The sequence below is a fragment of the Sphingomonas sp. 2378 genome, assembly GCF_038084995.1.
Lineage (GTDB): Bacteria > Pseudomonadota > Alphaproteobacteria > Sphingomonadales > Sphingomonadaceae > Sphingomonas.
The window spans coordinates 1-57671 of sequence record NZ_JAXCMJ010000040.1; the positions used below are offsets into that span (position 1 = coordinate 1).

General features: G+C 67.1%; 49 protein-coding genes (1 of these 49 running past the window's edge). 21 read left to right on the top strand and 28 right to left on the bottom strand.

Going from position 1 to position 57671, the window contains the following annotated elements; all coding sequences use genetic code 11:
• Nucleotides 1-266 precede the first annotated feature (266 nt).
• The 3 genes from gyrB (at nucleotide 267) to SM191_RS15780 (ending at nucleotide 4193) form a co-directional block, all read left to right on the top strand.
• Entirely contained in the window at nucleotides 267-2759 is a 2493-nt protein-coding gene (gene gyrB / locus SM191_RS15770; protein ID WP_341507021.1) for a DNA topoisomerase (ATP-hydrolyzing) subunit B, read from the top strand.
• Between the two features lie 121 nt (nucleotides 2760-2880).
• Complete coding sequence (locus SM191_RS15775) at nucleotides 2881-3642, top strand: class I SAM-dependent methyltransferase (RefSeq protein WP_341507022.1); 762 nt, start codon at nucleotides 2881-2883, stop codon at nucleotides 3640-3642.
• A gap of 65 nt (nucleotides 3643-3707) precedes the next feature.
• Nucleotides 3708-4193: a DUF1440 domain-containing protein gene (locus SM191_RS15780; RefSeq protein WP_341507023.1), complete on the top strand. Its 486-nt coding sequence runs from the start codon at nucleotides 3708-3710 to the stop codon at nucleotides 4191-4193.
• 129 nt (nucleotides 4194-4322) lie between these two features.
• On the opposite strand, the gene SM191_RS15785 is transcribed toward SM191_RS15780, so the two are convergent.
• From SM191_RS15785 to thiD, 8 genes are all read right to left on the bottom strand, one after another.
• Nucleotides 4323-5357: a sensor histidine kinase gene (locus SM191_RS15785; RefSeq protein ID WP_341507024.1), complete on the bottom strand. Its 1035-nt coding sequence runs from the start codon at nucleotides 5355-5357 to the stop codon at nucleotides 4323-4325.
• 14 nt (nucleotides 5358-5371) lie between these two features.
• Nucleotides 5372-5815: a response regulator gene (locus SM191_RS15790; protein WP_307002848.1), complete on the bottom strand. Its 444-nt coding sequence runs from the start codon at nucleotides 5813-5815 to the stop codon at nucleotides 5372-5374.
• Complete coding sequence (locus tag SM191_RS15795; RefSeq protein WP_341507025.1) at nucleotides 5816-7315, bottom strand: sensor histidine kinase; 1500 nt, start codon at nucleotides 7313-7315, stop codon at nucleotides 5816-5818. It lies immediately after the preceding gene.
• Between the two features lie 65 nt (nucleotides 7316-7380).
• Nucleotides 7381-8142 (bottom strand): exonuclease domain-containing protein, encoded by a 762-nt coding sequence (locus SM191_RS15800; RefSeq protein ID WP_307002846.1) that lies wholly within the window; start codon nucleotides 8140-8142, stop codon nucleotides 7381-7383.
• Between the two features lie 40 nt (nucleotides 8143-8182).
• Nucleotides 8183-9238 carry a dihydropteroate synthase gene (folP, locus tag SM191_RS15805; protein WP_341507026.1) on the bottom strand — a complete coding sequence of 352 codons (1056 nt, stop codon included), beginning with the start codon at nucleotides 9236-9238 and terminating at the stop codon, nucleotides 8183-8185.
• 113 nt (nucleotides 9239-9351) lie between these two features.
• Nucleotides 9352-10491, bottom strand: a complete 1140-nt coding sequence (locus tag SM191_RS15810) for a site-specific DNA-methyltransferase (RefSeq protein WP_341507027.1) — start codon at nucleotides 10489-10491, stop codon at nucleotides 9352-9354.
• Between the two features lie 337 nt (nucleotides 10492-10828).
• A complete protein-coding gene (locus tag SM191_RS15815) occupies nucleotides 10829-11425 on the bottom strand; it encodes a ribonuclease HII (RefSeq protein WP_341507028.1) in 597 nt (198 codons plus the stop codon).
• A 172-nt stretch (nucleotides 11426-11597) separates the two neighbouring features.
• Complete coding sequence (gene thiD / locus SM191_RS15820; RefSeq protein WP_341507029.1) at nucleotides 11598-12425, bottom strand: bifunctional hydroxymethylpyrimidine kinase/phosphomethylpyrimidine kinase; 828 nt, start codon at nucleotides 12423-12425, stop codon at nucleotides 11598-11600.
• Nucleotides 12426-12983: 558 nt separating this feature from the next.
• Between thiD and SM191_RS15825 the strand changes: the two genes are divergently transcribed.
• A complete protein-coding gene (locus SM191_RS15825) occupies nucleotides 12984-13868 on the top strand; it encodes a bestrophin family protein (RefSeq protein ID WP_307002841.1) in 885 nt (294 codons plus the stop codon).
• Nucleotides 13869-13883: 15 nt separating this feature from the next.
• Here SM191_RS15825 and SM191_RS15830 read toward each other — a convergent pair whose 3' ends face one another.
• Nucleotides 13884-15305 carry a sigma-54-dependent transcriptional regulator gene (locus SM191_RS15830; protein ID WP_307002840.1) on the bottom strand — a complete coding sequence of 474 codons (1422 nt, stop codon included), beginning with the start codon at nucleotides 15303-15305 and terminating at the stop codon, nucleotides 13884-13886.
• Between the two features lie 248 nt (nucleotides 15306-15553).
• Here SM191_RS15830 and SM191_RS15835 point away from each other — a divergent pair, with 248 nt between their 5' ends.
• From SM191_RS15835 to SM191_RS15860, 6 genes are all read left to right on the top strand, one after another.
• Nucleotides 15554-15688 (top strand): aa3-type cytochrome c oxidase subunit IV, encoded by a 135-nt coding sequence (locus tag SM191_RS15835; protein ID WP_307002839.1) that lies wholly within the window; start codon nucleotides 15554-15556, stop codon nucleotides 15686-15688.
• A gap of 10 nt (nucleotides 15689-15698) precedes the next feature.
• Entirely contained in the window at nucleotides 15699-16820 is a 1122-nt protein-coding gene (locus SM191_RS15840) for an NAD(P) transhydrogenase subunit alpha (RefSeq protein WP_341507054.1), read from the top strand.
• Nucleotides 16821-16879: 59 nt separating this feature from the next.
• On the top strand, nucleotides 16880-17275 hold the full coding sequence (locus SM191_RS15845; RefSeq protein WP_341507030.1) for an endonuclease domain-containing protein: 396 nt from the start codon (nucleotides 16880-16882) through the stop codon (nucleotides 17273-17275).
• A gap of 2 nt (nucleotides 17276-17277) precedes the next feature.
• Entirely contained in the window at nucleotides 17278-17577 is a 300-nt protein-coding gene (locus tag SM191_RS15850; RefSeq protein WP_307002837.1) for a proton-translocating transhydrogenase family protein, read from the top strand.
• A 20-nt stretch (nucleotides 17578-17597) separates the two neighbouring features.
• Entirely contained in the window at nucleotides 17598-19109 is a 1512-nt protein-coding gene (locus SM191_RS15855; RefSeq protein ID WP_445949876.1) for an NAD(P)(+) transhydrogenase (Re/Si-specific) subunit beta, read from the top strand.
• Between the two features lie 145 nt (nucleotides 19110-19254).
• Nucleotides 19255-20175, top strand: a complete 921-nt coding sequence (locus SM191_RS15860) for a MarR family winged helix-turn-helix transcriptional regulator (RefSeq protein ID WP_341507031.1) — start codon at nucleotides 19255-19257, stop codon at nucleotides 20173-20175.
• Between the two features lie 47 nt (nucleotides 20176-20222).
• Here the strand turns inward: SM191_RS15860 and SM191_RS15865 are convergent, their stop codons facing one another.
• Both SM191_RS15865 and dapF read right to left on the bottom strand, forming a co-directional pair.
• The gene (locus SM191_RS15865) at nucleotides 20223-21047 is read right to left on the bottom strand and encodes an oxygenase MpaB family protein (RefSeq protein WP_307002835.1); all 825 of its coding nucleotides are present in this window, start codon (nucleotides 21045-21047) and stop codon (nucleotides 20223-20225) included.
• Nucleotides 21048-21367: 320 nt separating this feature from the next.
• A complete protein-coding gene (dapF, locus tag SM191_RS15870; RefSeq protein ID WP_341507032.1) occupies nucleotides 21368-22303 on the bottom strand; it encodes a diaminopimelate epimerase in 936 nt (311 codons plus the stop codon).
• Between the two features lie 106 nt (nucleotides 22304-22409).
• Between dapF and SM191_RS15875 the strand changes: the two genes are divergently transcribed.
• The 3 genes from SM191_RS15875 (at nucleotide 22410) to SM191_RS15885 (ending at nucleotide 24470) form a co-directional block, all read left to right on the top strand.
• Entirely contained in the window at nucleotides 22410-22973 is a 564-nt protein-coding gene (locus SM191_RS15875; protein ID WP_341507033.1) for a helix-turn-helix domain-containing protein, read from the top strand.
• Complete coding sequence (locus SM191_RS15880; protein ID WP_341507034.1) at nucleotides 22970-23755, top strand: glutaminyl-peptide cyclotransferase; 786 nt, start codon at nucleotides 22970-22972, stop codon at nucleotides 23753-23755. Before SM191_RS15875 ends, SM191_RS15880 begins: the two co-directional genes overlap by 4 nt.
• Nucleotides 23756-23978: 223 nt before the next feature.
• Entirely contained in the window at nucleotides 23979-24470 is a 492-nt protein-coding gene (locus SM191_RS15885; RefSeq protein ID WP_341507035.1) for an Rrf2 family transcriptional regulator, read from the top strand.
• On the opposite strand, the gene SM191_RS15890 is transcribed toward SM191_RS15885, so the two are convergent.
• The 7 genes from SM191_RS15890 to SM191_RS15920 form a co-directional block, all read right to left on the bottom strand.
• Nucleotides 24408-25619: a DUF1501 domain-containing protein gene (locus SM191_RS15890; RefSeq protein ID WP_341507036.1), complete on the bottom strand. Its 1212-nt coding sequence runs from the start codon at nucleotides 25617-25619 to the stop codon at nucleotides 24408-24410. The two genes, SM191_RS15885 and SM191_RS15890, sit on opposite strands and share 63 nt — an antisense overlap.
• 9 nt (nucleotides 25620-25628) lie before the next feature.
• Nucleotides 25629-27140 carry a DUF1800 domain-containing protein gene (locus SM191_RS15895; RefSeq protein ID WP_341507037.1) on the bottom strand — a complete coding sequence of 504 codons (1512 nt, stop codon included), beginning with the start codon at nucleotides 27138-27140 and terminating at the stop codon, nucleotides 25629-25631.
• Between the two features lie 302 nt (nucleotides 27141-27442).
• Nucleotides 27443-28537, bottom strand: a complete 1095-nt coding sequence (locus tag SM191_RS15900) for a phosphatidylinositol-specific phospholipase C1-like protein (protein WP_341507038.1) — start codon at nucleotides 28535-28537, stop codon at nucleotides 27443-27445.
• Nucleotides 28537-31206: a TonB-dependent receptor gene (locus tag SM191_RS15905; protein WP_341507039.1), complete on the bottom strand. Its 2670-nt coding sequence runs from the start codon at nucleotides 31204-31206 to the stop codon at nucleotides 28537-28539. Before SM191_RS15905 ends, SM191_RS15900 begins: the two co-directional genes overlap by 1 nt.
• Nucleotides 31207-31431: 225 nt before the next feature.
• A complete protein-coding gene (locus SM191_RS15910) occupies nucleotides 31432-32202 on the bottom strand; it encodes a Crp/Fnr family transcriptional regulator (RefSeq protein ID WP_307002826.1) in 771 nt (256 codons plus the stop codon).
• Nucleotides 32199-32582 (bottom strand): response regulator, encoded by a 384-nt coding sequence (locus tag SM191_RS15915; protein WP_307002825.1) that lies wholly within the window; start codon nucleotides 32580-32582, stop codon nucleotides 32199-32201. The genes SM191_RS15910 and SM191_RS15915 overlap by 4 nt, the downstream gene beginning before the upstream one ends.
• Nucleotides 32579-34144 (bottom strand): sensor histidine kinase, encoded by a 1566-nt coding sequence (locus tag SM191_RS15920; RefSeq protein ID WP_341507040.1) that lies wholly within the window; start codon nucleotides 34142-34144, stop codon nucleotides 32579-32581. Before SM191_RS15920 ends, SM191_RS15915 begins: the two co-directional genes overlap by 4 nt.
• Before the next feature lie 240 nt (nucleotides 34145-34384).
• Here SM191_RS15920 and SM191_RS15925 point away from each other — a divergent pair, with 240 nt between their 5' ends.
• Together SM191_RS15925 and SM191_RS15930 are read left to right on the top strand one after the other, a co-directional pair.
• Complete coding sequence (locus SM191_RS15925; RefSeq protein ID WP_341507041.1) at nucleotides 34385-36865, top strand: DUF3772 domain-containing protein; 2481 nt, start codon at nucleotides 34385-34387, stop codon at nucleotides 36863-36865.
• A gap of 110 nt (nucleotides 36866-36975) precedes the next feature.
• Nucleotides 36976-39381 (top strand): TonB-dependent receptor, encoded by a 2406-nt coding sequence (locus tag SM191_RS15930; RefSeq protein WP_341507042.1) that lies wholly within the window; start codon nucleotides 36976-36978, stop codon nucleotides 39379-39381.
• A 94-nt stretch (nucleotides 39382-39475) separates the two neighbouring features.
• On the opposite strand, the gene SM191_RS15935 is transcribed toward SM191_RS15930, so the two are convergent.
• The 3 genes from SM191_RS15935 to SM191_RS15945 form a co-directional block, all read right to left on the bottom strand.
• Complete coding sequence (locus SM191_RS15935; protein ID WP_341507056.1) at nucleotides 39476-40819, bottom strand: sensor histidine kinase; 1344 nt, start codon at nucleotides 40817-40819, stop codon at nucleotides 39476-39478.
• 20 nt (nucleotides 40820-40839) lie between these two features.
• Nucleotides 40840-41520 carry a response regulator transcription factor gene (locus SM191_RS15940; protein WP_267433045.1) on the bottom strand — a complete coding sequence of 227 codons (681 nt, stop codon included), beginning with the start codon at nucleotides 41518-41520 and terminating at the stop codon, nucleotides 40840-40842.
• Between the two features lie 158 nt (nucleotides 41521-41678).
• Nucleotides 41679-42914, bottom strand: coding sequence for a histidine-type phosphatase (locus tag SM191_RS15945; protein ID WP_341507043.1), 1236 nt, complete (start codon nucleotides 42912-42914; stop codon nucleotides 41679-41681).
• Between the two features lie 202 nt (nucleotides 42915-43116).
• On the opposite strand from SM191_RS15945, the gene SM191_RS15950 reads away from it, so the two are divergent.
• Nucleotides 43117-45918, top strand: a complete 2802-nt coding sequence (locus tag SM191_RS15950; protein ID WP_341507044.1) for a TonB-dependent receptor — start codon at nucleotides 43117-43119, stop codon at nucleotides 45916-45918.
• Between the two features lie 187 nt (nucleotides 45919-46105).
• Complete coding sequence (locus SM191_RS15955; RefSeq protein WP_341507045.1) at nucleotides 46106-46861, top strand: DeoR/GlpR family DNA-binding transcription regulator; 756 nt, start codon at nucleotides 46106-46108, stop codon at nucleotides 46859-46861.
• On the opposite strand, the gene SM191_RS15960 is transcribed toward SM191_RS15955, so the two are convergent.
• Nucleotides 46819-48120: an MFS transporter gene (locus tag SM191_RS15960; RefSeq protein WP_341507046.1), complete on the bottom strand. Its 1302-nt coding sequence runs from the start codon at nucleotides 48118-48120 to the stop codon at nucleotides 46819-46821. The genes SM191_RS15955 and SM191_RS15960 overlap by 43 nt on opposite strands.
• Before the next feature lie 115 nt (nucleotides 48121-48235).
• On the opposite strand from SM191_RS15960, the gene SM191_RS15965 reads away from it, so the two are divergent.
• Nucleotides 48236-49171 carry a glutaminase gene (locus SM191_RS15965; protein ID WP_341507047.1) on the top strand — a complete coding sequence of 312 codons (936 nt, stop codon included), beginning with the start codon at nucleotides 48236-48238 and terminating at the stop codon, nucleotides 49169-49171.
• On the opposite strand, the gene SM191_RS15970 is transcribed toward SM191_RS15965, so the two are convergent.
• The 3 genes from SM191_RS15970 to SM191_RS15980 are packed head-to-tail and all read right to left on the bottom strand — an operon-like array spanning nucleotide 49077 to nucleotide 51353.
• Nucleotides 49077-49451, bottom strand: coding sequence for a DUF3325 family protein (locus tag SM191_RS15970; RefSeq protein WP_341507048.1), 375 nt, complete (start codon nucleotides 49449-49451; stop codon nucleotides 49077-49079). The two genes, SM191_RS15965 and SM191_RS15970, sit on opposite strands and share 95 nt — an antisense overlap.
• Nucleotides 49444-51009, bottom strand: a complete 1566-nt coding sequence (locus tag SM191_RS15975) for a PepSY-associated TM helix domain-containing protein (RefSeq protein WP_341507049.1) — start codon at nucleotides 51007-51009, stop codon at nucleotides 49444-49446. Before SM191_RS15975 ends, SM191_RS15970 begins: the two co-directional genes overlap by 8 nt.
• On the bottom strand, nucleotides 51006-51353 hold the full coding sequence (locus tag SM191_RS15980; protein ID WP_307002811.1) for a hypothetical protein: 348 nt from the start codon (nucleotides 51351-51353) through the stop codon (nucleotides 51006-51008). Before SM191_RS15980 ends, SM191_RS15975 begins: the two co-directional genes overlap by 4 nt.
• A gap of 329 nt (nucleotides 51354-51682) precedes the next feature.
• Here SM191_RS15980 and SM191_RS15985 point away from each other — a divergent pair, with 329 nt between their 5' ends.
• The 3 genes from SM191_RS15985 to SM191_RS15995 all read left to right on the top strand — a co-directional run bounded on the left by SM191_RS15985 (nucleotide 51683) and on the right by SM191_RS15995 (nucleotide 56215).
• A complete protein-coding gene (locus tag SM191_RS15985; protein ID WP_267432738.1) occupies nucleotides 51683-52495 on the top strand; it encodes a ferredoxin--NADP reductase in 813 nt (270 codons plus the stop codon).
• A 290-nt stretch (nucleotides 52496-52785) separates the two neighbouring features.
• Nucleotides 52786-55503: a TonB-dependent receptor gene (locus SM191_RS15990; RefSeq protein ID WP_341507050.1), complete on the top strand. Its 2718-nt coding sequence runs from the start codon at nucleotides 52786-52788 to the stop codon at nucleotides 55501-55503.
• A 214-nt stretch (nucleotides 55504-55717) separates the two neighbouring features.
• A complete protein-coding gene (locus SM191_RS15995) occupies nucleotides 55718-56215 on the top strand; it encodes a hypothetical protein (RefSeq protein WP_341507051.1) in 498 nt (165 codons plus the stop codon).
• Between the two features lie 6 nt (nucleotides 56216-56221).
• On the opposite strand, the gene gloA is transcribed toward SM191_RS15995, so the two are convergent.
• The 3 genes from gloA to SM191_RS16010 all read right to left on the bottom strand — a co-directional run.
• Nucleotides 56222-56737: a lactoylglutathione lyase gene (gloA, locus tag SM191_RS16000; protein WP_445949875.1), complete on the bottom strand. Its 516-nt coding sequence runs from the start codon at nucleotides 56735-56737 to the stop codon at nucleotides 56222-56224.
• A gap of 73 nt (nucleotides 56738-56810) precedes the next feature.
• Complete coding sequence (locus tag SM191_RS16005) at nucleotides 56811-57236, bottom strand: organic hydroperoxide resistance protein (protein WP_307002802.1); 426 nt, start codon at nucleotides 57234-57236, stop codon at nucleotides 56811-56813.
• 85 nt (nucleotides 57237-57321) lie between these two features.
• On the bottom strand, nucleotides 57322-57671 hold the final stretch of the coding sequence (locus SM191_RS16010) for an efflux transporter outer membrane subunit (RefSeq protein WP_341507052.1). The gene runs 1042 nt beyond the window's last position; only the last 350 of its 1392 coding nucleotides appear in the window; its start codon lies off the right edge, out of view; its stop codon occupies nucleotides 57322-57324.

Below are 57671 nucleotides of genomic sequence, written 5' to 3' on the forward strand. Positions count from 1 at the left end.
GGATGGGGGAGGGCAGGGGGTCTCACAGAGACCGGCAGATCCGCGTCGCGAGGATCAGGGTCTTGCCGGTCATCGATGCTCTGTCACGGACAATGTTGGGAAGGGGGCGCACGGGCGGCGCTTCGGGCTCCCCTCCACTCCATGAATTCGGTGTTGGTCGCACCGATTCGGCACGGTGTGACGCCTCCTTGGCCGGGCCATGCGAAAGGGCGCCGCCCCCTCCCATTTCGCTTCCTTTGGGGCCTCGTAATTCCTATATACTCGCTATGGCAGATACCCCCCAGACGAATGAGTACGGCGCCTCCTCGATCAAGGTGCTGAAGGGCCTCGACGCGGTGCGCAAGCGGCCGGGCATGTATATCGGCGACACCGACGACGGCTCGGGCCTCCACCACATGGTGTTCGAGGTCAGCGACAACGCGATCGACGAAGCGCTGGCGGGGCATTGCGACCGCATCGACATCCAGTTGAACGCCGATGGCTCGGTCAGCGTGACCGACAATGGCCGCGGCATCCCGACCGGCATCCACCCCGAAGAGGGCGTCTCGGCGGCCGAGGTCATCATGACCCAGCTCCATGCGGGCGGCAAGTTCGAGAATACCAGCGACGACAATGCCTATAAGGTGTCGGGCGGCCTGCACGGCGTCGGCGTCTCGGTGGTGAACGCGCTGTCCGAGTTCCTCGACCTGACCATCTGGCGTGACGGCGAGGAGCATTATATGCGCTTCGCGCACGGCGACGCGGTCGCCCCGCTCAAGGTCGTCGGCAAGGCCGAACCGGGGCAGAAGGGCACACGCGTCACCTTCCTGCCCAGCCCGGCCACCTTCAAGATCACCGAGTTCGACTTCGACAAGCTGGAGCATCGTTACCGCGAACTGGCGTTCCTGAACTCGGGCGTCCGCCTGTTCCTGACCGACGCGCGGCATGACGAACCCAGGACGGTCGAACTCTATTATGAGGGCGGGATCGCTGCCTTCGTGAAGTGGCTGGACCGGTCCAAGTCGCCGCTCTTCCCCGAACCCATCGCGATTCATGGTCAGCGCGATGCGATCGGCATGGACGTCGCGCTGGAATGGAACGACTCCTATTACGAGAATGTCTTGGCGTTCACCAACAACATTCCCCAGCGCGACGGCGGCACCCATATCGCCGCCTTCCGCGCGGCGCTGACCCGCACGCTCAACAATTATGCCGACAAGTCGGGCCTTCTGAAGAAGGAGAAGGTGACGCTGACCGGCGACGACATGCGCGAAGGGCTGACCGCGATCGTCTCGGTCAAACTGCCCGACCCGAAGTTCAGCAGCCAGACCAAGGACAAGCTGGTCTCGTCCGAGGTGCGCCAGCCGCTGGAATCGCTGATCGCCGACAAGCTGGCCGACTGGCTGGAGGAAAACCCCCAGAACGCCCGCGCGATCGTCGCCAAGATCATCGATGCCGCCGCCGCGCGCGAGGCCGCCAAGCGCGCCCGCGAACTGACCCGGCGCAAGGGCGTGATGGACATCGCCTCCCTGCCCGGCAAGCTGGCCGACTGTCAGGAGCGCGATCCCGCCAAGTCCGAACTCTTCCTGGTCGAGGGCGACTCGGCCGGTGGCTCGGCCAAGCAGGGGCGGAACCGCCATTTCCAGGCGATCCTGCCCCTTCGCGGCAAGATCCTGAACACCGAGCGTGCGCGGTTCGACCGCATGATCTCGTCAAAGGAAATCGGCACGCTCATTCAGGCGATGGGCACCGGCATCGGCCGCGACGATTTCAACGCGGACAAGCTGCGTTACCACAAGATCGTCATCATGACCGACGCAGACGTCGACGGCGCGCATATCCGCACGCTGCTGCTGACCTTCTTCTACCGCCAGATGCCCGAACTGATCGAGCGCGGGCACCTCTATATCGCCCAGCCGCCGCTCTACAAGGCGACCAAGGGGCGGTCGGAAGTGTATCTGAAGGACGATACCGCGCTCGACGAATATCTGGTCGAGGCGGGCGTTTCGACCATGGTGCTGGAGGGGCCGGGCGGCGCGCGGTCGGGCAACGATCTGAAGGGGCTGGTCGATCATGCGCGGCGGATGCGCACGCTGATGCGCTATGTGCCGCGTCGCTATGACGCCTCGATCATCGAGGTGCTGGCGCTGGCCGGGGCGCTCGACCCGGTGCTGACCCGCGAGCAGCGCATGGCCGCCGTCTCCGAAACCACGCGGCGGCTGGAATCGGGCGATCACGAGGCGCGCTGGTCGGCCCGTCTCACGGAAGATGGCGGCGTCCATTTCGAGCGGCTGTGGCGCGGCGTGACCGACCACCACATCGTGGAAGCCAGCTTCATCGCTTCGGCCGAGGCGCGCAAGCTGCACAGCCTGGCCGCCGAACAGGCGGAGAGCTTCACCAACGCCGCCAAGCTGGTGCCGCTGCGCAGCGCCGCGACCGAGCCCTCGGCCGATGTCGTGCCGACCGACGAGGAGGGCCACGCGACCACGCTGGCGCGCGGCGAAACCCGCGTCGCACGGCCCAGCCAGTTGCTGGAGGCGATCCTGATGGCGGGGCGCAAGGGGCTGGCGATCCAGCGCTACAAGGGGCTGGGCGAGATGAATGCCGAGCAACTGTGGGAAACCACGCTCGACCCGGCGGTCCGCTCGATGCTGCGCGTGACCTCGGACGATGTCGCGGCGGCGGACGAGGTGTTCAGCCGGTTGATGGGCGAAGTGGTCGAGCCACGCCGCGAGTTTATTCAGGACAATGCGCTGAACGTGGCGAATCTGGACGTGTAAATTCCCTCGCTCCGTTCAGCCTGAGCGAAGTCGAAGGCCACGCGAATCCCTTGGGCTTCGACTACGCTCAGCCTGAACGGAGGTGGGGGAGGATGGCATCAGGACATAGGAGAGAGCAGGCATGAAGGCGATCGCACTGGGACTGATGCTGATGGCGGGTGGCACCATGGCGGTGGCGCAGCAAAAGCCCGCCGCTCCGGCCAGGCCTGCTCCCGTCCCGGCCACCATCACCGCCGCGCTGGCCGACCCGGCGCGCGTCGATCAGGCGGGTGACGACGAACGCCGCCAGGCCGCCGCCGTCCTCGCTTTCTCGGGCGTGAAGCCCGGCGACACGGTGATCGATTACCTGCCGGGCAAGGGTTACTGGACCCGCATCTTCTCCGGCGTGGTCGGGCCGAAGGGCCATGTCTATGCCTATTGGCCCGCCGCGGCGCAGAAATATGCGGAAGGGACGCTGGGCACGCTCCAGGGCCGGAACCTGCCCAACGTCACCGCACAGGTGCAGGGTGTGAACCTGCCCGCCGCCGACCAGCCGGTCGACCTGTTCTGGACGGTCCAGAATTATCACGACGTGGCCAACAAGAATGCGGGCGAACCGGCGCTGCGCGCCTTCGATCAGGCGGTGTTCAAGCTGCTCAAGTCTGGCGGGACCTATGTCATCATCGATCACGCCGATGCGGTGGGCAAGGGGCTGGCCAACACCAACACGACCCACCGGATCGACCCCGACTATGTGAAGCGCCAGGTCCAGTCGGTCGGCTTCCGCTTCGTCGGCGAGAGCCGGGTGCTGCGCAACCCCGAGGACGATCACACGAAGAACGTCTTCGACCCCGCCATTCGCGGGCGGACCGACCAGTTCGTGTTCAAGTTCCGCAAACCCTGACGCTTTTGCGCTGAACCCTATCCCGGTCGGCCCGTTGTCGGGTGATCGGGACAGGAGCGTGGCGCATGGCGGAGATGAAGCAAGGCCTGGGATGGGCGATCGGCGTCGGCGTGGTCGGCGGGCTGATCGCCTCGCTGGCGATGAATCAGTTTCAGGCTCTGGCCGCCGGGGCGTTCGGGCAGGGCGGCAGCAATGACGATCCCTCCACGATCAAGGCCGCCGACACGCTCGCCATGGCGACGACCGGTGAGCCGGTGACCCAGAAATATCGCGAAACAGCCGGTTCGGTGGTTCACTATGCGACCGGTGCGGTGCTGGGCGGGCTGTATGGCGCGCTCACCCATGAACGGCCCGAGGCGGCACTGGGGCTGGGCGTGCCGTTCGGGCTGGCGACGATGCTGGTGGTGGATGATGTCGCGGTGCCCGCCTTTGGATGGGGCCCGGCGCCGCAGGATACGCCGGTCGCGACCCATGGCTATAGCGCGGCGTCGCATGCGGTGTTCGGATTGGTGCTGGAGGGTGTGCGGCGGTTGGCGGCGCGGGTGGTTTGAGAGGACAGGGTGGGGCGTGGCCTTCGACTTCGCTCAGGCTGAACGGAGGTCGGGTATTCAGGTCTTGCACAGCAGCCGTTCAGCCTGAGCGAAGTCGAAGGCCACGGGACAACGCCCCGAAAAAATTCCCTAAACCGCCATCCGCAACATCGCCCGCACGCCCCGATGGGCGGGGTCATATTCCACCGTCGTCTGCAAGCTCTGGGCCATCGCGCGGATCAGTTTCGCACCCAGGCCGGTGCCCTTGGGCTGCTGATTCCTGCTCATGCCGCAGCCGTCATCCTCGACGATCAGTACGCAGTGACCCTCCGCCTCGCGGACGGTGATGCGCACCTCGCCCCCGCCATCGGGATAAGCATATTTGCAGGCATTGGTGACCAGTTCGGTCACGATCACCCCGATCGACACCGCGCGGTCGGTCTTCACCCGGATCGGCTCGGCATTCAGGGTCAGGGTGCGAGGACAGGCGTCACTCGACCAGCTTTCGGCCAGTTCCTCGACCAACGCGCCCAGATAGTCGCGCAAATCGACCTGCTCCACATCGTTGGCGGTGTAGAGCCGCCGATGCACCTGGGCGATGGCGCGGATGCGGCGCTGTGTGTCCTCCAGCGCCTCGCGGGCATGCGCATCGTCCAGCACCCCCTTCTGCAACCCGATCATCGCCGAGACGAGTTGCAGCGAGTTGGCGACGCGGTGGTTCACCTCGCTCAGCATCGCCTCCAGCCGCGCGTTGGAGGCGCGCAACTCGGCCTCCGCCGCCGCCTTGGCGCGTTCCAGCCGGGTCCGGTCGAGCACCTGTTCGAAACTGGCCGACAGCAGATCGAAGAAATCCTCGCCGACCGTCTTCACCACATAGTCGGCCGCCCCGGCCTTCAGCGCGGCGACGGCGATCCGCCCCTCGTCCGATCCGGTCACATAGACGACGGGCGGCGGATCGGGCAGCGCGGTGATCGCGGCCAGCGTCTCCAGCCCGTCCATGCCCGGCATATAATGGTCGACCGCGACCAGATCGAAGCCGCCTTGCGCCGCCATCGCGATACCTTCGGCCCCCGACGCCGCGCTGGCGACCGTATAGCCGTGCCGACTCAGCGCGCGCGACACCAGCCGGCGCAGCGCGTCGTCGTCATCGATGTAAAGGATATGCGGGGACGTCGTGCTCGGCATCGCGGCAGGGGGACTCAGCCCTCGACCTCGGGCACCTGGATCACCGAGAGGAACAGGCCCAATTGGCGGATCGCCTGGGCGAAATTCTCATAATTAACCGGCTTGGTGATGTAGACGTTGCAGCCCAGATCATAGCAGCGCTGAATCTCCACCTTGTCGTCGGTGGTCGTCAGCACGACGACGGGCGCGCGGCGAAGCGGACTGCCCTCCTCCTTGATCTTGGCGAGGATGTCGGTGCCGCTCATGTCGGGCAGGTTGAGGTCGAGCAGGACCAGCGCCGGGCCGTTCTTGGCCGGGCCATCGGGCGCGTGGAACAGATAGTCGAGCGCGGTGGTGCCGTCGGTGAAGTGACGGATGTCGTTGAGGATACCGGCGCGCCGGATATTCTTTTCGATCAGGCGGGCATGGCCTTCATCGTCTTCGATCATGACGATGCCCACGGAGCGATGGTCGTTCATTCAGGCGCCTTCAATGGAAAGGGTGGGGGGTAGCGAAAGGAAGAAGGTCGCGCCTTTACCCAGTTGGGATTCGACCGAAATCGTGCCGCCCAGACGATAGGCGAGCGCGCGGACATGGGCGAGGCCGATGCCCTCGCCCGGCTGGTCCTGCTGCCCCGAGCGGCGGAACAGGTCGAAGATGCGCTGATGGTCGCGCGGGTCGATGCCCCGGCCATTGTCGCGGATCGCGACGATGACGCGGCCCGGCGTTTCGGAGGCGGAGACATGGACCTCGGCAGCGCGGGTCGGGTGGCGGTATTTGGTCGCGTTCTCGATCAGGTTGGACAGGATCTGTTCCAGCGCGACCCGGTCGCTGACGATCACCGGCATGGGGCGTTCGATGGTCAGGGTGACGCCGCGATCGTCGATGACGTGACGGATGGAGTCGGTGATCTGTTCGACCAACTGGTCCAGCGCGATCATCTCTGGGGCCAGCACCCGGCGCCCTTCGCGGCTGAGCTTCAGGATGGCGTTGATCAGCCGGTCCATCTTGGCGGTGGAGGTGCGGATGAAACCGATCGCCTCGGGCAGATCCTCGCGCGCGGCCAGGCGCGCCTCCTCGGTCACGATATGCGGTGCTTCCGCCTCGGCCCGGTCGATCAGGTCGGACAGCGGCTGGGTCGCGGCGGACAGTTCGGCCGTGAAGCCCATCACGTTGACCAGCGGCGAGCGCAGGTCGTGGCTGACGATATAGGCGAAGCGTTGAATCTCCTCGTTCGCCAGGGCGAGGTCGGCGGTGCGTTCGTGCACCTGTTCCTCCAGCGTGGCGTTGAGGTTCGCCAGCGCGGTGCGCGACCGGTGCAGGTCGGCGGTGTAACGGCGCACGGTCAGGAACGACACCACCGACACCAGCACGAAGAGCAGCCCCGCCACCGTCACCACGATGGAGAAGGTCCGGCGGCTGGCGATCTGTTCGGCATCGCGAAGCGCGAGCAGGCGGCGTTCCTCCTGCGCCATCGTCTCGAAGATCGCGCGCAGTCCGGCCATTCGCTGTAGGCCGCTATCCGCGCGGAAATGGCGCAACGCCTCGGCCCCACGGCCCTGGCGGACCAGTTCGTTGGTCGCGCGCTGCGATCGCTCGATCTGGGCCAGTTGCTGGACGACGCCGTTCATCGGTGCCTGTTGGCGCGCATTGTCGGCGGTCAGGTGGCGGAGTTCGGCGATCCGGGGGACCAGTGCGGCATGGGCGCGCTCGAAGCTGGCGAGAAAGGCCGGGGTGCCCGCCAGCATATAGCCGCGCCGCGCCGTCTCCTGCTGCTCGGCCAGCCGCCGCGCCTCGGTCAGGACGCTTTCGACGCGATAGGTGTGGATGACCCAGTCGGTATGCCGGTTGCCCTGACGGATCGCGTAAGCCGCCGCCACCGCCGCGACGAGCAACGCGATGAAGCCCGTCGCCATGGCGGCGATCAGGATGCGGCCAATCGGATTTTCAGCCGTGGATGCGGTATCGACGCCCTGCATGATCCATGCCTTATCGAAGCGCGGGCATCGACGCCAGTCCGGTTAAGTCGTGGTTGCGCCAGCAGTTACAGCAGCAACTCCTGCGGGCTGGGGCGGCCGACATGGCCGCCGCCCCGTCGCCGCGCCATTTCGGTTTCGGCGGTGAAGCGGACATCGGGATCGCGATCGCTGAGGAAGCCGATCAGCGACTCCTCTTCGATCTCGCGCCAGTCCTTGCCACGATCGGGGCCATAGCGGACGCGCGGCAACAGGCCGGGGCTGCGCGACCATTCCAGCAACTGCGCCAGGCTCGCCTCGTTCAACTGGTCGCGCAGATGGTGCGCGGTCACATAGGCGTCGGGAAAGGCGCGGTGGATGGGCAGGCCGCGGTCATGCACCAGCCCCTCGGGCTTGCGCCAGTAACGCAGCACCTGGTTGGAGAAGCTGGGGCTGTCGGGCCACAGGCGCAGCGCGCATTTCCAGGTGCAGATCCAGTCGGCGGACCGGGTCATGGCCGGGGTGCAATATTGCTGCTCGAAATCGGCGCGATGCGCCGCCAGCGCCAGGCGGCGCGGCCAGGGATCGAGCACGCGGCGCGCGACATCGTGCCACCAGGGGGCGTCGGCGACCTGTTCGTCGAGGATATGGTGGATGGCTTGCGTGATCGGCGGGATGGGGCGGCCGGGATTGACCAGGATGCTGCCGCCCTCGCCCTCCAGTTCCCAGCGGCCGTCCTTGCCCAGCGCCACGTCCTGCCAGCCGATCTCGCACACGCCGTGCGTGGGCGGGGCCTGTCCGGTGGTCTCCAGGTCGATGACGCGGATGATCTGGGGCTGGGGGCGTAGCATCGCCCCTATGTGGGCTTTCGGGCCCCGAAAAGCGAGGGCGTTATCCCATCAGGGCCTGGTCGCGCAGGCCCCGCCAGACATGCAATGCCTGCACCGTCTCGGCCACGTCATGGACGCGGATCAGTTGGACGCCCGCCTCGGCCCCCTTGAGCGCCAGCGCGAGCGACCCGCCCAGCCGCATATCGACCGGTGCTTCGTTGGACAGCGCGCCGATCATCCGCTTGCGGCTGGCCCCCAGCATGATCGGGCAGCCCAGCCCATGGAAGATGGCCAAGCCGTTGATGAGCGCCAGATTGTCGGCCAGCGACTTGCCGAAGCCGATGCCGGGATCGACCATGATGTGCGAGCGGGGCACGCCCGCCGCCGCGACCGCCGCGACCCGCGCCTCCAGCCAGTCGAAGACCTCGGTCAGGACATTGCCATAGCCGACCCGGCCATGCCCGCCCTTGGCCGGGTCGGGCGAGTGCATCAGGATGACGGGACAGCCCGCCCTGGCCACCACCTCCAGCGCGCGGTCGTCCCAGAGCAGGGCGGCGACATCGTTGACGATGCCCGCGCCCGCCGCGAGGGCGGCCTCCATCACGGCGGCCTTGCGCGTGTCGATCGACACCAGCGCGCCGCCTTTCGCCAGTCGTTCGATGACGGGGGCGGTGCGGGCGATCTCGTCGCCTTCCCAGACGGGGGCGGCACCGGGGCGGGTGGACTCGCCGCCCAGGTCGATGACGGCGGCGCCCTGGGCGGCCATCGCCATGCCGCTGTCCGCCGCCGCCGCCGGATCGCCGATATGCTTGCCGCCATCGGAGAAGCTGTCGGGCGTGACGTTCAGGATGGCCGCGACCTGGGGCTGGACGAAGCGCAGGGTGCGTTCGCCCATCACCCAAGGCGTGCGAGGGGTGGTGATGGCGGCGTGGAGCGCCTCCGCGCGGGGTGAGCCGCCCAGTTCCTGCTGGAACCGGGCGACGGGGACGATGCGGCGCGTGGCGCCTTCGCGTACCTCATAGGCCGCGAACCACTGCATCCCACCAGCCAGCCGCGCGACGCTGCCCTCTTCCAGCCCGACCGGCGTATCGACGAATTGGATGGGACGCAGGTGCATGACGGGGGGGAATCGCTTTCAAGACATTCGTCATCCCAGCGAAGGCTGGGATCTCTGGAGGCCGCGCTTCTCCAATCGATAAAGGCCCCAGCCTGCGCTGGGGCGACGGGGCCCTATGGCTGGGTCGCCAGCAACCAGTTCTGGCGCATCGCGTCGATCGGCTTCAGCGCGCCCTCCATCTCATAATGCCAGAAGGTCCAGCCATTGCAGGTCGGCCGGTTCTGCAACATCGAGCCCAGCCGGTGGATCGACCCCGCCTGGCCGCATTCGGACAAAAGCGAACCATCCGCGCGCACCGTCGCGCGCCATTTCCGCTTGGCGTCCATCAACGGCATGCCGGGGGCGAGATAGCCATTCTCGACCAGCGTCCCGAACGCGACCTTGGGCTGCGCCTTGGGGCTCTGCATCGTCGCGAGCGCGCTCTCGTCCAGGGGCAGGGCGGCCTCGATCCGCTCGATGGCGGCGGCGCAATAGGTCGGCTCGCGCTCGATCCCGATCCAGCGGCGGCCCAGCCGCTTGGCGACCGCGCCGGTGGTGCCGGTGCCGAAGAACGGGTCGGCGATCACGTCGCCCGGCCGGGTGCAGGCCAGCAGGATGCGATAGAGCAAAGCTTCCGGCTTTTGGGTCGGATGGACCTTGTGTCCGTCCTTCTTCAGTCGTTCCTGACCGCCGCAGATCGGAAATTCCCAGTCCGAGCGCATCTGGATTTCGTCGTTCAGCGTCTTCATCGAGCGATAGTTGAAGGTGTATTTCGCCTTCTCGCCCTTCGACGCCCAGATCAGCGTTTCGTGCGCATTGGTGAAGCGGGTGCCCTTGAAATTGGGCATGGGGTTGGACTTGCGCCAGATGATGTCGTTGAGGATCCAGAAGCCCAGATCCTGCACCGCCGTGCCCACACGGAATATGTTGTGATAGCTGCCGATCACCCAGAGCGAGCCATTGTCCTTGAGCACCCGGTAGCATTCGGCGAGCCACAGGCGGGTGAAGGCGTCATAGGCGGCGAAGGTGTCGAACTTGTCCCAGGCGTTGGTGACGGCATCGACATGACTGCCATCGGGGCGGAACAGCTCGCCGCCGAGTTGCAAATTATAGGGCGGGTCGGCGAAGACCATGTCCACCGACTTGTCGGGCAGCGAGCGGAGCGCCGCGATGCAGTCACCCATCAGGATCTGGTTCAGCGGCAGGTCGCTTTCGCGGTGCGCCGATACCGGCCGCGTCCCGATCGGCCTTCCTACCGTCTGGATGACCCCCATCGTTAACCGTCCCTTCTACCCTCGAACCCTCGCATCCACCCGGAAGGAGTCGGTCGTCAAGAGGCGATTCGCACGCGCGACTCGCGGGAATCCGCCGGATTCGGTCGTGCGTTGCGATTTTGTGGCAGATATTGGGGCTGTGGATAACTTTGCCCCCAAGAAGTGGGGTGTCGCTGAGGCGACTCGGGTCAGCCCGAAAATCCTCCCTGAGCTTGCTCGGGGAGGGGGACCGCGCCCGCAGGGCGTGGTGGAGGGGCATGGCCAGTCCGTCCGCCCCTCCATCATCGCTAAGGCGATGGTCCCCCTCCCCAAGCACAGCTTGGGGAGGAATGAGCGTTTAAAGGTCCAGATAACATTGCGCCACGGGCGCGAAGCTGCGGCGGTGGAGCGGCGTGGGGCCATGTTCGCGCAGCGCCGCCAGATGCGTCGCCGAGCCATAACCCTTGTTGCTGTGCCAGCCATAAGCAGGCCACTCCTGGGCCGCCGCGATCATCATCTCGTCGCGAACATGCTTGGCGACGATCGAGGCGGCCCCGATCGCCAGCGACTTGGCGTCGCCACCGACGATCGGGGTCGCGGCATAACCCCATTTGGGCAGGCGGTTGCCGTCGACCAGCACATGCGCCGGGTGACACCCCAGCCTATCCACCACCGCATCGACCGCCAGCGTCATCGCCTTCATCGTCGCCCAATAGATGTTGAGCCGGTCGATCTCCTCCGGGTGGACGATGCCGACCCCGACCACCGCACAGCCGCGGATTTCGGCGCACAGCCGCGCGCGGGTCTTCTCGGTCAGCTTCTTGGAATCGTTGATGCCCTGGGGGCGATCGCGCTCCGGGAGGATGACGGCGGCGGCGACCACCGGCCCCGCCAGCGGCCCGCGCCCCGCCTCATCCACGCCGCATAAGGGTGTGGGAAAACCGATGTCGACCATGGTCGGCGGCTTTATCGTGGAGGGCGCGTGCCGACAAGATTCCTCCCCGGCACGGGGAGGGGGACCATGCGCAGCATGGTGGAGGGGGCGTTCCACAACAGGCATCCTATGCGGAAGCCCCCCTCCGTCAGCCCTTCGGGCTGCCACCTCCCCACGAGTGGGGAGGATCGGATCACCCCCAACGCGCGGCGAAGGCGGCGGCGTCCCAGCCTTCGCGGCTGATCGCGGCGAGCAGGTGATAGAAGGGGACCATCCCCATCGCATGTCCCATCGGCCCATGGCCCCGTCCCAGCCCCGGTGCGGCGGCGAGCGCGGCCTGGACGAAGGCGATGGCGCGGTCCACCGCATCGGCCAGCGTCATGCCCTGGCCCAACCCCGTCGCGATCGCGCTCGCCAGCGTGCAGCCGGTGCCATGGGTCGATCGGGTGTCGAGCCGGGGATGCTGCCAGCGCTGTTCGCCATGCGCCTCCACCAGCCGGTCCTCGATCACCGGCCCCTCGCCGTGCCCGCCCTTGACGAGCAGCGCACGCGTCTGGGGCCGGACCATCGCCTCGCCACCCAGCGCCGCGAGTTCGGGCAGATTGGGCGTGGACAAGGTCGCCAGCGCCAGGAAGCGGCGAAAGGCGGCGATGACGTCGTCGTCCGCCAGGACCGAGCCGCTGGTCGCGATCATCACCGGATCGAACACCACCGGCAGGTCCAGCGCCTCCAGCCTGTCGGCCAGCGCATGGGCGGTCTGCGCCGATCCGATCATCCCGATCTTCACCGCATCCGCGCCGATATCGGCCAGCACGCTGTCGATCTGCGCCATTACCATATCGGTCGGCACGGGGTGCACCGCCTGCACGCCCAGCGTGTTCTGCGCGGTGATCGCGGTGATCGCGGTCATCGGGTGACCGCCCAGCATCGCCACCGTCTTGATATCCGCCTGGATGCCAGCGCCGCCCCCGGAATCGGAACCGGCGACGATCAGGATGCGGGGCGGGGGAGGCGCGGTCATGGATTCGCCATGCCTGTCGTGGCGGAAGCGGGCAAGCGGTCACACGCGCGGCCCAATCGCCTGTAAACCCGTTCCTGCTCCTGATGATCAGGTCGGATCGACATTCAAATATGCCCTTCTTTTCCCTCGCCCCTCATAGAGGGGAGAGGGTTGCGCAGACTTGGTCTTTGCGAAAGCAAAGGCTTAGTCGGAGCTGGGTGAGGGGTGAGCGCGCGGAGCGCGCGCGAGCCTGTGGCTCGCTCAACCCCTCACCCAAGCTGCGCTAGCCAGCAAGCTGGCAAGCTCCGCTAACCCTCTCCCCTGTCCAGGGGAGAGGGAAGAAGTCATCGCAGAATGTCGATCGGCCCTGGGAAAGCGCGAGGATAGAAATACTTGGCCGATCATCGTCCTGCGCCCTCCGCGCCCGGTTTCAGGGCATCTTCGTAATGTTTCGTTTCCCGGCGCATCCGGGGCTTTTCTCGCTGCACCGCACTATTATTTCGGGCGCGCATCCAATCGAAGATTTGGGGCGTTGCTGCGCCCTGGAACATTTGCCGGACCGCATGAGGGAGACCTGATTTGATCGTCGATGCCGTACCCCGTACCCGCATCATCATTGCCGAGGTCTGGCGCCCCTTGCTGGCGCTGTTCATCTGGGATGTGATCGTCACGATCGCCTATTACGTGCTGCCCTTCAAGGCGCCCTCGCTACCGCTGACCCTGTTCGGCACCGCGCTGGCGCTGTTCCTGGGGTTCCGCACCAATTCGGCCTATCAGCGCTGGTGGGAGGGGCGGCAGCTCTGGGGCCTGATGATCAACGCCTCGCGCAATATCGCGCGTAGCGCCCGCAACTTCCTGCCCGATCCCGAGGGGCATGATCTGAAACGCTCGATCGTGCTGCGCCAGATCGCCTATGTGAACGCGCTGCGCTGCCAGTTGCGCAAGCAGCCGGTGGACGGCGAAGTGCTGCGCTTCCTGTCGCAGGGTGAGGCGGAGCCTGCGCTCCGGCGGACCAACACCGCCAACGGCCTGCTCGACGGTACGGGTCGCCGGATCGCCGACGCGCAGAAAAAGGGGTGGATCGACACCATCCAGCAGACGCAGATGGAGGCGGTGCTGGTCGACATCGCCAATTCGCAGGGCGGCATGGAGCGGTTGAAGAACACGCCGCTGCCCAACCAGTATCGCTTCATCCCGGCGTTCTTCACCCGGCTGTTCTGCGTGCTGCTGCCGATCGGTCTGGTCGAGACTTTGGGCTTCGCCACGCCGGTCGGTTCGTCCATCGCGGGGCTGATGTTCCTGGCGGCGCTCCAGATCGGCGACGACCTGGTCGACCCCTTCTCCGACACGGTCCACGACCTGCCGCTGAGCGCAATGTGCCGGACGATCGAGATCGATCTGCTCCAGTCGATCGGCGATCCCGCGCCCGAACCGATGAAGCCGGTCGACGGGGTGCTCTGGTAAGGTCGGAGGGGGGCTTCAGGCCGCGTTGTCGATCCCGAGTTCGCCCAGCTTGCGGTAGAGCGTCGAGCGGCCGATCCCCAGTCGCCTGGCCACTTCGGTCATGCGCCCGCGATAATGGCTGATCGCCAGTCGGATGACGTCGGCCTCGATATCCTCCAGCGGGCGGAGATTGCCGTCGGGGCGGAACAGGTTGATCCCGCCGCTATGCGTCGCCCCGACCGTCGCGCTGCCGACCGAGGGGCGGTCGCCCAAGGAGGCGATCTGCGGGAAATCGGCGGGGGTCAGGGCATCGCCCTCGCACAGCACGGCGGCGCGGAAGAGCGCGTTCTGCAACTGGCGGACATTGCCCGGCCAGTCATAGCGGCGCAGCAGGTCCAGCGCGTCGTCGGTGATGTCCAGCGCGCGCAGGCCCGGCTGTTGCGCGATCCGGCCCAGCAGGTGGCGGGTCAGCGCGGGAATGTCCTCCGCCCGGTCGCGCAGCGCGGGCACGGCGACATGGACGACGTTGAGCTTGTAATACAGGTCTTCGCGGAACCGCCCCGCCTCGACCGCTTCCAGCAGGCGGCCATCGGTCGCGGCGATGATGCGCACATCGACCTCGCGCGCATGGCGACCGCCCAGCGGGACGATGGTGCCGGTCTGCAACATGTCGAACAGCCGCGCCTGGGTTTCGGGCGGCATGCCCGAGACTTCGTCGAGGAACAGGGTCGATCCGTCCGCCTCAACCATCTTGCCGATGCGACGTTCGAAGGCCCCGGCGAAGGCGCCCTCCTCATGGCCGAAGATGATGCTGTCGAGCAGGTTGGTCGCGGTCGCGGCGCAGTTGACCCGGATCATCGCCCGTTCCGCGCGGGGGGAGGCGACGTGGATCGCCTCGGCCAGCGATTCCTTGCCCACGCCGCCCTCGCCCTCGATCAGCACGGCCACCCGTGCCCGCGCGGCCTTGGCCGCGATGGCCAGCGCCGCGCGGAATGCAGGTGCGTCGCCGACGATTTCGTCAAAGGCGAGGAGGGCGGGAATCTTCTCGGTCAGCGGGCGAAGCTCGCCGCTGGTCTGGCCCGCGACACAGGCCTCCAGCGCGGCGAGTAGCCGTTCGGGGGCCAGCGGCTTGACCAGGAAATCGGTTGCCCCCGCGCGCATCGCCGCCACCGCGCCCTCCACCGACTCGTTGGCGGTCAGCATCAGGATGGGGAGTTCGGGACGCAGCCTGTGGCAATCGGCGATCAACTGGGTCGCATCGGCCCCCGGTGCCCAGTGATCGATCAATACCGCATCGAGTTCGCGCCCCTGCGCCGAACCCAGGACGGAGGCCGCCATGTCCGCATCGGTGGCGAACAGGGTGCGCCAGCCGCCACGCTGCGCCAACGCCGCGATCAGCCGCCGCTGCGCAGGTTCGTCGTCGATCAGCAGCAGCAAACGTTGACCGTTGCGCGTCATATCTCGTCCCATAACCCCTGTTTGCAGCGCTATAGCGCAACAATGTTAAAATCTGCCTTAAATCGGGACAGTGATGGGCCCGTATGATTAAAGATGTCTTTCCATCCCCTGAACTGCCCGATTGTGCGCGATTCGGGGTTTGGAGTCGAACGTTTCGGGGTTGATCCCTCTGCCCCGGTGAATAAGCTTGGATACAAGGTCATGATGGCGGGACCGACCGCCACGGGCCGATAGCGGAGGTGAGGATCATGGCGGCCAATGACACCGGCACCGGCGGGATGAAGGCGCATGTCGCCACCTACGGATTGCTGATCAACATGCTCAAATGGGGATCGGTGGTCGTCGCCCTGTTGGTGGCGATCGTCCTCTGGCTGATCGCCTGACGCCATGGGCGTGCGCATCGCGACGCTACGCGAAACGGCATCCGGCGAAGCCCGCGTCGCCGCCACGCCGGAGACGGTGCGCAAGCTGATCGCATTGGGCGCGACGCTGGCGGTCGAGCGCGGCGCCGGGGCGGGCGCGGGGATCGCCGACGCCGGCTATGAACAGGCCGGCGCGCATGTCGGCGCGCGGGCCGAGGTGCTGGCGGGCGCGGAGATCGTACTGGCGGTGCAGGCCCCGGATGCCGACACGCTGTCGGGGGCGGCGTCGGGGGCCTGGGTGGTCGCGGCGTTCGATCCCTTTCGACGTGGCGAGGCGGTGGCGGCCTATGCGGGGGCGGGGCTGGAGGCGCTGGCGATGGACTGGATGCCGCGTATCACCCGCGCCCAGTCGATGGACATCCTCTCGTCCCAGTCGAACCTGGCCGGGTACAAGGCGGTGCTGGAGGCGGCGAACGCCTATGGCCGTGCCTTTCCGATGATGATGACGGCGGCGGGCACCATCCCGGCGGCGCGTGTCTTCGTGATGGGCGTGGGGGTGGCCGGGCTCCAGGCGATCGCGACCGCGCGGCGGCTGGGCGCGCAGGTCTCGGCCACCGATGTCCGCTCCGCCACGCGGGAGCAGATCCAGTCGCTGGGGGCCAAGCCGGTCTTCGTCGAAGGTGTCGAGGGCATCGAGGGCGAAGGCGCGGGCGGCTATGCCGGGGAGACGAGCGAGGAGTATCGCCGCGCGCAAGCCGAACTGATCGCCGGGCATATCGCCAAGCAGGATATCGTCATCACCACCGCGCTGATCCCCGGCCGCCCCGCACCGCGCCTGGTAACCGATGCGCAGGTCGCGACGATGCGCCCCGGCAGCGTGATCGTCGACCTGGCGGTGGAGGCCGGCGGCAATGTCGAGGGCGCGGTGGCGGGCGAGGTCGTCCAGCGCCACGGCGTCACGATCATCGGCCACCGCAACATGGCGGGCCGCCTGGCGGCGGACGCGTCGGCGCTGTTCGCACGCAATTTGCACAATTTCCTCGCGGCCTTCTGGGACAAGGAGGCCGGGCGGCCGGTGCTGGACGCCGAGATCGGCGACGCGATCCGGCTGACGCGGGGCGGGCAGGTGGTGAACCCGAGGTTGGCGTCGTGACGATCCTCCCCGGAACGGGGAGGGGGACCGGCGAAGCCGGTGGAGGGGGCGTGCGGCAAATGCCACGGCCCGAAGTTGCGCTGGCTCGCAAACTTCGGCGGACCATGACTTTGCCGGAAGTCATGCTTTGGCAGCAGCTTCGCGGTTCACCCGCCGGCCTACGCTTCCGGCGGCAGCATCCCATCGGATGTTATGTCGCCGATTTTTTCTGTGCAAAGGCGCGACTGATCGTCGAAGTCGATGGCGCCATCCACGGCATTGAGACGCGCCCCAAGCGCGACACCGCGCGAGACCGATATTTGAACGACAACGGGTACGGGGTCATCCGGATCGGAGCCGCTGAAATCCTGCGCGATGCCGGGGCGGTTGCCGCTTCGATCGTCTCGCTGGCGGCGGCCCCCCTCCACCACTCGCCTGCGGCGAGCGGTCCCCCTCCCCGTGCCGGGGAGGAGTGATCATGGACTTCATAGCGATCCTGTCGATCTTCGTGCTGGCGTGTTTCGTCGGCTATTATGTCGTCTGGTCGGTGACGCCCGCGCTGCACACGCCGTTGATGGCCGTTACCAACGCCATTTCCTCGGTCATCATCGTCGGGGCGCTGATCGCGGCGGCGGCGACGTCGGGCGCGACGGGATCGGGGGTGGCCAAATGGCTGGGGCTGGGCGCGGTGGTGCTGGCCAGCGTCAACATCTTCGGCGGCTTTGCGGTGACGCAGCGGATGCTCGCCATGTACCGCAAGAAGGAGAAGCGCTCGTGATCGCACCCGTGCCACCCGCGCTGTCCACCGGGACCATCGGCGGGGTGAATGCGCTCCCCGCCAGTCCCTGGGTTTCGCTCGCCTATCTGGTCGCGGGGGTATGCTTCATCCTGGCGCTGCGTGGGCTGTCGAGCCCGACGACCAGCCAGCGGGGCAACCGCTTTGGCATGGCGGGCATGGCTATCGCGGTCATCACCACCCTGGTCACGCACGTGCCCTTTGGTCTGCCGGAGGGGAGCCGCAATTTCGACGATCAAGGCGTCGACTGGATCGCGATCGCGGAAATTCTCGCCGCCATCGGTCTGGGCGCAGCTATAGGCATCACCACCGCGCGCCGTATCGCGATGACCGCGATGCCGCAGCTTGTCGCCGCCTTCCACTCGCTGGTCGGCCTCGCGGCGGTCGCGGTCGCCTGCGCGGCCTTCCTCAACCCGGTCGCCTTCGACATCGCCGACATGGTGGTGCCGATGATCGGCCAGCCATTCGCCAGCATCCATGTCGTCAGCCGGGTCGAGATGGCGCTGGGCGTCGCGATCGGCGCGATCACCTTTTCGGGCTCGGTCATCGCCTTCCTGAAGCTCAACGGCAATATGGGGGGAAAGCCGATCCTGCTTCCCGGCCGCCATGCGCTGAATCTCGGCATATTGGGCGCGATCGTCATCCTGGTGGCGATGTTCACGCGCGACCAGTCGCCATGGATCTTCTGGACGATCACCATATTGTCCTTCGCCATCGGCTTCCTGCTGATCGTGCCCATTGGCGGGGCGGACATGCCGGTCGTGGTGTCGATGCTGAACAGCTATTCGGGCTGGGCGGCGGCGGCGATGGGCTTCACCCTGCACAACAGCGCGATGATCATCACCGGCGCGCTGGTCGGTTCGTCGGGCGCGATCCTGTCCTACATCATGTGCCGGGCGATGAACCGCAGCTTCATCAGTGTGATCGCAGGCGGCTTCGGCGCGAGCGATGCGGGGAGCGCGGGCGGCGGCGCGGCGGCCGATCGCCCGTGGAAGCGGGGCAGCGCCGAGGATGCGGCCTTCCTGATGAGCCAGGCCGAGCAGGTCGTCATCGTCCCCGGTTATGGCATGGCGGTGGCGCAGGCGCAGCATGTCCTTCGCGAGATGGGCGACCTCCTCAAGAAGGAAGGCGTCCGCGTCAAATACGCCATCCACCCGGTGGCGGGCCGCATGCCCGGCCATATGAACGTCCTGCTGGCCGAGGCGAACGTCCCCTATGACGAGGTGTTCGAGCTGGAGGACATCAACGCCGAATTCGCCCAGACCGATGTCGCCTTCGTCATCGGCGCGAACGACGTGACCAACCCCGCGGCCAAGACCGACCGCTCCTCCCCCATTTACGGCATGCCCGTGCTGGATGTGGAGAAAGCCAAGACCGTACTCTTCATCAAGCGGTCGATGGGCGGCGTCGGCTATGCCGGGGTCGATAACGAACTGTTTTATCGCGACAATACCATGATGCTGTTGGCCGATGCCAAGAAGATGGTCGAGGAAATCGTCAAAGCTCTCGGCTAAGTGTCCGATTCGGACTGACGCAGCCCCCCGAACGCCGTTCCAGTTGCTAGATCAATGGCATCGTGTGTCGTAGTGATACATACGCTGGGCCCGTGGGATCGGGGCGATCTACGGGCCTGCGATGGGAAGGCCGCAGGGGACGAGGGTGAACGAACAAGAGCTTTACGGGGGTGGTTTCGGTGTCGTGGTGATCAGCGCGCCGGCGCTTTCCGCAGCGGCGAGCGATGCGGTGCAGCAGGCCGGGGGGCGGGTTCTGCGCACGATCGCATGGACATCCGTCGCCGATGAGATCGGGCAGCAGGCGGGCCGTCCGCTATTGCTGGTCGATACGCATGGGGCGGAGCCGGACGCGATGGAGATCGCGCTCGCCCGGATCGACGCGGTGGCGACCGCGCTCGACCTGCCCATCGTGGTCAGTCTGGGCACGGCGGAGATCGACCTGGTCGCCGCGATGCTGCTGGGGCCGCGCGTCGCGATGCTGTGCGACGCCAGCCAGACCGAACTGGTCGCCGCGCTCGCGGTCGCGGGGGCGAGCAACAGTGCCGCCTCGTTGCTGCACGCCCATTTCCGCGAGGGGGAGTCCGAACGCCTGCGGCGGCTGAACGCCGAGGTCGCGCGGATTGCCGAGGCGCTGGCGCGGCTGTCGGTGCAGGAGGAGGAAAGTCGGCGCGGCGGTGTCGGCGATCGGCACCAGAGTTTTCACGCGACCCCGGCCCGCGCGCAACCGGGCGACGCCGAGCTGGTGCGCCGGATGATCCGGGCCCGGCGGTTGCGTGACGGCTTCTTTGGCTCGGGACTGTTCGAGGAACCCGCCTGGGACATGCTGCTCGACCTCTACGCCGCCAGTCTGGAGGGGACGCGGGTGTCGGTTTCCAGCCTGTGCATCGCCGCCGCCGTCGCGCCCACGACCGCGCTGCGCTGGATCGGCAAGATGACCGAGGCGGGCCTGTTCGCGCGCCAGCCCGACCCGGTCGACCGCCGCCGCGCCTTCATGATGCTGACCCCCTATGCGTTGGACGGGATGCGCGGTTATCTCGACGCGATCCGGCGGCTGGGGACGCTGTAAGAGGCTGTTGGGAATTGGAAAAATAGCTAATTTCCAAAAGCTTCGGCTCAGCCCGCCAGGGCCCAGCGGATCGCGCCCCCCAACCGCCGGGTGCCCGCCCGGATCGCCGGACGGATGGCGGCGGGGCCGTCCAGCCCGTGCAATCGCGCCGCCCAGTCGGGTAGCAGGGCGATCCCGGCCTGGGTCAGCCAGGTCGCGACCGGCGCCAGCGCGGGGCTGGGGGCGGGCTGGTTGAGCAGGGTGCGCGCGACCGTGCGGGTGCGCGCATCGACGCGCAGTTCCGCCCGGATCGAATCGAGGAAGCGCGCGAGGTGATGCCGGTCCTCCGGCACGTCCCTAGCGCCCAACCGGTACGCGATCGTCGCCATCTCCGCCAGATAGCGGTCGGCTTGTGCGTCGGAGAAATCGGGATCGCGATAGGTGCGATGCGCGCGCAGGAAGCTATCCACCTCGGCGGCATGGACGAAGGTCAGCAGATGCGGGTCATTGGCGCTATAGGGCGTGCCGTCGGGCAGGGTGCCGCCGACCCGGTCGTGAACCTGCCGGACGCGGGCGATCATCGCCTCCGCCGCCTCGGTCGAGCCATAGGTGGTGACCGAGATGAACCCCGCCGTCCGCCGCAGCCGCCCCGCCATGTCGCGGCGGAAATTGGAATGGTCCCACACCCCCGCCAGCGCGGCGGGGTGGAGCATCTGGATAAGCAACGACGCGATCCCGCCCGCCATCATCGCGGTGAAATCGCCATGCACTGCCCATGTCGCCGAACCCGGCCCGAACAGACCGTCATCCCCCGGCGGCCGCGTCAGGTCGAGTGCGCGGGAACCGACCACGTCACGTATCTGGTCGGCGATCTGGCGGCGGACGGGAAGCATGACGGGTCAACGCTTCGCTTCCGCAATGTGTTGCGAGGGACGGCCCATGCGCTTCGACTTCGCTCAACGCGAACGGAGCGGGGTGTTGTGGGGCCGCGGTTCCCAAGGGGCAGCTTCAACCTTAACCCCGTTCAGCCTGAGCGAAGTCGAAGGCCATGTTCCGCCCCCGCCGACCTTCCCATGCACGTCGACTTCGCTCAGTGCGAACGGATGCTGGGATGATCGGTGAGAAGATAACCCAGACGGCCTGCCAAATCTTCGTTCAGCCTGAGCGCGGTTAAACGCCATGCTCCGCCCTTGCCGAAAACCGCCCGCCCGGCTCACCCCCGCTTGGCGGCATCCCAGGCGGCGATCTCATCGGGGAAGCGCCGTTCGACCACCAGGTCGCTGGCCGTCTCGGTCGCCAGATCGACCGAGATCGAACCCGCCCATTCATAGGTGGCATTGCCCGACAGCGTGACCATTCCGTCCTGCCCCGCAAAGGCGCGGACCAGGCCGCCCCGATTGAACACCACGGTCGGGCGGTCCCAGGCGATTCGTCCGGTCAGGCAGGCGGCATAGGTGGAGGCCGCCATCGCGCTGCCGCAGCTATCGGTCAGGCCGACGCCCCGCTCGAACGTCCGAACGAACAGCGCGTCGCCGCGCAGCTCGACGAAGGACAGATTGGCGCGGTTGGGCAGCCATTCGGGCGCGGCTTCGCATATCCGGCCCAGGCGGACCAGTTCGGTCTCGTCCACCTGGTCGACGAAATGGACGAGATGGGGATTGGGCATGGTGACGGCGGTGAAGCGGCGGGTGCCGTCCAGCATGGGCAGCACTGCGTCGACCAGCTGCTCCGGCGCACCATGGATCGGCCAGGCGGCGGTGGACAGCCCCGCCGGTCCCGCCGTTTCGCGGACCGTATAGACGCCCGGCGACAGCTCGGCGTCGCGAACGGCATCGGCGTGCGAGGTCTTCAGCCGGACGGTCGCGGCGTCGATCCCCAGCGCCTCGAACCCTGCCCGCGCGACGCAGCGGACGCCGTTGAGGCAGGTTTCGGCTTCGCTGCCGTCGCTGTTGCGCATCACCATGCCGAACGCGGCCCGGTCGTCACCGGGGACCAGCAGGAGGATGCCATCGCCACCCACCGGCCCGGCCCGGTCGGCGAGTGCGCGCGCCACGCCCGCCCACTCCGTCTCGCTCAGGGACAGGTCGCGTGCGTCGATCATCGGGAAATCATTGCCCGATCCATGGCATTTGACGATCGCGAACCGCATGGCGATAACTCCGGCAGATGATAGGCCAGCCGCTTAGCCCGGCCGGACCGGCTTCGCCAGCCGGGCAGGAAGGATGCGACCGCGTGGATGGGAAGGGACAACGGCGATGATCACCGCGATCCGCGAGGTGCGCCGCGCCAAGGGCATGACGCTGGACGATGTCGCGCGCGCCTGTTGCCCGCCCACCACGCCGCAGACGATCGGGCGGCTGGAAATGGGAACGCGCACCGTGTCGCTGCCCTGGCTCAACCGGATCGCCGCCGCCCTGGGCTGCACCACGACCGATCTGGTGACGTTGCCGGTGCGCGAGACCCTGCCGGTCGCGGCGTTGCTGGGGCCGCGTGGGGCGGTGGCGCCGCGCAGCGCACGGGTCGTCTCGCCGCCTTGCGCGACGCCCGGGATGATGGCGGTGACGGTCACGGGTGCGATCGGCGATTACCGGGCAGGCGATGAACTCTGGTGCGAGCCGCTGGGGCCGGATAGATTCAGCCAGGCCATGAATCGCGATATCCTCCTCCCCCGCCCCGCCGGTGGCTATGTCTTCGCACGGCTTGCCGCCGTGCTGCCCGACGCGCTCCACCTGTTGCCGCTGGAGCCGGGGACGGCGGGGGTGACGGTGCCCGCGCCCGCCTGGATCGCACGGGTCGCACGACTGGTGCGCACGCTGTGATCCGGTTCGTCCTGCCGCTGGCGCTCGTCCTGGCCCTGCCCGCCGCGGCGCAGCAGGCGGCTCCTACGCCCACGCCCGCGCCGGTCGAGAAGCCCGAACTGGTCCATGCCTATCCGCACGATACCACCGCCTTTACCGAAGGGCTGCTGATCGCGGACGGCGCGATGTATGAAAGTACGGGGCGCGAGGGGCAGAGCATCATCCGCCAGGTCGATCTCGCCACCGGCAAGACGCTCCGCCAGGCGACCGTGCCCGATGGGCTGTTCGGCGAGGGGATCGTCGCCTGGGGCCCCGAATTGCGCAGCGTCACCTGGCATGGCGGTCGCGGTTTTCGCTGGACCCGTCCCGCGCTGAAGCGCACCGGCGAATGGCGCTATGACGGCGAAGGCTGGGCGATGACCGATGACGGGCATCACATCATCCTGTCCGACGGCACGCCCCGGCTGCGTTTCCTGGACCCCAAGACGATGAAGGTCGCGCGGACGCTCGACGTGACGGTCAATGGGCGGCCGCTGAAATATCTCAACGAGCTGGAATATATCGACGGGCAGATCTGGGCCAATGTCTGGATGACGCCCTATATCGTGCGGATCGATCCGGCGACCGGCACGGTGGCGGGTGTGGTCGATCTCAGCGACCTGGTGAACCGGGTCGCCCTGACCGACCGGGATTCGGTGCCCAACGGCATCGCCTATGACCGGGTGAAGCATCGTATCTATGTGACGGGCAAGAACTGGCCGGAGTTGTTCGAGATCCGCCTCCCCTCTGCCAAGCCGCGCTGAACTGGCGGCGTCGGACGTCGCGAGGGCGGCGAATCCGATCCATCATGATCGAAAATTATTCGGATATGTTTCAACCCTGGAACGTTAACGAAATAAGATTATGAAAAATAACATGGATCAGGAATTGAAAAGTCGCCATGATCCATTCATGGGGATGACGCCGATCCATGGCCGTCGCGGTTGACGCGGCCGCGCCGGGGCCGTGAACAAGGAGCGTTGAGAGTTGCCGACCAGCACCCGTTTTGTCGTCTCGCTGCATATGCTCGCCCTGATGGCCGAGCATGGCGACACGCCGCTGCGCTCCGAGGATATCGCGGTCAGCGTCAATTCCAACGCGGCAGTGGTCCGCGCGCTGCTGCTGCGGCTGGCGGCGGCGGGGCTGACCCGGTCGCAACTGGGCAATCGCGGTGGCGCGATGCTGGCCAAGTCCTCCGCCGATATCCGGCTGGTGGATGTGTATCAGGCGGTGGAGGATCGCAACTTCTTCGCCTTTCACCGCCAGCCGCCCGATGGCGAGGGGATGATCGACCGGCACATCACGGCCAGCCTGGAGACGATGCTGACCCCGGTGCGCGAGGCGCTGGAGGACAAGCTCGCCGGGCTGACGCTGGACGATGTACTCGACGATATTCGCGAGCGGGCCGGGGTCCTGTCAGATCAGGCGCAGATCGGTCGTGCGGCTGTCGGGGAACAGCGGCGCCAGGCGGCTGGCTGACAGGCCGAACTGCCGCCCGACCAGCCCGCCGATCAGCGCGCGGTAATCGGTCAGCACGGGCAGGTCGCGATTCTGGTTGAGCGTGGCGGCGGACAGGGGGACCTGCTCCCCCGCCATCCGCCCGCCCGACACGCCGCCGCCCATCACCCAATAGATGCTGCCATGGCCGTGATCGGTGCCCCGGTCGCCATTTTCGCGGAAGGTGCGGCCGAACTCCGACACGACGACGACCGTGGTGCTGCGCCACGCCTCCGGCCCGATCGCCTGGGCGAACCCGGCCAGCCCGCGCCCCAGATCGCCGATCCGGTCGGCCAGATAACCGGTCGCGCCGCCCTGGTTCACATGGGTGTCCCAGCCGCCGACATCGACGAACGCCAGGTTGAACCGGTCGCGCATCAACGTGCCGATCCGCTGCGCCGATAGCGCGAATCCCTTGGCAGAGACGGCACCCCGGCTGGCGGCCTTCATCTCCTGATCCAGCGTCTTGTAGACGGTGTCGCGCACGGTGAAGCCCTCGCTGACCGAACGGGCGAGGTCGGGATGCCCGGCATACATGCTCTGGATCAGCGTGGCCTGGCGCTGATCGATCGGCTTGCCGACATTGGCGAGCGCGAGATTGGGGATGGGATCGTCGCCGCCCCGGAAGCACAAAGGCAGTTGGTCGGTGAAGGCGATCGGCTTCTCGCCCGTGCCCAATATGTCGGCGAGCCGCGCCATGAAGCCCGAGCCATAATCGCGGTGCCCGCCGACCGGCTGGCCCAGCTCGATCGTGTCCTGCGTCTCGAAATGGCTGCGGCTCATATCGTCGGTCCCTGCGAAGGGGACGAAGGCGATCTGCTTCGCCTGCCACAGCGGCAGGATCGAGTCCTTCAGCGCCGGATGCAGCGCCCAATCGGCGTCGAGCGGTAGCGGGGCATTGGGATTGGCCGGATCGGGCCTGGGCAGAGCGATGGTCGGGCGTGACTGGCGGTAGAAGTCGCTGGTGCTGGGCACCACGATGTTCACCGCGTCATAGGCCCCGCGCAGGAAGACGACCAGCAACCGGCTGCCCGCCTGCGGTGCGGCGAAGGCGCGGCCTGCCATCACCATCGGGGCCATGGCGGCGGCACCCATCAACAGGTCGCGGCGGTGGATATGGGGAATCCTCATGCGATCCTCCTATCGGTGCATGAATTCGGGCGAGGAGAAATACAGGCTGTTCCACTCCGCCGGGGATCGCGCCTGGCCGAGCGCGGCGAGCGTCGGCTTGCCCAGCGTCGCCATGCGCGCGGCGATGACGGGCGAGCCCTTCAACAGGGGCGGCGGGGAGGGTGGCGGCGGCGCATCGGGTGCGGCGTCGGGCGACTGGAACAGCCGCGCCGCGCCGCCGCCGATCTGCCGCGCGATATCGAAGCGTGTCGCCATCTGTCCCGGCCCCGACCAGGCGGCGCTGGACAGGTCATAACCGTCGGGCGTCTCATGGTCGTACAGCCCTTCGCCCATCTGGCGCATCCAGTTGATGATCGGCTTGGCATTGGTGACGTCCCGGTCGCCATAGGCGAGCCGCACCGCCGACAGGGTATAGCCGACCGGCTCCTTAAACCCGCCGGTGGCCGCGCCGCCGAATTCGCGCGAGCGGATCATGGTGCGCAACACTTCGGCGATGTCGCCATGGCTCTGGCGGAATTTCGCCGCCATCCGATCGACCAGCGCGGGGGGCGGCGTGTCGCCCATGAAATAGGTCGCGATCCGCAACGACACATGATGCGCGGTCGCCGGGCTGTCGGCGATCAGGTCCAGCGCCTGCTCGACCTCGGCAAAGCCCGATCCCTTGATCTCATGGCCCAGAAAATGCTTGGTGCCGAAATCGTGGCGGGCGGGGTTGAACTCGAACAGTCCGGCGCGGAGGTAGAGCGGCTGAAGCTCGGGTTTCAGCTTCGGCGCATCGGGTTTCTGGTCGACGCCGACGCCGGTCAGGATGCGCGCCAGCTCCTGCACGTCCTGCTGGCTGTATCCCGAGCCGACTCCCATGGAGTGCAGCTCCATGATCTCGCGCGCGTAATTCTCGTTGATCTTGCCTTTGGCGTTCTGGTCATTGTCCAGATAGCGCAGCATCGCCGGGTGGCGCAGCGTCGCCTCCAGCAGATCGCGATAGCGGCCCAGCGCATGGGCGCGGATCGTCTCTTCATAGTCCCCGACCATCGCGCGAATGTCGCGCTTGCCCGCCTGGACGTTGAAATGGTTGAACCAGAACCAGGTCATCCGCTCGCGCAACTGGTCGGGCGAATAGAGCGCGCGCAGCACGAAACGCTGCCGCGCCTCGTCGGCCAGGCCGTTGAGCGTCTTCTGATAGGCTTCGCGCGCGGCCTTGCGCTGATCGGGATCGGTGATCGCCTTCAGGTCGCGCTGCATGGCGTCGGTCTCGACGACCAAGGCGGCGACCCGTTCGCGCGAGATGCGCATCGCGTCGATCTGAGCCTGCGCTGCCGGGGGCAGGGGGGCGGGCGGGTCGCTCAACTGGTGGCGCAGCCAGGCGTCGCTGCCCGGTGCGGGGCCGCCATCGGCTGCCGCCGACGGCCCCCAGCCGAGCCGCTCGGCCCAGGCGGCGTCGCGCGCTGCATCGGCGGCAGAGGCAGGCGCCGCCGCCAACAGCGCCGGAACCATCATTCCCAGACAAGCGATCCGCGCCATGATCCGCTCTCGGTGGTGCCTGTACCGACCGAACGGGCACAGGCTTCGTCGGCGCTTTCTGTGGCAGAAAGAGACTGAACCTCGGCTTGCTCGGACGTGACAAGCGCGTCAGCGGACGGCCATCAATCCTCCCCGGCACGGGCAGGGGGTGTTCGAGCGAGATTGTGCCGGGGGCACAATCTCGCTAATCTCGCTCGAACACGAAGCTGGTGGAGGGGGATCGCCGCTGGGCACATCCTGTGTGGAAGCCCCCCTCCGTCAGCGCTGCGCGCTGCCACCTCCCCGTACCGGGGAGGATTTGTTTATTCCGGCAACTCGCACCCAACGGCTCGCGTCACGGGATTGCACCGCTCCATCACCCCGCCCGGCAGGGTCACGTTGAAGCCCTTGCTCCAGCTCCGCGTCGGCGCGCCGGGGTAATAGTCGGTCGACACCGCCTGCGCGCCGCTGTCGATGGCGGCTTTTGCGCGGGCATGGTCGTTCTCGCGCGCTTCCTTCGTGTCGGCGTCGCTGCGGGTGCGGACGATGAAGCCCTGTTTCACCCATTCGCCGATCTTTGCGCCGTCGGTGCGCGGATCGCCGACGATCTCGACCGAGGCCTCGGGCTGGTCGGTGTCGTACCAGCCGAAAATGGCCCGCCCCTTCAGCGAGGGGTGACCGGCGCGGTACAGGTCGGACACGTCGCTGGGCGTATCCAGCACGAACCAGATTTTCCCGCGCGCGCTCTCCAGCGTCGGCCAGCCGTTGCTGGTCACCGCCTCGCGGAGCGTCGCCGCGTTGCCGCGCACGTCATCGGGCGTGATGATCCTGTCCGGCTTCAGAACGCTGCGAATCTCCGCATCCAACGCGTCGAGCAGCGGCGCGGTCAGGGGCAGGGGATCGGTGACGCCGGGCTTGTCGATCGGCCGGTCGGCGGCGTTGATCGTCACCATGATCGGCAGGTGGCGCGGATGCGCGCGCGACCAGGCATCGATCTGGCCGATGCACTGTTTGAAGGTGCCGCAGGAGCGGTAATCGACCTCCGGGATATGGAAGACCTTGAAGCCCGGCTTCATCATCGCGGCCCCGTCGAAGTCGGTCTGTTCACCCGCCGCGCGGGCCATCGCCTCGCCCTTGGGATGGGCGAAACGGCCGCCTTCGGGGTCGGCGAAGATGTCGATCTCCAACTGCCGCACGCCGCGATCAAGCTGTTGCGCCAGCGTCAGATGATCGTAATCCAGCGCGGCGGCGAGTTTGGGATCCCGGCGCTCCAGCTCGGCGAAGACGGCGGGCGCGATCCGCTTCTTGTAGCTGTTGTGCGAGCCGACGACCTGAATGTCGTTCATCCGGAGCGGCTGCTGCGGCACGGCTGCGGCGGCGGTCGCAAGGACCGCCGCCAGGGTGAGGAAGACCTTCATCAGAACTCCGCCCGCACGCCGAACAGGATCGTCCGGCCATAATAGTTGATCTCGCCGAAGCGCTGCTTGCTGTCGTTATAGGTGTCCTGATGCGCACCGGCGAGGTTGATGCCCTCCAGGCTGAGCGTCAGGTTTTCCGCAGCACGCACCGACAATTGCCCGTCCAGCGAACCGAAGGCCGCGACATAGGTGGGCGCCTGCACCGTGCTGCCCGTGCCCGACAGATATTTGTCGCGCCAGACATGGGAGAGACGCGCCGACAGCGGCCCCTTGTCGTAGAAGCCGACCAGGTTGAAGCTGTTCTTCGACAGGCCGATCAACTGGTCCTTGATGGTCCGCGAACCGGCCGTGTAATCGGCCTTCACCTCGGTATGGGTGTAGCTGCCCTGCACGCCGAAGCCGTCGAAGGGCGCGGGCAGGAAGGTGAAGACCTGGCTATAGGCCGCCTCCGCGCCATAGACCTTGGCATTGCCGCCATTGACCGAACTGGACAGGCGTACGATGCCGCGACCCGGAATGTTGATCTCGGTGTTCGACTGGGTGATGTAGTCGTCCATCGCCTTGTAGAAGACCGCGCCCGACAGCATCCCCGAGGGGGCGAAATACCATTCCAGCGACCCGTCGAATTGCGTCGCGAGGAAGGGCACGAGCTGCGGGTTGCCGCCGCTGGCGGTCGGCGCGTCGGTCGACACGGTGATGCGCGGCGCGGTGTCGGTGACGTTGGGGCGGGTCAGCACCCGGCTGGCGGCCAGACGACCGACCAGCTTGGGCGTCAGGTCGGCGCGCAGGTTGAAGCTGGGCAGGACGTTGTTGAACGTCTTGGGGTAGCTGACCGGGGTGGCGACGCTGCCGCTGGTCAGTGTGCCGCTCGCCACCTGATCGGTATGGACATAGCGGACGCCCAGATTGCCGGTGACGGGCACCTGCCCCGCATCGAACTGGTAATCGGCGCGCAAGTACGCCGCGGCGATCTTCTCCGTCACCACGAAGGACGAACGGCGATCGCCATTGGTGATCGGCTGGGCCTGGATGGCGGGGGTAAAGAAATTGCCGACATAGGCCGCCGTCACCGGCACCAGCCAGTTGCGGAAGGCATTGCCCGACACGCCCGACAGGAAATCGTCATAGGGAAGCTGCTGATACGCGCCCGCGCCGAAATTGGTCAGCGGCTGGTTGGTCGCCGTGTCGATCAGGTAATCGCGGCGGAAATAGTCGCGCTTGCGCCAGTGATATTCGCCGCCCGCCGCCAGCTTCGACAGGAAACCATCGAGATCACGGGCCACGTCCGCCCGCGAATAGACGTCCCAGTCCTTGCTGTCCTTGGGCGCGATATTGAATTGGAACAGCTTGTAATTGGCCGGGTTGGTGACGTCGACCGGCGTGGTGAAGGTCGGGATCGACTGATAGCCCGCCGACGCGTCATAGGTCAGCGGCGCGATGAAATACGCACGGCTGCGCACGGTGCCGGTGCGGTAATCGGGGTGATAGCTGTGCGCCGCCGACCAGTTGACATTGGCGTTGACATGCCAGCGATCGGGGTTCCAGGCCTGTTTCAGCCCGATGGTCAGCAGGTCGTGACGGTTGAGGCTGTATTCGCGCGTGCCCATGAAGCGGACATTGTTGATCGTCGCCTTGGTGATGGTGTCGCCCACGACCGTATAGCCCGGCTGGATCTGCGCCGGGGGACCGCCCGCCGTGCCGCCGTCATCGGGATAGATGTCCAGGCCGAACTCGTCATAGGCGACATCCAGCCGGGTCGCGATCACGTCCAGCGTCGTCTGCAATTCCGGGGTCGGGGCCCATTGTGCCGAGACGATGCCGGAGATGCGCTTGCGATCCTCGGTCTCGACGGTCGGACGGGTGCGGGTCGGCGAGTAGAGACCGGTGGGCGCGCCGCCCGCCTGTGGCGAGGTGTAGCGGTTGAGCAGCCAGCCGAAATTCATGAACCGGTCGTTGCGGACCGCCTTGCCCCAATATTGCGCACCCGCGAGGATGCCGAAGGTGCCGCTGTCATTCTTCGCGCTGGTCAGCACGGTGACGTTGGGCCGCACATCCTTGGTCTGCGTCGTATAGGTGCCGCGAATGTTGACGGTCGTCTTGTTGCCGACCTCCAGCGGGTGGAAGGTCTTGACGTCGATGTTACCGCCCAGCGCGCCCTCGCTCATATCGGCGGTCGGGGTCTTCACGACATCGATGCTGGAGGTGAATTCGGCGGGCAGCATCTCGAAGCGGAACTGACGCCCCGCCGCGCCGCCATTCTCGATCAGGTCGTTGAGCGCGACGGTGCGACCGTTCATCAGTGTGTTCTGGAATTGCGGCCCCAGGCCACGAACGCTGACGTAGAGGCCTTCGCCGCGCGGGCGGGTGATCGCCACGCCGGGGACGAGCTGAAGCGCTTCGGCGACATTCTGGGTGGGGAACTTGCCGATATCGGTCGAACTGATCGAATCGACGCCGTAGGCGGCGCGGCGCTTGGTCTCGATGCCCGCCGCCAGGCTGCGCGCATAGGTGCCGTTGACGACGATTTCGTCATTCTGCCCGTCGCTGCTCTCGGCGGCCTGCGGCGCGGCGGCGGTCGCGGCGGTGGTGTCCTGCGCATGGGCGACCAGCGGGCCGGTCGCCAGAATGAGCGAGGCCGATGCCTTCAACAGGCTGCGGAACGTAAGCATTTGATAAATCCCCCATCGGCTGTCTTGCCGGTTCGGCGGGGGCGTTAGGTTGGCTGAGTGTCAGCTTGGCGAAAATTTGATGACGTTACCGTGAAAGGAGCCAAGTCGATCAGAAATCGGTCAGAAATGGCGGATGAGCGACCGAATCTCGCCGGAAGGGGGGAAGGGGCCTGTCAGGACTGACGCAGGGCACGCCGCGCCGGGTGCCCCTCAAACAGGGAGGGGTCAGTCGCCATATTGCGCGGAACGCGCATCGAGCGGGGTCTGCGGGCCGGTGACTTGCGGGCTGAAGCGACCGATGGTCCGCGCGGTGCGTTCGGGATCGCGTAGCAGCACGCGACCCGACTTCCACATCAACTCGCCGTCGCGCCGCGCCTGCTGGATCATCCGGTTGACATGGACGGGGGTCAGCCCCAGCGCGTCGGCCAGCATTTCCTGGGTCAGCGGCATCTCGAAACTGCCGCCCACGGTCAGCCCGGCGAGCGACAGTCGCTCATAGATTTCCAGCAGGAAGTCGCCGATCCGCTCCTGCGCATTGAGCCGCCCGAGTTGGACCACATGACCCAGCAGATAGGCCTCGTCCAGCGCCTCGCCGATCGCATAGGCCTGTTCCAGCGAGGAGCCCGGCGTGGCGGTGGGCGCGGTGCAGACGGTGCACTCGGTCAGCGAAACCACCGTGGCCGAGGCGATCGGCGTGGCATGGCGCGTCGTCCCGATCACCTCGCCGGGCAGATAGAAGCTCATGAACTGCCGCCGTCCATCGGGCAGGACGCGGACGCGCGCCGCCCAGCCCTGCAGGACCAGCAACGGCTCCGGGACGGGGCGACCGATGGTCAGGAAGCTGTGCCGCACCGGATAGGTCCGCGCCCTTTCGGCGGCCCGGTCCAGCACTGCCATGTCCCCCGTATCGAGCGGCGACAGCGCCGACAATCGGCGGATCGCGGCGGTGGCCACGGTCTCGGGCGAAGCGGCCGAAGCGGCGATAGCAGGGGTCATGCGCATCCTTTGTCGGGCATCAGTGCCCCGATCGCGCGAACGACGCGGTCGGCCTGAAACGGCTTGGCGACGATCGAGGCGGAGCGATAGGGGGCCGGCAACGCCCATTCGTCATAGCCGGTCAGGAAGGTCCAGGGCACGTCGCGCGCGGACAGGCGATCGGCGATCTCGAAGGCGCGCTCGCCCGACAGGTTGACATCCAGCACGGCGGCGTCGAGCGCCTGGTTCTCGGCCAGGTCCAGGCCTTGTTCGAGGGTCGCCACCGGACCGACCACGATCGCATCGGCGGCGCGCAGGGCCCGTTCCAAGTCGCGGGCGATGAAATATTCGTCCTCGACCACAAGAATCCGCTTGTCGGCGAGCGGTGATGGCTGACTCATCCCTCGGCGCTCCGGTTCACAGGATCGGTGTCGTCCGCGCTCCATGGCAGGGATACCACGCACAGCACGCCGCCACCGCGAAATTCCAGTCTGGTCCGTGCACCCAGCCCATAGGGCAAAGCCTCACGGATCAACTCGGTCCCGAATCCCTGGCGTACGGGTGGGACCGGCATCGCTGGTACACCTGTTTCATCCCATTTTACAATCAGTTCGCATTTATTATTTGATTTATGTTCGATTCCCCATGCGATGGTGAGCCTGCCGGCGGGGTGGCGCAGCGCCCCGTATTTGAGCGCATTGGTGGTCAATTCATGGATCGCCAGCCCGATCGACTCGGCGGTATCGGCGGGCAGGGCCACGTCCGGCCCCTCGATCGACAGCCTTTCGTCCTCGATCGCGCCGACCACCAGCAACTCGTCGCGGATCAGGTTTTCCAGATCGATCTTGCCCGACCGCGTCTGGGTCGCGACGACCTGCGTCCGCGCCAGCGAGTCGAGCCGCCCGCGGAAATGGTCCGCGATCTCGTCGATCGGACCGCCGCTTTCGACCGTGCGGGTGAAGATCGACCGCACGATGGTCAGGATGTTGCGCACCCGGTGCTGCAACTCGGCGACCAGCGTCTCCTGCCGTTCGCGCAGGCGGCGCAGCGTGTCGATGTCGGTCGAGGTGCCGAACCATTCGATCACCCGGCCATGATCGTCATGCACCGGCGTCGCGCGCGTCTTGAACCAGCGATAGCGTCCGGTCTGGCCGTGGCGCAGCCGTCCCTCCATCGCCAGATCGCCGTTTTCGCTCGCGCTTTCCCAGAAACGGCGTGCGGCGTCCCGGTCGTCGGGATGGACGGCGGCCAGCCAACCGTCGCCCAGGCTTTGCTCGACCGACAGGCCGGTCATCGCCACCCATTGCGCGCTCGCCCAGGTCCATTGGCCGTCGCGCGTCGCGGTCCAGACCAGTTGCGGTATTCCTTCGATCAGCGACAGCAGGCGGCGCTGGCTGGCGCGGGAGGCGACCTCGGCGCGTTTGCGCAGGAGCGCCTGGACGATGGCGGGGGCCAGTTCCTCAGCGATCGCCAGTTCGCGTTCGGTGAAGCCGGTCGGGTGGTTGCCGAGGGCGAACATCGCGAAGGTCTCGCCATCGCGGCGCAGCGGCACGCCCAGGAAGTTGCGCAGCCCCGGATGCCCGTCGGGCGTGCCCACCCGGTCGGGATGGCTGGCGGGATCGTTGACGATCAGGCTGCGATTCTGAAGGATCACCTGGCCGAAGATGCCGTGGATCTTCATACCGTTGGGAAGCTGTCGCTCGCTGTAATCGGGATCGTCGCCGCGCCAGGCGGCCCAGCCGCGCTCGCTGATCGCGATATGGTCCAGCCGGTCGTGCGATGGGCCCCGTTCGCCGAAGAAGCTGAATTCCGCTCCGGTCAGGTCCTCCGCCACCTCCAGGCACAGTCGACCCAGTTCCTCCTCGGTCGAAGCGCGCAGCGCTTCCTGAAGGATGCGGTTGATGCCGGCCAGCACATGCGCATCGCGGTGCACCGGGCCTTGGGGCACCGGGCCCTGGGGCATCGGGGCGGACGGCGCTGGTAGGGGTGATTGCCCGTTCATCAATGCCAAGTCCGTCATGCGCTGAAAAATCCCGAGCCTCTTCAACGATCCCAGTGCTTGCGGGCTCCCGATACACCCGAAAGCGGACGAGGTGGCAATCGGAGCGGGCGGGCAGCGGCCCTCGGTCCACGCGGCTTCCCCCCTCGTCGGACGGGGCGTGGGAAGCTATGAGCCGGGAGTCAGCAATTTACGGCCCGGTCCATGCCCCGAGATCTTCCGTCGTCGCCCGCCATTCCACGAACCGCCATTCGGGCCCGGCTCGCCCTGTGGGTGACGGCGTTCGTGACGGCCCTGATCGCCCTGACCGCCATGGCGGCGCCCGCGTCGGCGCAGGGCAATCCGGCGGCGGAAGCCACGACCCGCATCGCCCAGGCCGAGGTGGATGTGCGCTCGGTCGATCGGGCGCTGGATGCCCAGGTCGATGACGACGACCGCCGCGCGCTGCGCGACCGGGCACAAGGGGCGCAGGACGCCACGACGCAGGCGGTCGCCGACCTGACCGAGCAACTGGCGCTGGTCAATGCGCGGATCACGGGTCTGGGCACCGCCACGCCGGGCGAGGTCGAGGCCCCGGAATTGCAGGCGCAGCGCAAGAGCCTCTCGACGCTGCGTTCGACGCTCGACGCCGCGATCAAGCGCGGGCGGCTGGCGGGCGTGGAGGCGGGACAGTTGATCGACGAGATCGACCGGAGCCAGGCCGAGCGGTTCAACGAGAAGCTATCCTCCAAGACGCCGTCGCCGTTGAGTCCGGCTTTTTGGAGCATCGTGCTCGAACAGGCGCCGCGCGACCTTCGCCGTGTCGGTCTGTTCCTGAAACAGGGCAGCGAACAGGTGGCGCAGCACTGGCGCGGCGGGGTGCCGTGGCACGCGCTGCTCGGCTTCGCGCTGGCGATCATGCTGCTGGGCCCGGTGCGGCTGGGCGCGCATCGACTGGCGCAGCGCCGCCTGATCGCGGAGGCGCCGCCCAGCCGGGTGCGGCGCTCCGCCAACACCTTCTGGCGGGTGGCGGTCGGCACGCTGTGCCCGCTGGTGGCGGCCTTTATCTTCGTCCAGGGGCTGCGCTGGTCGGGATTGTTGCCGCAGCGCTGGACCAGTTTCCTCGACGGTTTCGTCTTCGCCTCGGGCGTGGCGGGGTTCACCGCGGCGGTGACCGGCGCGGTCCTGATGCGGAGCCAGCCGAGCTGGCGGATCGCCCCGATCGACGACGAAACGGCCAACCGCCTGCGCCCCTTATCCTGGGTGCTGATGCTGCTGACCTTCGCGACCGCGATGATCGGGTCGTTCGAGGGCGCGATCGGCAGCAGCCGCAGCGCGGTGATCGCCACCCAGGCGACCGAGGCGCTGCTCCATCTGTTGCTGATCGTCGCGACGCTGGTCGTGCTGGGCCAGTTGCGCGCGCGTCGCGCCACCAGCGAAGAGGCGACCCATGCGGGCGTCAGCGCGGGGCTGAGCGTCGCGACCCTGCTCGCCTGGATCGCGGTGGGCGTGGCCGGGCTGGCGCTGGTCATCGGCTATATCTGGTTCAGTTGGTTCGTCGCGCTGATGATCGGCTGGACCGTGCTGCTCGGCTCGGCGCTGTATCTGATGCTGGTCGCGGCGGACGATATCGCCACCACCGTCTTCGTGCGGGACAGCAAGGTCGGCATCACCCTGACCCGTGCGCTGGGTATTCGCGGCAGCATGGTCGACCAGTTCGGATTGATCCTGTCGGGCGTGGTGCGGCTGGCGCTTGTCCTGCTGGCGCTCGGGATGCTGTTGCGCCCCTTCGGCGCGAGCGGCGATCCGGGGGCGATCTTCGATCAGCTTGCCACGGTCGCCGACGGGATCAAGGTCGGCAATGTCTGGATATCGCCGGGCGCGATCCTGCAAGGGCTGGTCGTGCTGTTCGTCGGGCTGGGGCTGGTGCGCATCTTCATGCGCTGGCTGGAGCAGCGTTACCTGCCCGCGACCGACCTGGACGGGTCGGGGCGCAATTCGATCAGTCTGGTCGCGCGCTATATCGGCATCGCACTGGCGGTCATCTGGGCGCTCGCGTCGCTGGGCATCGGGGTGGAGCGGATCGCGCTCCTCCTGTCCGCCCTGTCGGTCGGCATCGGTTTCGGCCTTCAGGCGATCACCCAGAATTTCGTTTCCGGCCTGATCCTGCTGGCCGAGCGGCCGATCAAGATCGGCGATCTGATCCGCGTCGGCACCGACGAAGGCGACGTCAAGCGGATCAGCGTGCGCTCGACCGAGATCGAACTGGCCGATCATTCGACGCTGATCGTCCCCAATTCCGAACTCATCACCAAGTCGGTGCTCAACAAGACGCTGTCCGGGCCGCTTGGGCGGGTCCAGATCCAGTTTTCCGTGCCGATCGAGGAAGACGCGGAGGTGGTGCGCAAGGCGGTGCTGGATTCCTTCGCGGCGGAGTCGGCGGTGCTGGACGACCCGGCGCCCAAGGCCTTTATCGACTCGATCGTCGACGGTCGCATCCACTTCAACTGCTTCGCCCATGTCGACAGCCCGCGCGCCGCCTATGGTACGCGCAGCGCCGTGTTGTTCGCGCTCCTCTCGACGCTGAGGGAGAAAGGGATCGAGATCGGCACCGTGCCGCAGAAGATGGAATTGGTGCGCCAGTCCGGGACTTACGCCGCGCCCGCGCCCAGTACGGCCGCCCAAGATGAAACCAGGATGAAATGAAAAAGTCTCGGCAGGTCATGGAAAGGTAACACCAGCTTCTTTCAGCGCCCCTATCCGCGCGGCCAGCGACGACCTGACAGGTCGATCGGGGGATAGGGATAATTACGATCATGACGACCAATTTCATTCGCGCGACGCTGCTGGGCGGGACCGCGCTTCTGGCGCTGGCGGGCGCTCCCGCTTTCGCCGCCGACACCAAGTCGGCCGATCCGGCCCCTGCTGCCGCCGCGGCGGAACCGACCGCCGATGCGGGCGAGCTGAAGGAGATCGTGGTCACCGCGACCAAGCGCGAGACCAGCCTTCAGAAGACGCCGATCGCGATCTCGGTCATCGACCCCGCGATGATCAAGGACCGCCACGTCCAGAGCCTGCTCGACCTGGCGGACGGCAGCGTGCCGAGCTTGCGTGTCGCCACCTTCGAGGCGCGCCAGTCGGCGCTGACCGTCGGCATCCGCGGCATCGTCCCCTTCGACCAGAACCAGACCGCGCGTGACACCGGCGTCGGCGTCTATTTCGACGGCGTCTATATCGGTCGCTCGCAGGGCCTGAACGCCGCGCTGTTCGATATCGAGCGCGTCGAAGTGCTGCGCGGTCCGCAGGGCACGCTGTTCGGCCGCAATACCGAGGGCGGCGCGCTGTCGATCGTCACCGCCAAGCCGACCGGCAAGTTCGGCGGCTCGCTGACCGCCGGGTTCGGCAATTACGGCGCGTACAACACCGCCGCGCACGTCAACCTGCCCGAATTCAACAATATCGCGATCAAGCTGGACGGCGTGATCCAGCACCAGAACCCGTTCGTGAAGAACCCGCTGCCCGGCAGCGTGGGCTGGGCCGCTTATAACCGCGTCGGCGGCCATGTCGCCGCCGTGTGGAAGCCGGTCGACGGCTTCTCGGCCGAGCTGTCCTACGATCAGGCGAAGGACGAGAACACGCCCTTCTACAGCCAGTTGATCAATTACAATCCGCGCGGCCTGCCCGTCGCGACGATCGCGCAGATCAACGCCAATGGCGGCAAGCTGCCCGCGGGCACCATCGCGCCCTTGTCGCCGCTGGTCGTCGTGTCGGGCGACAACCGCATGAAGACCGCCGATATCGGCGTGCCGCAGCAATATAGCGTCGACAAGACGCACGGCTTCTCGGCCAAGCTGAATTATGACGTCGCGCCGGGGCTGGAGCTGCGCTCGATCACCGCGTGGCGCGGGGTCACCACCGACCAGTGGGACAATTCGGGCGGCGCGCACCGCACCGTCTTCCTGCCGAACGGCAAGTTCAGCCGCTACAGCCTGTCCTTCATGCAGCAGCACCAGTTCAGCCAGGAATTCCAGGCGGTGGGCAGCGTGCCGCAGTTCGATTACGTGGCCGGCCTCTATTACTTCACCGAAAACGCCCGCGAAGAGGCCGCGACCCCGTCGACCAACCAGTGGAATGCCGACGGCACCGGCTACACCATCCTGTCGCAGACCGCGCTGGGCACCATCGGTTCGGGCAACCAGGGCTGGGCACCGGGGTCGTTCTTCCTCCAGCGGGGCAGCTTCGCGCGCGCCTATAGCTATGCGGCGTTCGCGCAGGGCACCTATACGCCGGCGGGCTTCGACGCCTTCCACCTGACGCTGGGCGGTCGCTACACCCGCGACAAGCGCAACGGCACGCTGTATCTGGTGCAGGGCAAGTCCACCAACTTCCCCTTCACCTTCAACAACAACCGGTTCGATCCGATGGTGACGGCGGCGTTCGACGCGACCGACACCGTCCATCTCTACGCCAAATATTCGACCGGCTACCGCGCGGGCGGTGCCAATGACCGGTCGCAGACCTTCGCCGCCTTCGGTCCCGAAGCGGTCAAGGCCTATGAGATCGGGTCGAAGATGGACCTGTTCGACCGCCGCGTCCGCCTCAACCTGGCCGGGTATATCATGGACCGCACGGGCACGCAGATCGACTTCGACAATGTCGACACCAATCCGTCGAGCCCGACCTACAACCTGCATACCGAGGAAACACGCAACGCGCCGGGCACGTCCAAGATTCGCGGGATCGAGGCCGACATCACGACCAATCCGGTCGAGGGCATGACGGTGGGCGCATCCTATGCCTATACCTATACCAACGTGCCCGCGACGGCGAACCCGTTCCTGGGCAATGCGCTGACCCAGGTGTTCGTCGTCTACACGCCGCGCAACGCCGCCTCGGCCTATGTCGATTACGAGGTGCCGCTGCCCGGTTCGGACGCCAAGGTCCGCTTCCACCTGGACGGCAACTATGCCGACCCGGCCTATAGCTTCCAGAACGAGACGACCCGCACCGACAAGACCTTCGTGATGAACGGTCGTATCGCGCTGGCCGACATCCCGCTGACCGAGAACGGCACGAAGATGACTATCTCGCTGTGGAGCCGCAACCTGCTCGACAATACGTTCGTCTATCGTCGCTCGGCGGCCAACGCGACGACGCTGGGCGATTACGGCAACTTCAACCCGCCCCGCACCATCGGTCTGGAGGGGACGGTTCGCTTCTGATCCCGATCGATACCCCAACTGACGGGCCGCCCTTCGGGGCGGCCTTTTTTTGTGGGGCCTGTCGCGTAGAGTCATTCCTCCCCTTCGGTCCGTTCTAGCGGCAGGGCATTATCAGGGACACCCGGAGCCCAGGCTTCGCATCGCCCAGCACCAGCCGCCCGCGATGCAGCCGCGCAATCGCGGCGACCAGCGGCAGGCCCAGGCCATGCCCGGCCTGTCCGCGCGACGAATCGAGCCGCCCGAAACGGCGCAGGGCTTGTGCGCGCTGCTCGGGCGGGATGCCGGGGCCGTCATCGGCGACGCTCAACGTCACGTCGCCGTCCGCTGCTCTGTCCAGCGCGACGCGGATCGCCCCGCCCGGCGCACCATATTTGATCGCATTGCCGATCAGGTTGACCAGCGCCTGGATCAGCAACTGCCGGTCGCCGACGAACGCGGTCGGGCGCGCGGTCGCGGTGACGCCCAGCCGCTGTCCCGCCTCCTCGGCGACGGGGATCATCATGGTCGCGGTCTCCTCGACCAGCGCCGCCAGATCGACGGGCGCGAAGCCCGCCTGCCGGTGCCCCGCCTCGATCTCGGCGATACGCAGCAAAGCGGCGAACATGGCGAGCAGCGTGTCGCACTGCGCCAGCGCGGCGGAGGCGCGCTCGGCCTGAACCGGGTCGTGCGCTTCCTGGGCGATCCGCGCCACCTGTCCGCGAAGCCGGGCAAGGGGGGTGCGCAGATCGTGCGCGATGTCGTTGGAGACGCCGCGCAATCCCTCCATCAACGCGCCGATCCGGTCGAGCATCCGGTTGAATGCGGCGGCCTGGCGGTCGAACTCGTCGTCCGATCCGGTGACGGGCACACGGTGGCGGATGTTGCCTGCGATGATCGCCTCGACCGTGCGCCGCTGGTCGCCGATCCGGCGGCTGACCAGCAGGGAAAAGGCGATGACCCCGCCGAACACGATCAGGATGATCGACCCGAAGCCGATCAGATAGATGCGGGTGCGCGTCGCGCGGTAGCTGTCGAAGGGCTCGGTTTCCGCGACCACGACCAGCCGCCGCCCCGCGCCCGCCTCGCGAACCAGCGCGCGGCCATGCGACAGGCCGGTGATCCCGTCCCGCTCGCGCAGGTCGGATCGACCCAGTGGCAGGGGGCGGCGGAGGGTGATGTTGCCGCCCAACGTCCGCCCCGCCGGATCGAGCAGCAACAGGCCGACATCGCCGGTATCGCGCGCGCCCGACAAGGTGGCGATGCGGGCCTGTATTTCGGGGGTCGGCACCATGGCCTGCCCGGCATCGCTCTCCAGCACCAGTTCGGCGATCGCCTCGATCCGCTGATCGACCAGCCGCGCCACGGTGACGCGGTTGGCCGCCAGGATCGATAGGCCGGTCGCCACCGTCGCGATCAGGAACAGGATCAGGACGCAGGCGGTCAACCTGCGCAAGCTCATCCGCCGGATCGCGCGTTCGATCATGGTTTCAGCGAATAGCCGATCCCGCGCACCGTTTCGATCGGGTCCGCGCCGCCCTGTTCGGTCAGCTTCATGCGCAGCCGCCGGATATAGACGTCGACGATGTTGGTCTCCGGCTCGAAATCATAGCCCCAGACACGCTCGATCAGCATGGCGCGGGTCAGCACCTCCCCCGCATGGCGCGCCAGTTCTGCCAGCAGCTTGAGCTCCAGATTGGCCAGCGTGATCGGCTGGCCGCCGCGCCAGGCGCGAAAGCTGGTTGGGCTGACCACGATATCGCCAGCGCGGATCGTGTCGGTTTCGCTGACCATCCAGCGGCGACCGCGCATCACCGCATGGATACGCGCGACCAGTTCCTCGGCGGCGACCGGCTTGACGACATAGTCATCGGCCCCCGCCTCCAGCCCGTCTACCTTGTCCGATGCCATGGACAGCGCGGTCAGCATGATGACCGGCACGGTGATCCCGCGTGCGCGCAAGGTCTCGACCACCGACAGCCCGTCGAGGCGCGGCATCATCCGATCGAGGATCACCGCGTCATATTGCTCGCGGTCGAGCGCGGCGAGCGCCTGTCGCCCGTCACCGGCACGTTCGACCCGGTGGCCCATCGCCTTCAGGTCGGCGGCCAGCCCCTGCGCATAGTCTTCGTCGTCCTCGACGAGAATCAGGTGCAGACTCATCAACAGCTTCCAAATCGTCGTTCCGGTTGCCCTGTCGATTCAGACTATATCGACAAGTCGTCCCGGTCGGAACGCGTTGGATCAATCGGCCCGCGACGTCCATGTCCATGTCGGCGGATGACGGCAATTTCACCCGGTAACCAGAACCGGCGCGACGATCATTCCGCGAGCGGCGCCAGTTTGTCCCCGAACAGCGCGACGAACCGGTCGAGCGGGCAGGGCGCGTCCGTCGGGCACCCCGGCACCCGCACCGGCGTCACCGTCACGGCGTTCGACCGGGCGCGGATCTGTTCGACCGACTGGGTGCGATAGGCGAGGGTGACGAAGGGCTTGCCCGCCCGGTCATGCCAGCGCCGGATCAGGATCGCGCCGCCCGGCGCCGCGTCGTTGACCGCATAGCCCGGCGCGACCAGATCGAAACCGAGTAGCGCCGCCAGCGCGGTGACGTTGGTGTCGTGCCCGACCAGTATGTCCAGCTTCGGCCCCTTGGCCTCGGTCAGCGCGGCGATCATGTGGCGCCCGAACGCAGCCGACTGGTGCGCGGCCATATAGGGCGAGCGCGAATAGACGTCGAACAGCGCGGCATGGACCGCGCCCAGTCGCGCCAGCACCGCGCCATCGACCGGCGTCCCTCCGACCGAGGGCGACAGCCCCTCGGCATATTGCAGCAGCAGCACCTGCGCGGTGCCCGATGCGGTGCGGATCGGACCGGTCAGGTCGATGCCATGACCATCGGCGGACGGCGTCAGGCGCGTCGGCCCCGCCGGATCGCAGCCCGCCGGATCGCCGCAACCCAGCACGGCGTCGAGCAGGCGCAACGCATCGCGGTGCCGCGCGACCAGCGCATCCATGCCGCCGGTGAAGCGATCGATATCCGCCACCGCCGCCGCCGCGTCGAAGCGGGTGGCGCGGGCGCGTAGCGGCTCGAACAGCGGATCGACCTGTCCCATCGGCTCGTGCTCGACGGGCAGGGTGCAGCCGGGGGCGAGGCCCTTGGCATAGGCGGCCCCGCTCGCGATGGTACGCGACGAACTGTTGGTCCGGATGCGTACCGTGCCGGGCGCGGGGCAGGCTTTCGCGAAGAGCAATCTTTGCGCGATCCAGTCCGCCCGGTCGGCACGCGCCTCGATGGCCAGCGCTTCGGCACCGCGCGGCGTCAGCTCGCTTTCCGGGGTGGACCATAGGGGCCAGGGCCGGGCGGTGCGGGTGCCGTGCGGCACTTCGCCGTCCAGCGGCGCGCGGACGCCGTGACGCATCAGCATCACCACGCGGTCCAAGGTCATGCCCCTGGGCACGTCCCCCGATTGCGCGGCGGCGGGCGTGGCGATGGCGGAAAAGAGGAACGGCGCCAGCATCAGGGCGAGGCGGCGGGCGGTGGCGGGCATGATGGACATGGGGCGTCTCTGCCGAATTTCGGGGTCAGAACTGTGACATTGGTTCGAACATTGCCGCCCATCATCGCAAAGAACGACCGAATTTCCGAATGTCATCAAAAAACGGTCAATAAGTCATCACGTTGTAACAGCCCGTCCCTAGCGGGGCCATCGAAGGCGCCCGGGGGGCGTCGCCATCACGATTGTTCCAGGGGGAATTTCCATGACCGCTTCGTTCAAGCGGGCGCATGTCGTGCGCCTGTTGTGCGGCACCGCCGCCACCTTTCTGATCGCCGGACCGGCACTGGCCGCCGATCCGGTCGCGCCGATCGTTGCCGAGCCCGTCACGGCCGAACCCGACCCGCAGGTCGGCGAGGACGTGATCGTCAAGGGCCATCGCCAGGCCATGGTCGATGCGCAGGACGAACAGCTTCGCAGCCAGTCGCTGGCGACCGTCGTGTCGGGCGAGGAACTGCGCCTCCAGCCGCAGCAGAATCTGGCCGACCTGCTGACCCGCCTGCCGGGCATCAGCTCCTCGGTCGATCAGTCGCGCAACGCGGCGGCGACGGGCGAGGCGCAATATGTCTCGATCCGCGGCCTCGACACGTCGTACAATGCCTATTCGCTGGACGGCGTGCGGCTGGCACAGACCGATGCGCGCACCCGTGCCATCTCGATGAACCTGCTCTCGCCCTTCTCGCTCCAGACCGTGCGGGTCGACAAGGCGCCGACCGCGCGCTTCGACGGCGATGCGATCGCGGGCATCATCGACATGGTGCCGATCACCGCGTTCGACCTGCCCAACCACCGCACCCAGATCCGCCTTCAGGGCCAGCTTGCCGGGCGTGCGGATGCGCGTCGCCAGGATCCCTGGGGCGGCACCGTGCAGGTCGAAACCGCGCAGCGTCTCGGCGACCTCGGCGTCTATGCCTCGGCCTATTACGGCCTGAAGCACGTGCTGGGCGAGTCGACCGCGATGCAGCATGACTGGGAGAAATATAACACCAACATCCCCGGCATGATCCGCGACAATCTGGACAATCTCTTCCCGCGCGGCGTGCAGTGGCAGTCCTTCCGCAACCGGATCGAGCGGATGGGCGGCACGCTGAACTTCGACTGGAAGGGCGAGGGGACCGACCTCTACTGGCACTCCACCTATGGCCGGTACAATCTGAAAAGCTGGATGGACCAGACCGCGCTGCGCCAGACCAGCCTGGCGCCCGATCAGATCAGTCCGAACCCCGGTAACGGCTCTTATGACGCGGCGGGCTTCCGTGCGGATTACGGCCTGACCGCGACGCATTATTTCCGCACCGAACACAGCAAGCAGGAACTGGTGACCACCAAGGTCGGCGGCCAGACGCGCTCGGGCGATTTCACCTTCGACTATCACGGCGCCTATTCGCGCGGGTCGCAGGATTATCCCCTGCGCATCCAGTCGGGTTTCGCGGGCCGCCCCTATATCGGCACCGCGACCAACAGCGGTACGGCGGCGTACCGCATGGTCACCTCGATCGGCGACCGCACCGCGCCCCAGGTGGTGCTGACCGACGCGGCGCGCGCCTATCTGACCGACCTGTCGAAGCTGAAACAATGGTACGTCACCCAGCAGTTCGAGAATACCTGGGAACGCCGCCTGGAGGGGCAGTTCGACACCAGCTGGCACCATGCCGATCAGGGGCTGGTGTCGATCGCGGCGGGCGCCAAGGTCGAGGATGCCAAGCGCTACGCCAATGCGCTGGGGGACGACGGCGCGCTGCAATATACCTTCCCCAATGCGGATGGCAGCAACTCGCCGCGCTATGCCGCGACCGGCCCCGCGCTGACCTCGCTGCCCGGACGGCTGCTCGGCGGGTTCATGAACGGCGCGGCGCAGGTGCCGATCTTCCTGATCGATACCGACTATATCGAGAACCAGGTGGCGAAGCTTTCGACCCCGAAACTCGCCAATCTCGATCCCGTGAAACTCAAGGAGAACCGCCTCGACGGGCGTGAGAACCGGCTGGCGGGCTATGTCATGGCGACCTTGCAGTTCGGCGATCTCCAGGTCGTGCCGGGCGTCCGCTACGAATATAACCGGTTCAAGGGCACCTATTGGCAGGATCAGGGCAACGACACCGGCAAGTTCGTGACATCTGCCCGCCATTACGACCAATGGTTGCCGAGCGTCATCGCCAATTACCGCCCCAATGACGCGGTGGTGATCCGCGCCTCGATCCGCAAAAGCTATTCGCGGCCGGCCTTCGACCTGCTGCTTGGCCCGACGCGGGTGACGCGCAACGATCTGAACGAACTGACCGGGGTGTTCATCCCCAACCCCAACCTCGATGCGCAGACCTCGTGGAATTACGACACCTCGCTGGAGATCAAGGGGCAGGGCACCGACTTCTTCTCGGTCAGCCCCTTCTACAAAAGGCTGAACCATGTCCTGTTCGCGACCGGCACCACCAATGCGGGCGGCGACTATAACATCTGGGGCAATCCCCAGTCGGAACAGCAGGGCGGGGTCGAGGTGTCGAGCCTGACCACCAACGCCACCGGCAAGATCTATGGCGTGGAATTCTTCGGCCGCTATTCGCTGAAGGGCCTGCCGGGTCTGCTCGACGGACTGGGGCTTCAGGCGAACGTCACGCTGCAAAAGGCGCAGGCGAACGTCTTCGTCAACGGCCAGAACCGTCAGCAGCGCATGACCCAGGCGCCCGAGGTGATGTATAACGCCGCGCTGTTCTACAGCCATGGCGGGTTCGCGGCGGAGTGGAACTATAATTATACCGGCGACCGGCTGTACGATCTGCGCTCCAGCCGCCCGGACACCTATATCCAGCCGACGACCATCTCGAACCTGATCGTCAACTATACGCTGCCCTCGGGCCTGACCATCGGTGCGTCGGTGCAGAACCTGTTCAACGAGCACAGCTATTGGGCGACGACCAGCGAGCGCAAGGCCTATCTCTCGAACGACCGCAAGGGCGGCTATGTCGAGACGGGGCGCATCTACATGCTCAACCTGACCTACGCCTTCTGACCTTTTGACCCTCCCCCGATCCGGCGCCTGCTCCGAGCCGGCACCGGATCGCACCTTCGCGCCGATGGCCTTTGCGCCATCGGCGTCTTTGTGTGCGGCCTGTGGCGATTCTGTCCGAATGCCACGAGCGATTGACCGACACGCGGTGGCGACTAGCATCGCACCGATAACAGGAGCCCGAAAAGCGATGATGAAGCGACAGCGCCGCCAGAACGAGATCGTGGCGCTTCTGGGAGAGGGTGGCTTTCACGGTATCGGCGAACTGGCCCAGGCGCTGTCGGTGTCCGAGGAGACGGTGCGGCGTGAGTTGCGCGTGCTGGAGGCATCGGGGGCGGTGGTGCGCGCGCACGGCGCGGTGCGCATCGCCAAGGTGGAGACGGAGGGCTCCTTCGCCACCCGCCTGCAACGCCATGCCGAGGCCAAGCAGCGGATCGCCGCCGCCGTCGCGCAACTCGTGGCGGATGGGCAGACCATCTATCTGGATGCCAGCACCACCGGCCATTATGTCGCCCGTGCGCTTCGCGATCATCAGCGGCTGACCGTCGTCACCAATGCGGTGGGGGTCGCCGCCGAACTGGGCGGGCGCAACGACAACCGCATCATGCTGGCGGGGGGCGAGATGGATTACGAGTATCGCGCCTGTTTCGATGCCACCGCGCGCGACTATCTGGCGATGTTCACGCCCGCGCTGGCGATATTGTCGGTCGAGTCGGTCAATCTCGACCATGGCTTTGCCGATTATCACAGCGGGGAGGCGGCCGTGTGCCGGATGATGATCGCGCGCTCGCGCCGCACGCTGATCGCGGCGGACCAGAGCAAATTCGACCGGCCGGGCACGATCCAGGTGGCGGCGCTTGCCGATGTGGCGATGCTGGTGACCGACGTGGCGCTGGCCCCGGCCTATGCCGAGGCGCTGGCCGGGGTGGAGGTGGTGGTCGCCTGACCGCGTGGAATGGCCAGGGCGACGCCCGCCCCCGCCAGCGCGAAGGCGGCATGGACCAGCCAGAAATGCGGCTGGTCCATCGTCGGATAGAGCGTGCCCAACTGCCCCACCGCCAGATGCGCGACGAAGCCGTGGAGATAGAATAGCCCGGTCATCAGCCCCCGGCGGGCGGGCGGCGCGGCGGCGTTGACGATGGCAAGCGCCGAGGGCCAGGCGAGCACCACGCCGATGTCGAGCAACAGCACCGCCATGATCGGCCCGCCCAGTCCGATCCGTCCCGCGCCGCCCGACAGAGACGCCAGCAGGGCATAGGCCAGTGCGATCGCTACGCCCCCGGCGACCAGCTTGCGCGCGGGTACCGGCTCCCGGCCATGCCGCGCAAGCCGCGGCCCGAGTCGATAGGCGAGCAGCGCCAGCGCAATGGTGAACAGCCCGTCCGCCGCCGCCAGCCAGCTCGGTGGGATCGCGACCCCGGCGACGGCCAGATCGACGCGCGCCTCGGCCCAGACCAGCACCATGTTGGTCAACTGCTCATAGGCGCAGAAGCACAGCGTCACCCCCAATATGGCGGGCACCACCCGCGCCCAGTCGGTCCGATGATCCTCCCCCGGCGCGGGCGGGGGCAGCGCCACGCGCGGTGCGGTGCGAAGGAGCAGCATCGCGACCCCCATGCCTGCCGCCATCGCGACGAAGGCGGCGGCGAACCCGAACCTCAGCGCCAGCCATCCACCGAACAGCGGCCCCAGCAACGTCCCGCCGTTGAGGCAGGCGAGATAGGCCGCGAACAGCCGGTCGCCACCGGCCTTCCCGCGCAATGCGCCGACCTCGGCGGCGAGATTGCCCTTGAGCAACCCGATCCCCGCGATCAGCAGCCCGAGCCCCGCCAGCGCCCAGGTCCGGCTCGCCAGCGCGAACAGCCCCAGCGCCATCAGCAGCGCGCCGCCATACATGGCGGTCCGTCGCCGCCCGCTGCGGTCCGCGATCCATCCGCCCAGCGGCAGGACCAGATAGGTCAGCGCGCCGTACAGCCCGTAAAGCTGCGAGGCGAAGGCGATGTCGCCCTGCGCGCCGGTCATCCGCCCGACCGCCATGCGCAGTTCGGCAAGGCCGACCACCGCATGGCCGCGTGCCAGCAGGTCGGTCAGCAGGAACAGGGTGAGCAGCGACTTGGCGCCCTGGATCGCACAACGTTCCCATCCCTCGACGCTGGCGAGCGTCCAGAAACCGGGGGCGGGCGGGGTGGTGTCCCTATCGCGCATGATACTGATTTCGGTCCGTTTCGGTGCTTTGGGAGGAAGCGACGGCTCCCTAACCCCGGTTTGTGACGGGTTCGCGGCGCTCGACAAAGGGAACGTCCCACGGCACGAGAGGACCATGGACCTGTCCGCGATCGTCGCCGATATCGCCGCCGAAATGGCGGACGCGCCCGACCGGGGCAAACCGGCGGATTATATTCCCGCGCTGGCGGGGATCGATCCGCGCCGCTTCGGCATCGCCATCGTCGAGGCGGATGGGCAATGTCATCTGGCGGGGGATGCGGAAGAGAGTTTCTCCATCCAGAGCATCTCCAAGGTCTTCGCGCTGACCCTGGCGCTGGGCGCGGTCGGCGACCAGTTGTGGCGAAGGGTGGGGCGCGAGCCGTCGGGGACGGCGTTCAACTCGATCGTGCAACTGGAAACCGAAAGCGGCATCCCGCGCAATCCGTTCATCAATGCGGGCGCGATCGTGGTCGCGGACGTGCTGCTCGGCGGGTACGAGCCGCGCGAGGCGATCGGCGAGATGCTGCGCTTCGTCCGGGCGCTGGCGGGGGAGGAGGACATCGTCATCGACGCCGTCGTCGCGCGAGGAGAGATGGAGACGGGGCACCGCAACCAGGCGCTGGCGCACTACATGCGGGCCTTCGGCAATCTCCATCATCCCGTGGAGCGGGTGCTGGGGGTTTATTTCCACTTCTGTGCGCTGGCGATGAGTTGTCGGCAACTGGCGCTGGCGGGGCGCTATCTGATGGCGCGGGGCCTCCATCCGGGGACCGGGCGCTCGGTCGTGTCAGCGCAGCGGGCGCGGCGGATCAACGCGCTGATGATGAGTTGCGGCCATTATGACGGCTCGGGCGAATTCGCTTTCCGCGTCGGCCTGCCGGGGAAATCGGGGGTGGGCGGCGGCATATTGGCGATCGTGCCCGGCCGGGCCTCGATCGCCGTCTGGTCGCCCGGCCTCAACGCGCGCGGGAATTCGCAGCTTGGTACGCTGGCGCTCGAACGGCTGGTGCAGCGGACCGGCTGGTCCGTGTTCGACCCGCAAGCCGGTTGACCGCGCGCAAGGGGGCGAAGGCCGCGCTCGCGCGCACCGACAGGATCAGGTTGAGCGCGATCCCGCCGATCGACGCCGCGCCCAGCAGCCGCACGATCCGCTCGCCGGTGATCTGCGTCCCGCAACCCGACAGCGCCAGCAGCAGCACCGCCGTGCCCAACAGCTTCAATCCACCACGCAACCGGGCATCGTGCAGCGTGCCCGCATCCTTGGCATGGCGATAAGAGCCTGCGGCGAGCAGCCAGAAGCCGACAAAGCAAAGCGCGATCGTATCAAGCATGGGCGGGCTCCAGGGTACGGCGGGTCCGTGTGGGAGTACGGGCGGCGGGACGGGCACTGACCCGCGCGGCGACGGCGAAGCCGATCCCGATGGCGAGGCAGGCGAGGTCGAAAGCGACGAACAGGTGATCGCCGTCGAGCAGCGAAGGGATCAGCCAGCGCGAGGTGGTCAGTGCGTTGACGATCGGAATCGCGCTCCACAGGGCGGCGGCGACGACGAACAGGGCCGTCCAGGCGCGGCGCGCGGGCAGGCCGAACTGGGCGAGCGCGAGCAGGCCCCAGGTCCAGAACATCGCGGACACTTCCATCTCGGCGCGCCCCTCCATCCCGGCGGGGATCAGCCGGTTGGCGAGCAGATAGGCTGCCATGCCGCTGGGGAAGGCGGCGATCACCGCGATGTTGAGTCGCTCGGCCAGCTTCAGCCCGAAGAACGGCGTCGCGCCCGGCTTGCGTCGCTTGGCGGTCCAGAGCAGCAGGCCGGTGCCGACCATCGCCGCGCCGGTCAGGCCCATCACGAAATAGGCCCAGCGCAGCGCGGGTCCGGCAAAGCTCGCCAGATGCAGGCCCAGCAGGACGCCCGCCGTCCCGATCGCCGAGGCGACCTGGCCGGTCTGGGCGACGAAGCGGCCGGTCGCGCCGTCATAGGTGACGGTGGGCGTCCGCGCGCTGATCGCGCCGCGCGATCCTTGCGCGATGGTCACGCGCGCCGCGCTATCGCCCGGATTCTGCACGATGATCCGCGTCGCCTGTCCGCCCATCCGCCGCTCGGCATCGCGGACCAGCGGCGCGATCGCGACCAGCGGACGGCGCACGCCGCTGGCGGCGACGTCCGCCGGCGTGCCGTATGCGACCTCAAGGAACTGGGCGGGCTTGGCATAATTCATCAGGACCGGCCACGGCATGTACATGGTGACCAGCGTGATGAGCCCGGTATAGGTGATCATCGCATGATAGGGCAGGCCGAGCACGGCGGTGACATTGTGCGCGTCCAGCCAACTCCGCTGCCCCTTGTTCCAGCGCAGCGTGAAGAAGTCGGCGAAGATGCGCTTATGGGTAATCACGCCCGAGACGATCGCCCCCAGCATCGCCATCGCGCACAGCCCGGCGAGCCAGCGGCCCCAGGGGTGCGGCAATTGAAGCTGGAAATGGAAGCGATAGAAATGCTCGCCCCCGCGCGTCTCTCGCGCGGTCAGGGGGGCGCCGCTGACGGGATCAAGGTCGAGCTCGCCGCCGCGCCGTGTGCGATCGGGCTTGGCGGGGATGCGGAAGGCGCGGGTCGCGGTCGTCCGGCCATCGGGCAGATAGATATACCATTGCAGGTCGTCCGGACCGATCCGCGACAAATGGCGCACCGCCGACTGCGCCGCCTGTCCGGTCGACGCCGTGGCGGGGCGAATCTCCGGCTGCATCCACTGGGTGATCTCGGGCCGGAAATAGGCCGAAGTGCCGGTCAGGAACATGGTGAACAGGATCCACCCGGCGATCAGGCCCAGCCAGCCATGCGCCCAGGCCATCGTCTGTCGCCAGCCGCGCTGGCCGGACATCGTCGCCTCGCTCATGCCCGCGTGCCCAGCCACCAGATCAGGCCCGCCATGACGATCGCGCCGCCCCAGACCACCGCGCCGACCCGCCGCAAGCGAATCTCGTGCAATGCCCATAATCCGATCCCGGCATAGACCAGGAAGGACAAGAGCATCGGCCAGCCCGTCACCTCGATTCGCGCCATAGTGTCGGGCGCGGGGAGTATCCGCGCGGTCAGCATCGCGGCGGCCACCGCGAACCCATAACCGCCGACGATCGCGGTGAACCAGCGCCACGCCATCGCCGTCCCGGCAAACCACCGGGTGCGGGTGCCCCGCGAGGCCTGTCCGGCCCGTTCGTCAATGGCTTGGCGTGACGCCACCCGCGCTTACCCCTTGTCAATTCACGGGCAGGCCCTTAGCAGTATTTGAGAGTCACTATCAATAGCAGGGGAAAAATTTATGCATCGCCTTCGCACGGCGCTCCTGGGCGGACGGCCCCGCTGGCGGGCGGCATTCCGGCCCGACGGGTTCGCTACGCGGCCCGTCACCGGCCCTTTCCTCAACAACGGCTGCTATTATGGGGCATGGCGGACCTTTGTAGGCAGCCTGCGCTATTCTTGGTAAGGGCCACCCGATTCATTCGCCCATGACGTATCCGCCCGCCCCGACGAACGATCGACGGGCGCGGGGCGCAAAGGAGTTTTGAGGTTTGTCGACCGATACTGCCCTGCCCGAACTGACCCCGACCACCGCGCTGAGCGTCGAGACGGTTCAGAGCGTCCATCACTGGAACGAGCATCTCTTCTCCTTCTCGGTCTCGCGCCCCGACAGCTTCCGCTTCCGGTCGGGCGAGTTCGTGATGATCGGCCTCCAAGGCGACAACGGCAAACCGCTGCTCCGCGCCTATTCGGTGGCGAGCCCGGCCTATGACGAGAAGCTCGATTTCCTGTCGATCAAGGTCCAGGACGGCCCGCTGACCAGCAAGCTGCAAAAGGTGCAGCCGGGTGACCAGATCTATCTCGGCCGCAAGCCGACCGGCACGCTGGTCGCCGACGCGCTGCTGCCCGGCAAGCGGCTGTTCATGCTGTCGACCGGCACGGGCCTGGCGCCCTTCCTGTCGGTCGCGCGCGATCCCGATATCTACGACATGTTCGATGAGGTCATCATCGTTCACTCGGTCCGCCGGGTCAGCGATCTCGCTTTCCATGACGAGCTGGCGGGCAAGCTGGCCGACGATCCCCTGGTCGGTGACGTCGCGGCGGAGAAATTCCACTATGTCCCGACCGTCACGCGCGAACCCTTCCACACCTCGGGCCGGATCGACGCGCTGATCGACGATGGCCGGTTGTTCGCGGGGCTGCCCAGCGCGCATGGCTTCAACCCGGAAACCGACCGGATCATGATGTGCGGCAGCATGGAGATGATCAAGTCGCTGGGCGCCAAGTTCGAGGAAATGGGCTTTCCCGAGGGCTCGAACGCGCAGCCGGGTGCCTATGTGATCGAGAAGGCGTTCGCGGGTTAAGCGCCGCCCTTGCCACCAGCACGCCCCCGGCAGAGGCCGGGCCCAGTTGCGAGGTGGTGAGGTGGCATAGCGACAAGGCGGGGGAGGCAGAAGCGAGCTGGTCGCGATGGCCTCCCCCGCCTCATATCCGCATACCGTGAACTGCACCGATCCTGGGCCCCGGCCTTCGCCGGGGTCGTGGAGAATCTATCCTTCTGCACGCCCGCGACAAATGTCGTCCCGCACGGCACATTTGTGCGACATTTGCGTCCTAACGCCCGAAACCCGAAGAGTGGGAAGAGGGACGATCGATGCGGCTATGGGCGGGTTTGATGCTGGCGAGTGCGATGCCGGCGATCGCGCAGGCGCAGGTGGCGACCACGTCCCCCGCTGTCCCGCAAACGCCCGCCGGCACCGATGGGGCGGCTCCGGCTCCGGCGACCACCGCCGCCCCGCCGCAGCAGACGCCCGCCGCCCCCTCCACCGCCGCTCCCACCCATTCCGACCCCGACGCGGAGGATGAGGGCGCGGAGGAAGGCGATGTCGTCGTCACCGCCCGGCGCGAACCGGGGCGCGTGCCAGGCGACATCCCGCCCGACCAGCAACTGAACCCCGCCGATATCCGCAGTTACGGCGTGTCGAGCGTCGCCGACCTGATGACCGAACTGGCGCCGCAGACGACCAGTGGGCGCGGCGGATCGCCGGTGATCCTGCTCAACGGTCGCCGGATCGCGGGCTTTCAGGAAATCCGCGACCTGCCGACCGAGGCGATCCTGCGCGTCGACATCCTGCCTGAGGAAGTCGCGCTGAAATACGGCTATCGCGCCGATCAGAAGGTGGTCAATTTCGTCCTGCGCCCGCGCTTCCGCTCGCTGGCGGTCGAGGCGATCGGCAAGGTGCCGACGCAAGGGGGCTCGGCGATGGGGCAGCTCCGGCTCGACCAGTTGCAGATCCGGCGTGACACACGGCTGAGCATTCATACCGACTATTCCGAAACCTCGCGCCTGACCGAGGCGGAGCGGGGGATCGTCGCGCCCTCGTCCAACGCGTCGCTTGGCGGCAATATCGTCACCGCCGATCCGGGCCTCGCGGCGCTGACCGGCACGAGCCCCAGCGTGGTCGGGCTTCCGACCGGCCTGACCGCCGCGCCCGGCCTCGCCCAGCTTGCGGGCAGCCCGGCGACCAGCACCGACGTCACCCCCTATCGCACGCTGCAATCGGCGCAGCGGCAATGGGACGCCAATATCGTCTATGCGCGCAACATCTTCGACAAGGTGTCGGCCTCGTTCAATGCCGAGGTGCAGACGACGCAGAGCAATAGCTGGAACGGCCTGCCCTCGGCCAATCTGGTGGTCCCCGCGGGCAATCCCTATTCGCCCTTTGCGACCAGCGCGACGGTCGCGCGGCTGAGCGATGCCTATGGCCCGCTGGTGCAGAACAACACCGGGCTGACCGCGCATCTGGGCACCGCGTTCAACGGCGATATCGGCAAGTGGCGCTGGTCGCTGACCGGGGCCTATGACCGGGCCGAGAGCCGGGTGGCGACCGATACCGGGCTGGACGTGACCGATTTGCAGGCGCGGCTGAACGCGGGCGATCCGACCGCCAATCCCTATGGTCCGCTGAGCGGACTGGGGCTGGCCGCGCGCAATTTCGCGCGGTCGACCTCATCATCGGGCGAGGTCGACGCGCTGCTCAACGGTCGCGTTTTCGCCCTGCCGGCGGGCGATGTGCAGGCCAGCGTCAAGCTGGGCGGGCAGACGACCGATTTCTCCAGCCGCTCGACCCGGTTCGGGCTGGTCCAGACCGGCGACGTATCGCGCGATATCGTCAACGGCCAGGTCAATCTGGACCTGCCCATCGCCAATCGCGACCGCCAGGTGCTGGGCGCGATCGGCAATTTGTCGTTGAACCTCAATGTCGGCGCGGACCATCTGTCGGACTTCGGCACGCTGACGACGGTGGGTTACGGTGCGAACTGGAATCCGCTGGAGGGGGTGCGTTTCATCGCGTCCTGGACCGATCAGGAGGATGCCCCGACCGCGCAGCAACTGGGCAATCCGACGATCACCACGCCCAATGTCCGCCTGTTCGACTATGTCAGCGGCACGACCGCGACGATCACGGCGGTGACGGGCGGCAATCCGGCGCTGGTCGCGGACAATCGCCATGTCATGAAGCTGGGCCTGACCCTGAAGCCGTGGCGCGAGCGGGACATCAACCTGACCGCCAATTACTACCGCATCGACACCGACGATCCGATCGCCTCCTTCCCGACGCCGACCGCGGCGATCGAGGCGGCCTTCCCGGATCGCTTCTCGCGCGACGGCTCGGGCAATCTGCTGCGCGTCGATTCCCGCCCGATCAACTTCGCCCGGACCGAGCGGTCGCAACTGCGCTGGGGCGTCAATGTCTCACGCCCCATCAAGTCGAAGATCCAGAAGGAACTGGAAGCCTTCCGCGCCGGCACCGGCCCCAATCCCTTTGCCGGGATGAGCTTCCCCGGCGGACGGGGCCCGCGTGGCGAAGGGCCGGGGGGCGAGGGGCCGCGTGGCGAAGGCCCGGGCGCGCCCGGCGGCGCACCCGGGACGGCCAATGCGGCACCGGGTGGCCCCGTGCTCGACCTGCTGCGCGGCGATGCGATCGGGTCGAGCGGTGGCACCTCGCGCCATCAGGTCGAGGCGCAGGCGGGCTATTCGAACAATGGCATCGGCGTGCGCTTCTCGGGCAATTGGCAGAGCGCGACGCGGGTCAATGGCGGCACCCCCGCCAATCCACAGGCGCTGGATTTCAGCAGTCTGGCGACGGTCGATTTCCGTCTGTTCGCCGATCTGGGGCAGCGGCTGGACCTGGTCCGCGCGCATCCCTGGGTCCGGGGCACGCGGATCAGCCTGTCGGTCGACAATCTTTTCAACCAGCGCCAGCGGGTGACCGACGGCGCGGGCACGGTTCCGATCGGTTATCAGCCCGGTTATCTCGATCCGCTGGGCCGCACCGTTCGCCTGTCGATCCGCAAACTCTTCTTCTGATCCCCGCCGATCTTCTGCCGCGAATAATAGTCCATTTTGGGATCGTTTCCGGATCGGAAGATTAAGTTTTTGGTTAACCTACTCTAATTTTGCCGTCATCAGGTTAATTGGTGAATTGCGGCGACGCAGCGGAACCGGAATAGCGGTCCGTATGTCGTAGAGCCGCACGATCTCGGACGATGGGGTGCGGAAAATGGGTCGGAGAGTGGAGGTCATGGATGACCACTACGATGCAGGGGTGGACGCCGAACCGGCGGGGATCGATGACCGGCTTCGTCGGATACGCGACGAACTGGCCCTGGTCGAATCGCTGGTGCGCAGCGAGAACGAGGCGCGGATAGCCCCGGCGGATATCGGACGGGTGGTCCGCTCCGCGCGCGAGGGGATCGGCCGATTTTTCGATGCCAGCCTGTTCGCCGACCCGGCATTCGACATGCTGCTGTTCGTCTTCCTGGAGGAAGAGGCGGGGCGACCGGTGGAAACCAGCGCCTGTTATCGCGCATCGGGCGTACCACGCACCACGGCGGTCCGCTGGATCAACATGCTGGTGTCGCTGGGCATGTTCGAAAGCGCGCCGCACCCGACCGACCGGCGCCTGGCATTGCTCAGCCTGAGCGAGCAGACGCGCGAGGGTGTGCGGCGATGGCTGACCTCGCTGCGTCCGCTGATCGAGCGGATGACGCTGCGCGACCAGCCGCGCGCAGCGCTGTGATCCGGGTCAGCCGGCGGTGCTGATGCTGTCCGCCATGCCACCCGCCGACAGGATCTCGATCCAATAGCCGTCGGGATCGGTGATGAAGGCGATGTCCTTCATCTTGCCGTCCTGGGGGCGTTTCTTGAAGGGCACGCCCAGCGCCTCGAACCGCGCACAGGCTTCCGCCACGTTGGCGACGCTGATCCCGATATGGCCGAAGCCGCGCGGCTCGCTATTGCCGTCATGATAGCCCTTGAAGTCCGCGTCCGACTCGGTGCCCCAATTGTGGGTCAGCTCCAGCGTGGTCTCGCGATTGAAGATGAAGCGGGCGCGCTCGGCGGGGTCTTCGGGGATCGCCTCTCCCTCGGCGAGATAGGCGAGGAAGTAGAGCGAGAAGCGCATCTCCTCGAAGTCCAGCTTCTGGAGCAACGTCATGCCGAGCACGTCCTGATAGAAGGCGAGCGAGGGCTCGGGATCGCGGATGCGCAGCATCGTCTGATTGAGTGCGAAGCTTTCGGTGCCGGTGGGGCGGGTCATCATCGGGTCCTTCGGAACGGCAAAGCCCTCCGCCGGTGTGCCGGGCGGAGGGCTCTGGATAGGGAATGGCGGAGGCTCAGGCGAGCGTCAGGCCGACATCCACATTGTTGCGGGTGGCGTTGGAATAGGGGCAGACCTGATGCGCGGCATGCATCAGCTTCTCGCCATCCGCGCGATCGACGCCGGGCAGGTTGACGAGCAGGTCGACGGTGATGCCATAGCCGCCTTCCTCACGCGGGCCGAAGCCGACCTCGGCGGTGACGGTCGCGTCCTGCGGCACCTTCACCCCTTCCTTGCCCGACACGGCCTTCATCGCGCCCAGGAAACAGGCGGAGTAACCGGCGGCGAACAGCTTTTCCGGGTTGGCGCCGTCGCCGCCCGGTCCGCCCATTTCCTTCGGCACGACCAGCTTGACGTCGACCGAGCCGTCCTCGGACCGCGCCGCACCGTCACGGCCGCCCGTCGCGGTGGCCCTGGTCTTGTAGATCACATTCACGCCCATATCGAATCTCCCATTGCCGGTTCGGTCCAGAATCGGTTCGTTGGCGTCAGCGCGTCAAGGCCCTGGGCGTTCCATGACGGACCAATTACCGCTGCGTCGCGCGGATCGCATCGGGGGACCAGCCGCCGCCCATCGCCTGGTAGAGCGTGATATAGGCGGTCAGCCGATTGGCCTGCGCCTCCGCCAGCGCCAGTTCGGCGTTCAAGAGCCCACGCTGTGCATCGAGCTGTTCGAGATAGGAGGAATAGCCCGCGCGGTAGCGGTTGGAGGCGATCCGCAGGGCGTCCGCCTGTGCCGCGCGCTGCCCGGCGAGCGCCACCGCCTGCTCGCCCGAGCGCCGGACCGAGGCGAGGCTGTCGTCCACCTCGCGAAAGGCGGTCAGGGCGGTGCGGCGATAGGCATAGGCCGCCTGATCGCGCCGGGCCACGCTGGCAT

What these genes read in the sequence shown, in the direction of transcription:
- SM191_RS15930 (WP_341507042.1), top strand. Translation starts at nt 36,976, where the DNA reads ATGACGACCAATTTCATTCGCGCGACGCTGCTGGGCGGGACCGCGCTT.
- thiD (WP_341507029.1), bottom strand. Translation starts at nt 12,425, where the DNA reads ATGACCGCGCCTCCCCCGCCCCGCATCCTGATCGTCGCCGGTTCCGAT.
- SM191_RS15975 (WP_341507049.1), bottom strand. Translation starts at nt 51,009, where the DNA reads ATGAGCGAGGCGACGATGTCCGGCCAGCGCGGCTGGCGACAGACGATG.
- dapF (WP_341507032.1), bottom strand. Translation starts at nt 22,303, where the DNA reads ATGCGGTTCGCGATCGTCAAATGCCATGGATCGGGCAATGATTTCCCG.
- SM191_RS15940 (WP_267433045.1), bottom strand. Translation starts at nt 41,520, where the DNA reads ATGAGTCTGCACCTGATTCTCGTCGAGGACGACGAAGACTATGCGCAG.
- SM191_RS15920 (WP_341507040.1), bottom strand. Translation starts at nt 34,144, where the DNA reads ATGCCCCAGGGCCCGGTGCCCCAAGGCCCGGTGCACCGCGATGCGCAT.
- SM191_RS15945 (WP_341507043.1), bottom strand. Translation starts at nt 42,914, where the DNA reads ATGTCCATCATGCCCGCCACCGCCCGCCGCCTCGCCCTGATGCTGGCG.
- SM191_RS15845 (WP_341507030.1), top strand. Translation starts at nt 16,880, where the DNA reads ATGCCACGGCCCGAAGTTGCGCTGGCTCGCAAACTTCGGCGGACCATG.
- SM191_RS15865 (WP_307002835.1), bottom strand. Translation starts at nt 21,047, where the DNA reads ATGCTTCCCGTCCGCCGCCAGATCGCCGACCAGATACGTGACGTGGTC.
- SM191_RS15915 (WP_307002825.1), bottom strand. Translation starts at nt 32,582, where the DNA reads ATGAGTCAGCCATCACCGCTCGCCGACAAGCGGATTCTTGTGGTCGAG.
- SM191_RS15815 (WP_341507028.1), bottom strand. Translation starts at nt 11,425, where the DNA reads ATGGTCGACATCGGTTTTCCCACACCCTTATGCGGCGTGGATGAGGCG.
- SM191_RS15905 (WP_341507039.1), bottom strand. Translation starts at nt 31,206, where the DNA reads ATGCTTACGTTCCGCAGCCTGTTGAAGGCATCGGCCTCGCTCATTCTG.
- SM191_RS15790 (WP_307002848.1), bottom strand. Translation starts at nt 5,815, where the DNA reads ATGAACGACCATCGCTCCGTGGGCATCGTCATGATCGAAGACGATGAA.
- SM191_RS15910 (WP_307002826.1), bottom strand. Translation starts at nt 32,202, where the DNA reads ATGACCCCTGCTATCGCCGCTTCGGCCGCTTCGCCCGAGACCGTGGCC.
- SM191_RS15830 (WP_307002840.1), bottom strand. Translation starts at nt 15,305, where the DNA reads ATGACGCGCAACGGTCAACGTTTGCTGCTGCTGATCGACGACGAACCT.
- SM191_RS15970 (WP_341507048.1), bottom strand. Translation starts at nt 49,451, where the DNA reads ATGCTTGATACGATCGCGCTTTGCTTTGTCGGCTTCTGGCTGCTCGCC.
- SM191_RS15990 (WP_341507050.1), top strand. Translation starts at nt 52,786, where the DNA reads ATGCGGCTATGGGCGGGTTTGATGCTGGCGAGTGCGATGCCGGCGATC.
- SM191_RS15950 (WP_341507044.1), top strand. Translation starts at nt 43,117, where the DNA reads ATGACCGCTTCGTTCAAGCGGGCGCATGTCGTGCGCCTGTTGTGCGGC.
- SM191_RS15850 (WP_307002837.1), top strand. Translation starts at nt 17,278, where the DNA reads ATGGACTTCATAGCGATCCTGTCGATCTTCGTGCTGGCGTGTTTCGTC.
- SM191_RS15955 (WP_341507045.1), top strand. Translation starts at nt 46,106, where the DNA reads ATGATGAAGCGACAGCGCCGCCAGAACGAGATCGTGGCGCTTCTGGGA.
- gloA (WP_445949875.1), bottom strand. Translation starts at nt 56,737, where the DNA reads ATGATGACCCGCCCCACCGGCACCGAAAGCTTCGCACTCAATCAGACG.
- SM191_RS15935 (WP_341507056.1), bottom strand. Translation starts at nt 40,819, where the DNA reads ATGAGCTTGCGCAGGTTGACCGCCTGCGTCCTGATCCTGTTCCTGATC.
- SM191_RS15925 (WP_341507041.1), top strand. Translation starts at nt 34,385, where the DNA reads ATGCCCCGAGATCTTCCGTCGTCGCCCGCCATTCCACGAACCGCCATT.
- SM191_RS15875 (WP_341507033.1), top strand. Translation starts at nt 22,410, where the DNA reads ATGATCACCGCGATCCGCGAGGTGCGCCGCGCCAAGGGCATGACGCTG.
- SM191_RS15785 (WP_341507024.1), bottom strand. Translation starts at nt 5,357, where the DNA reads ATGCCGAGCACGACGTCCCCGCATATCCTTTACATCGATGACGACGAC.
- SM191_RS16005 (WP_307002802.1), bottom strand. Translation starts at nt 57,236, where the DNA reads ATGGGCGTGAATGTGATCTACAAGACCAGGGCCACCGCGACGGGCGGC.
- SM191_RS15895 (WP_341507037.1), bottom strand. Translation starts at nt 27,140, where the DNA reads ATGGCGCGGATCGCTTGTCTGGGAATGATGGTTCCGGCGCTGTTGGCG.
- SM191_RS15835 (WP_307002839.1), top strand. Translation starts at nt 15,554, where the DNA reads ATGGCGGCCAATGACACCGGCACCGGCGGGATGAAGGCGCATGTCGCC.
- SM191_RS15960 (WP_341507046.1), bottom strand. Translation starts at nt 48,120, where the DNA reads ATGCGCGATAGGGACACCACCCCGCCCGCCCCCGGTTTCTGGACGCTC.
- SM191_RS15775 (WP_341507022.1), top strand. Translation starts at nt 2,881, where the DNA reads ATGAAGGCGATCGCACTGGGACTGATGCTGATGGCGGGTGGCACCATG.
- SM191_RS15810 (WP_341507027.1), bottom strand. Translation starts at nt 10,491, where the DNA reads ATGGGGGTCATCCAGACGGTAGGAAGGCCGATCGGGACGCGGCCGGTA.
- SM191_RS15780 (WP_341507023.1), top strand. Translation starts at nt 3,708, where the DNA reads ATGGCGGAGATGAAGCAAGGCCTGGGATGGGCGATCGGCGTCGGCGTG.
- SM191_RS15900 (WP_341507038.1), bottom strand. Translation starts at nt 28,537, where the DNA reads ATGAAGGTCTTCCTCACCCTGGCGGCGGTCCTTGCGACCGCCGCCGCA.
- SM191_RS15795 (WP_341507025.1), bottom strand. Translation starts at nt 7,315, where the DNA reads ATGCAGGGCGTCGATACCGCATCCACGGCTGAAAATCCGATTGGCCGC.
- SM191_RS15800 (WP_307002846.1), bottom strand. Translation starts at nt 8,142, where the DNA reads ATGCTACGCCCCCAGCCCCAGATCATCCGCGTCATCGACCTGGAGACC.
- gyrB (WP_341507021.1), top strand. Translation starts at nt 267, where the DNA reads ATGGCAGATACCCCCCAGACGAATGAGTACGGCGCCTCCTCGATCAAG.
- SM191_RS15890 (WP_341507036.1), bottom strand. Translation starts at nt 25,619, where the DNA reads ATGAGGATTCCCCATATCCACCGCCGCGACCTGTTGATGGGTGCCGCC.
- folP (WP_341507026.1), bottom strand. Translation starts at nt 9,238, where the DNA reads ATGCACCTGCGTCCCATCCAATTCGTCGATACGCCGGTCGGGCTGGAA.
- SM191_RS15965 (WP_341507047.1), top strand. Translation starts at nt 48,236, where the DNA reads ATGGACCTGTCCGCGATCGTCGCCGATATCGCCGCCGAAATGGCGGAC.
- SM191_RS15995 (WP_341507051.1), top strand. Translation starts at nt 55,718, where the DNA reads ATGGATGACCACTACGATGCAGGGGTGGACGCCGAACCGGCGGGGATC.